General features: G+C 67.9%; 50 protein-coding genes, 1 tRNA gene and 2 pseudogenes (2 of these 53 only partly in view). 24 read left to right on the forward strand and 29 right to left on the reverse strand.

What is annotated here, in order from left to right:
* Positions 1-727: the 5' portion of a uroporphyrinogen decarboxylase gene (gene hemE, locus J2853_RS07455; RefSeq protein ID WP_307556229.1), read on the reverse strand. Its footprint begins 392 nt before the window's first position; the window shows 727 of its 1119 coding nt (coding positions 1-727); its start codon is at positions 725-727; its stop codon lies off the left edge, out of view.
* Between the two features lie 356 nt (positions 728-1083).
* Here hemE and J2853_RS07460 point away from each other — a divergent pair, with 356 nt between their 5' ends.
* Positions 1084-2601, forward strand: coding sequence for a DUF1996 domain-containing protein (locus tag J2853_RS07460; RefSeq protein ID WP_307556230.1), 1518 nt, complete (start codon positions 1084-1086; stop codon positions 2599-2601).
* Between the two features lie 156 nt (positions 2602-2757).
* A tRNA-Sec gene (locus tag J2853_RS07465) sits at positions 2758-2853 on the forward strand.
* A gap of 78 nt (positions 2854-2931) precedes the next feature.
* Here the strand turns inward: J2853_RS07465 and J2853_RS07470 are convergent.
* On the reverse strand, positions 2932-3771 hold the full coding sequence (locus J2853_RS07470) for an alpha/beta fold hydrolase (protein WP_307556231.1): 840 nt from the start codon (positions 3769-3771) through the stop codon (positions 2932-2934).
* 421 nt (positions 3772-4192) lie between these two features.
* Between J2853_RS07470 and J2853_RS07475 the strand changes: the two genes are divergently transcribed.
* The 6 genes from J2853_RS07475 (at position 4193) to fdhA (ending at position 11856) form a co-directional block, all read left to right on the forward strand.
* The gene (locus J2853_RS07475; RefSeq protein ID WP_307556232.1) at positions 4193-5536 is read left to right on the forward strand and encodes a PP2C family protein-serine/threonine phosphatase; all 1344 of its coding nucleotides are present in this window, start codon (positions 4193-4195) and stop codon (positions 5534-5536) included.
* Positions 5537-5941: 405 nt separating this feature from the next.
* Positions 5942-6316 (forward strand): STAS domain-containing protein, encoded by a 375-nt coding sequence (locus J2853_RS07480; protein ID WP_307556233.1) that lies wholly within the window; start codon positions 5942-5944, stop codon positions 6314-6316.
* 180 nt (positions 6317-6496) lie between these two features.
* Positions 6497-6919, forward strand: a complete 423-nt coding sequence (locus J2853_RS07485; protein WP_307556234.1) for an ATP-binding protein — start codon at positions 6497-6499, stop codon at positions 6917-6919.
* 108 nt (positions 6920-7027) lie between these two features.
* Complete coding sequence (gene selA, locus J2853_RS07490; protein ID WP_307556235.1) at positions 7028-8308, forward strand: L-seryl-tRNA(Sec) selenium transferase; 1281 nt, start codon at positions 7028-7030, stop codon at positions 8306-8308.
* On the forward strand, positions 8308-10110 hold the full coding sequence (gene selB, locus J2853_RS07495; protein WP_307556236.1) for a selenocysteine-specific translation elongation factor: 1803 nt from the start codon (positions 8308-8310) through the stop codon (positions 10108-10110). Before selA ends, selB begins: the two co-directional genes overlap by 1 nt.
* Positions 10111-10632: 522 nt before the next feature.
* Positions 10633-11856 carry a formaldehyde dehydrogenase, glutathione-independent gene (gene fdhA / locus J2853_RS07500; protein ID WP_307556237.1) on the forward strand — a complete coding sequence of 408 codons (1224 nt, stop codon included), beginning with the start codon at positions 10633-10635 and terminating at the stop codon, positions 11854-11856.
* A 155-nt stretch (positions 11857-12011) separates the two neighbouring features.
* On the opposite strand, the gene J2853_RS07505 is transcribed toward fdhA, so the two are convergent.
* The 5 genes from J2853_RS07505 to J2853_RS07525 form a co-directional block, all read right to left on the reverse strand.
* Positions 12012-13364 carry a GH1 family beta-glucosidase gene (locus tag J2853_RS07505; protein ID WP_307556238.1) on the reverse strand — a complete coding sequence of 451 codons (1353 nt, stop codon included), beginning with the start codon at positions 13362-13364 and terminating at the stop codon, positions 12012-12014.
* Between the two features lie 105 nt (positions 13365-13469).
* On the reverse strand, positions 13470-14309 hold the full coding sequence (locus tag J2853_RS07510) for a carbohydrate ABC transporter permease (RefSeq protein ID WP_307556239.1): 840 nt from the start codon (positions 14307-14309) through the stop codon (positions 13470-13472).
* Complete coding sequence (locus tag J2853_RS07515) at positions 14302-15318, reverse strand: carbohydrate ABC transporter permease (RefSeq protein ID WP_307556240.1); 1017 nt, start codon at positions 15316-15318, stop codon at positions 14302-14304. Before J2853_RS07515 ends, J2853_RS07510 begins: the two co-directional genes overlap by 8 nt.
* Positions 15319-15403: 85 nt before the next feature.
* Positions 15404-16726 carry an extracellular solute-binding protein gene (locus J2853_RS07520; protein WP_307556241.1) on the reverse strand — a complete coding sequence of 441 codons (1323 nt, stop codon included), beginning with the start codon at positions 16724-16726 and terminating at the stop codon, positions 15404-15406.
* A gap of 157 nt (positions 16727-16883) precedes the next feature.
* Complete coding sequence (locus tag J2853_RS07525; RefSeq protein WP_307556242.1) at positions 16884-17174, reverse strand: hypothetical protein; 291 nt, start codon at positions 17172-17174, stop codon at positions 16884-16886.
* A 943-nt stretch (positions 17175-18117) separates the two neighbouring features.
* Here J2853_RS07525 and J2853_RS07530 point away from each other — a divergent pair.
* Complete coding sequence (locus tag J2853_RS07530; RefSeq protein ID WP_307556243.1) at positions 18118-19059, forward strand: sulfite exporter TauE/SafE family protein; 942 nt, start codon at positions 18118-18120, stop codon at positions 19057-19059.
* Between the two features lie 43 nt (positions 19060-19102).
* On the opposite strand, the gene J2853_RS07535 is transcribed toward J2853_RS07530, so the two are convergent.
* The 5 genes from J2853_RS07535 to J2853_RS07555 all read right to left on the reverse strand — a co-directional run bounded on the left by J2853_RS07535 (position 19103) and on the right by J2853_RS07555 (position 26325).
* Positions 19103-19696 (reverse strand): DUF305 domain-containing protein, encoded by a 594-nt coding sequence (locus J2853_RS07535; protein ID WP_307556244.1) that lies wholly within the window; start codon positions 19694-19696, stop codon positions 19103-19105.
* Between the two features lie 273 nt (positions 19697-19969).
* Entirely contained in the window at positions 19970-21895 is a 1926-nt protein-coding gene (locus J2853_RS07540) for an ABC transporter ATP-binding protein (protein WP_307556245.1), read from the reverse strand.
* Positions 21892-23622, reverse strand: coding sequence for an ABC transporter ATP-binding protein (locus J2853_RS07545; RefSeq protein WP_307556246.1), 1731 nt, complete (start codon positions 23620-23622; stop codon positions 21892-21894). Before J2853_RS07545 ends, J2853_RS07540 begins: the two co-directional genes overlap by 4 nt.
* Before the next feature lie 483 nt (positions 23623-24105).
* The gene (locus J2853_RS07550; protein ID WP_307556247.1) at positions 24106-24564 is read right to left on the reverse strand and encodes a group II truncated hemoglobin; all 459 of its coding nucleotides are present in this window, start codon (positions 24562-24564) and stop codon (positions 24106-24108) included.
* Between the two features lie 201 nt (positions 24565-24765).
* Positions 24766-26325, reverse strand: a complete 1560-nt coding sequence (locus J2853_RS07555) for an AMP-binding protein (protein WP_307556248.1) — start codon at positions 26323-26325, stop codon at positions 24766-24768.
* Positions 26326-26677: 352 nt separating this feature from the next.
* Between J2853_RS07555 and J2853_RS07560 the strand changes: the two genes are divergently transcribed.
* Positions 26678-28327: a thiamine pyrophosphate-binding protein gene (locus J2853_RS07560; RefSeq protein WP_307556249.1), complete on the forward strand. Its 1650-nt coding sequence runs from the start codon at positions 26678-26680 to the stop codon at positions 28325-28327.
* A 439-nt stretch (positions 28328-28766) separates the two neighbouring features.
* Positions 28767-29813, forward strand: coding sequence for an MFS transporter (locus J2853_RS07565; protein ID WP_307568625.1), 1047 nt, complete (start codon positions 28767-28769; stop codon positions 29811-29813).
* On the opposite strand, the gene J2853_RS07570 is transcribed toward J2853_RS07565, so the two are convergent.
* Complete coding sequence (locus tag J2853_RS07570) at positions 29800-30759, reverse strand: endonuclease/exonuclease/phosphatase family protein (RefSeq protein WP_307556250.1); 960 nt, start codon at positions 30757-30759, stop codon at positions 29800-29802. The two genes, J2853_RS07565 and J2853_RS07570, sit on opposite strands and share 14 nt — an antisense overlap.
* A gap of 130 nt (positions 30760-30889) precedes the next feature.
* Positions 30890-31948 (reverse strand): LLM class flavin-dependent oxidoreductase, encoded by a 1059-nt coding sequence (locus J2853_RS07575; RefSeq protein WP_307556251.1) that lies wholly within the window; start codon positions 31946-31948, stop codon positions 30890-30892.
* 190 nt (positions 31949-32138) lie between these two features.
* On the opposite strand from J2853_RS07575, the gene J2853_RS07580 reads away from it, so the two are divergent.
* The 3 genes from J2853_RS07580 to J2853_RS07590 all read left to right on the forward strand — a co-directional run bounded on the left by J2853_RS07580 (position 32139) and on the right by J2853_RS07590 (position 34052).
* Positions 32139-32462: a transposase gene (locus tag J2853_RS07580; RefSeq protein ID WP_307556252.1), complete on the forward strand. Its 324-nt coding sequence runs from the start codon at positions 32139-32141 to the stop codon at positions 32460-32462.
* Between the two features lie 2 nt (positions 32463-32464).
* Positions 32465-33373, forward strand: a complete 909-nt coding sequence (locus tag J2853_RS07585; protein WP_307556253.1) for an IS3 family transposase — start codon at positions 32465-32467, stop codon at positions 33371-33373.
* Positions 33374-33590: 217 nt separating this feature from the next.
* Positions 33591-34052, forward strand: coding sequence for a cupin domain-containing protein (locus tag J2853_RS07590; protein WP_307556254.1), 462 nt, complete (start codon positions 33591-33593; stop codon positions 34050-34052).
* Positions 34053-34216: 164 nt separating this feature from the next.
* Here the strand turns inward: J2853_RS07590 and J2853_RS07595 are convergent, their stop codons facing one another.
* Complete coding sequence (locus tag J2853_RS07595) at positions 34217-34636, reverse strand: PASTA domain-containing protein (protein WP_307556255.1); 420 nt, start codon at positions 34634-34636, stop codon at positions 34217-34219.
* Positions 34637-34931: 295 nt separating this feature from the next.
* On the opposite strand from J2853_RS07595, the gene J2853_RS07600 reads away from it, so the two are divergent.
* The 3 genes from J2853_RS07600 to J2853_RS07610 are packed head-to-tail and all read left to right on the forward strand — an operon-like array spanning position 34932 to position 37694.
* Entirely contained in the window at positions 34932-35966 is a 1035-nt protein-coding gene (locus J2853_RS07600) for an NAD(P)-dependent alcohol dehydrogenase (RefSeq protein ID WP_307556256.1), read from the forward strand.
* 1 nt (position 35967) lies between these two features.
* Complete coding sequence (locus tag J2853_RS07605; RefSeq protein ID WP_307556257.1) at positions 35968-37008, forward strand: amidohydrolase family protein; 1041 nt, start codon at positions 35968-35970, stop codon at positions 37006-37008.
* Between the two features lie 2 nt (positions 37009-37010).
* A complete protein-coding gene (locus J2853_RS07610) occupies positions 37011-37694 on the forward strand; it encodes an iron-sulfur cluster assembly protein (protein ID WP_307568626.1) in 684 nt (227 codons plus the stop codon).
* A 435-nt stretch (positions 37695-38129) separates the two neighbouring features.
* Here the strand turns inward: J2853_RS07610 and J2853_RS07615 are convergent, their stop codons facing one another.
* From J2853_RS07615 to J2853_RS07625, 3 genes are all read right to left on the reverse strand, one after another.
* Positions 38130-38723: a hypothetical protein gene (locus J2853_RS07615; RefSeq protein WP_307556258.1), complete on the reverse strand. Its 594-nt coding sequence runs from the start codon at positions 38721-38723 to the stop codon at positions 38130-38132.
* A gap of 514 nt (positions 38724-39237) precedes the next feature.
* Positions 39238-39603, reverse strand: coding sequence for a hypothetical protein (locus J2853_RS07620; RefSeq protein ID WP_307556259.1), 366 nt, complete (start codon positions 39601-39603; stop codon positions 39238-39240).
* A 291-nt stretch (positions 39604-39894) separates the two neighbouring features.
* Entirely contained in the window at positions 39895-40062 is a 168-nt protein-coding gene (locus J2853_RS07625) for a hypothetical protein (protein ID WP_307556260.1), read from the reverse strand.
* A gap of 405 nt (positions 40063-40467) precedes the next feature.
* Between J2853_RS07625 and J2853_RS07630 the strand changes: the two genes are divergently transcribed.
* Positions 40468-41031, forward strand: coding sequence for a hypothetical protein (locus J2853_RS07630; RefSeq protein ID WP_307556261.1), 564 nt, complete (start codon positions 40468-40470; stop codon positions 41029-41031).
* Positions 41032-41540: 509 nt separating this feature from the next.
* On the opposite strand, the gene J2853_RS07635 is transcribed toward J2853_RS07630, so the two are convergent.
* The 4 genes and pseudogenes from J2853_RS07635 to J2853_RS07650 form a co-directional block, all read right to left on the reverse strand.
* The gene (locus J2853_RS07635) at positions 41541-42914 is read right to left on the reverse strand and encodes an IS1380 family transposase (protein WP_307556262.1); all 1374 of its coding nucleotides are present in this window, start codon (positions 42912-42914) and stop codon (positions 41541-41543) included.
* A 261-nt stretch (positions 42915-43175) separates the two neighbouring features.
* Positions 43176-43316, reverse strand: coding sequence for a hypothetical protein (locus J2853_RS07640; protein ID WP_307556263.1), 141 nt, complete (start codon positions 43314-43316; stop codon positions 43176-43178).
* A 215-nt stretch (positions 43317-43531) separates the two neighbouring features.
* A protein-coding gene (locus J2853_RS07645; protein ID WP_307568558.1) for an IS3 family transposase occupies positions 43532-44742 on the reverse strand; the annotation gives its coding sequence in 2 pieces (ribosomal slippage) (positions 43532-44433 and positions 44433-44742; 1212 coding nt in all).
* A gap of 70 nt (positions 44743-44812) precedes the next feature.
* Positions 44813-45469: pseudogene (locus J2853_RS07650) on the reverse strand (IS701 family transposase); the annotation flags it as partial.
* Between the two features lie 70 nt (positions 45470-45539).
* On the opposite strand from J2853_RS07650, the gene J2853_RS07655 reads away from it, so the two are divergent.
* Positions 45540-46750, forward strand: a protein-coding gene (locus tag J2853_RS07655) for an IS3 family transposase (RefSeq protein ID WP_307568558.1) whose coding sequence is annotated in 2 segments (ribosomal slippage) — positions 45540-45849 and positions 45849-46750 — 1212 coding nt in all. Because the reading frame shifts where the segments join, the coding sequence is not laid out codon by codon here.
* Between the two features lie 32 nt (positions 46751-46782).
* Here the strand turns inward: J2853_RS07655 and J2853_RS07660 are convergent.
* A pseudogene (locus J2853_RS07660) lies at positions 46783-47271 on the reverse strand (IS701 family transposase); the annotation flags it as partial.
* Positions 47272-47644: 373 nt separating this feature from the next.
* Here J2853_RS07660 and J2853_RS07665 point away from each other — a divergent pair.
* From J2853_RS07665 to J2853_RS07675, 3 genes are all read left to right on the forward strand, one after another.
* Positions 47645-48409 (forward strand): aminoglycoside phosphotransferase family protein, encoded by a 765-nt coding sequence (locus J2853_RS07665; RefSeq protein WP_307556265.1) that lies wholly within the window; start codon positions 47645-47647, stop codon positions 48407-48409.
* 751 nt (positions 48410-49160) lie between these two features.
* Positions 49161-49607, forward strand: coding sequence for an SCO4402 family protein (locus tag J2853_RS07670; RefSeq protein ID WP_307556266.1), 447 nt, complete (start codon positions 49161-49163; stop codon positions 49605-49607).
* Positions 49608-50419: 812 nt separating this feature from the next.
* Positions 50420-50680, forward strand: coding sequence for a GntR family transcriptional regulator (locus J2853_RS07675; protein WP_307556267.1), 261 nt, complete (start codon positions 50420-50422; stop codon positions 50678-50680).
* A gap of 186 nt (positions 50681-50866) precedes the next feature.
* Here the strand turns inward: J2853_RS07675 and J2853_RS07680 are convergent, their stop codons facing one another.
* The 3 genes from J2853_RS07680 to J2853_RS07690 are packed head-to-tail and all read right to left on the reverse strand — an operon-like array spanning position 50867 to position 51897.
* Entirely contained in the window at positions 50867-51178 is a 312-nt protein-coding gene (locus J2853_RS07680) for a hypothetical protein (RefSeq protein WP_307556268.1), read from the reverse strand.
* A 45-nt stretch (positions 51179-51223) separates the two neighbouring features.
* On the reverse strand, positions 51224-51646 hold the full coding sequence (locus J2853_RS07685) for a type II toxin-antitoxin system VapC family toxin (protein WP_307556269.1): 423 nt from the start codon (positions 51644-51646) through the stop codon (positions 51224-51226).
* Entirely contained in the window at positions 51646-51897 is a 252-nt protein-coding gene (locus J2853_RS07690; protein WP_089207040.1) for a type II toxin-antitoxin system Phd/YefM family antitoxin, read from the reverse strand. The genes J2853_RS07685 and J2853_RS07690 overlap by 1 nt, the downstream gene beginning before the upstream one ends.
* A gap of 504 nt (positions 51898-52401) precedes the next feature.
* On the opposite strand from J2853_RS07690, the gene J2853_RS07695 reads away from it, so the two are divergent.
* Positions 52402-53061: a hypothetical protein gene (locus J2853_RS07695; RefSeq protein WP_307556270.1), complete on the forward strand. Its 660-nt coding sequence runs from the start codon at positions 52402-52404 to the stop codon at positions 53059-53061.
* Between the two features lie 79 nt (positions 53062-53140).
* On the opposite strand, the gene J2853_RS07700 is transcribed toward J2853_RS07695, so the two are convergent.
* Together J2853_RS07700 and J2853_RS07705 are read right to left on the reverse strand one after the other, a co-directional pair.
* Positions 53141-54256 (reverse strand): helix-turn-helix transcriptional regulator, encoded by a 1116-nt coding sequence (locus J2853_RS07700; protein ID WP_307556271.1) that lies wholly within the window; start codon positions 54254-54256, stop codon positions 53141-53143.
* A 178-nt stretch (positions 54257-54434) separates the two neighbouring features.
* Positions 54435-55670, reverse strand: coding sequence for an IS701 family transposase (locus tag J2853_RS07705; RefSeq protein WP_307554052.1), 1236 nt, complete (start codon positions 55668-55670; stop codon positions 54435-54437).
* A 150-nt stretch (positions 55671-55820) separates the two neighbouring features.
* Here J2853_RS07705 and J2853_RS07710 point away from each other — a divergent pair, with 150 nt between their 5' ends.
* A complete protein-coding gene (locus J2853_RS07710; RefSeq protein ID WP_307554255.1) occupies positions 55821-56918 on the forward strand; it encodes an IS630 family transposase in 1098 nt (365 codons plus the stop codon).
* Between the two features lie 7 nt (positions 56919-56925).
* Here the strand turns inward: J2853_RS07710 and J2853_RS07715 are convergent, their stop codons facing one another.
* Positions 56926-57671, reverse strand: the 3' portion of a protein-coding gene (locus J2853_RS07715) for an AAA family ATPase (protein WP_307556272.1). Its footprint extends 883 nt past the window's final position; only the last 746 of its 1629 coding nucleotides appear in the window; the start codon falls outside the window, past its right edge; it ends in the stop codon at positions 56926-56928.

Below are 57671 nucleotides of genomic sequence, written 5' to 3' on the forward strand. Positions count from 1 at the left end.
TGACGCACCAACGCTGGAACAGCGGGTCGGGGAGTATTCCGGCCCAGCTCTCGAAGAGTTGGATCGCTTCGGCACCCGCCTGAATCTGACGGTCCAAGAACTCGATGATGGCCGCCGTGAGCAGGTCGATCAGGGGTTGGAACCCCTCCGGATCGCTCAGCGCCCACTGCTTGACGATGGAGTGCTCTGAGCCGCCGCCGCCGCGCCCTTCGACCATGTAAGTCGCGACCGTCCACGGCGCACCGGCATAGCCGATCAACGTGACCTCGTCAGGCAATGCGCGAGTGAGTTGTCTGACGGTCTCATAGATCGGGGCCAGTTCTTCGTGCAAGCGGGACGCGCTCAAGAACTCGGTGATGTCCGACGTCGAACGGATCGGGGGCGTGAGGACGGGGCCGTCACCGACCCGGTACTCCAAGGTCTGCCCCAACGCCGCCGCGATCTGGGGAAGATCTGCGAACAGGATCGCGGCGTCGAGCGTGAAACGGCGGAGCGGTTGCAAGGTGACCTCGACCGCATGCTCGGGCGAATTGCACAGCCCCACCATCCCGCCCGCAGCCTCGCGGACGTCGTGGTACTCCGGCAGATAGCGTCCGGCCTGCCGCATGAGCCAGATCGGTGGTCGCTCGGTGCGCTCGCCCGCAAGCGCACGCAACAGCAGCTTCTTCGGCCGCGCCTCACCCGCCACGTGATCGACGTCCGACTCTTCCCGTATATCGACGCCCACGCTCTTCCGTCCTGTCCGGATACACGAGCCCCAACCAGCCCGATCAGCACACGCACCCCTACAAGTGAAGGTGCGCCACCAACCTACCTACGCCCACCACCTGGAACGGTCAGAGCACGGTCGACAGACCGGTGATCGACAACACAGCGACGTGACGGGGCCTGTGGAGGCGCGGTTCGGTCGGTCTTCTGACCGGGAGACGGGCCCAGGCGCGGGACGGACAACAAAACGTTCTGAGATTTTCCGAAGTTTTTGTTATCCACCCGTGGCCTGCGGGTCTCCTATGTAGCGGCGCTCACACGCGCCGCCAGACGTCCCCTCCATGACTTTCCAACATGACAAGGACTTCATTCACTATGAGTACAACCGCCTCGCGCGGCATACGAGCTGGACGCGCGTCCGTCGTACGTCAGGTCCGCCGCTTGTCGCTGGCCGGTGTTCTCGTCGGCCTTCTGGGCACCTCCGTGGTGAGCGTCGCCTCCCCGGCCGCCGCGGCCGAGGTGCCCCTCTCGCAGGGCCGTAACGCCGTCGCCTCCTCTGCGGAGCGCGGTGACCTGTCGGGCGCAGCCGCCGTCGACGGCAAGACCAGCACTCGCTGGTCCAGCAAGTTCAGCGACCCGCAGTGGCTCTCGGTCGACCTCGGCAAGTCCACCGCGATCAAGAAGATCGTCATCAACTGGGAGAACGCCTACGCCAAGGCGTTCCAGATCCAGACCGCCGCCGGCGGCAACGGCCCCTGGGAGACGGTGTACAGCACCACGGCGGGCAAGGGCGGCGTCCAGACCGTCAACGTGTCGGCCAACGGCCGGTTCGTGCGGCTGTACACGACCAAGCGGTCCGGCCAGTACGGCGTCTCGCTGTGGGAGTTCCAGGTCTTCGGCACCGGCTCGGGCACCTCGAACCCGCCGGCCACGCCGAAGCCCAGCACCACCCCGACCACCCCGGCCACGCCGAAGCCCAGCGGCACCCCGACCACGCCGACCACGCCGAAGCCCAGTGCCACCCCGACCACTCCCACGCCTGCCGGCGGCTGGGTGCCGGTGAACCAGGCCGAGTGGAAGAAGACCCTGGACGCGTACAACAAGGTCGCGCCCGAAGCGGTTCCCGCGGGAATCGTGCGAGTCCCCGAGTTCCAGACCAACTGCGAAGTCGCCAACGAGGCCAAGGACGACCCGGTCGTGCTGCCCGGCCTGGTCGGCGCCTCCCACATGCACACCTTCTTCGGCCCGAAGGTGAACGCGAACACCACGGTGGACGACCTCTTCGCGAGTCCCACGAACTGCGACGCTCCCGGGGACCACAGCGCCTACTGGGCGCCGACCCTGCTGCGTAACGGCAAGACGGTCCCGATGAAGAACTTCCGCGTGTACTACGGCTCCCGACTCAAGGACCCGTCGACGGTCAAGCCTTTCCCGCCGGGCCTGGTCATGGTGCAGGGTGACGCGAAGCGTCAGGTCGCGACGCCGAAGGGTGCCTCCGGCCAGTTCTGGTGCGCCGGCAGCGCCGAGACCGGCCGCAGCGCCGACGGCAACTGGCCCGTCTGCGCCCCGGGTGGCAACCTGATCTACCAGCTGACCTTCCAGGACTGCTGGGACGGCAAGAACATCGACTCGCCCGACCACAAGTCGCACATGGGTCCGGCCAAGGACGGCGCCTGCACCGGCGCCTACCCGGTCGCGGTCCCCAACCTCTCGTTCATGCTCGGCTACGACTCCCTCGGCGGCAGCGGCCTGTCGCTGTCGTCGGGCCTGCCGTCCTCGATTCACGGTGACTTCATGAACGCATGGAAGCCGGAGAACCTCGGCGCGCTCGTGAAGGTCTGCATCAACGCGAAGGCCAAGTGCGGCACCACGCCGGGCTGGAAGAAGAACTAATCAATCCACGCATTACGTGCCGTGCCGGTGATCCCGCGAAAAGCGGGATCACCGGCACGGCATGCGTAGTTGTGATCGATCAACGGCCGCGCCGCCCGGTACGCCACGTCGGCGCAGATGCCCTGGCTTTACGCGGTTGCTGGTAGGTTCTCGCGCGGAGGTGTCTGGGCGCCTGGTGGCCCCCGCGGTCTTCAAAACCGACGAGGCCGAGGTTCTCGGCCTGGCGGGTTCGATTCCCGTCCGCCTCCGCCACCGGAGAGGCGATACGCGCGGTTCGGCCTGGACAAGGCGGCCGGTCGGCGTTCGACCGGCTCCCTCGCGAGGCGGCCTTCAGCCCAGGAACGTCGCGGCCGTCGTCACGAACCGGCCGGCGTCGTCGACCCACGGACAGTGGCCCGCCTCCGGTTGAACGACGAACTCGGCGTTCGGGAACAGCGCGGCGTATTCGGCCACGACGCTCGGGGGAGAGTTCAGGTCGGTCTCTCCGGCGAGCAGCAGCACCGGTGCGTCGAACGTGGCGAGTGCCGTGCGAGTGGCATCCGGGTCGTAGGCGCCCTCGGAGCCGAAGACGGCCGCGGCCTCGTCGTTCCGGCGGCCGTTCTGAGCCGCCTGGTGGGCCTGTGCCGCCGCGTCCCATCGGCCGTAGAAGAAGGGATCGATGGCATCCCAGCTGTCGTCGGTGGCCGTGCCGGCGACGATCGCCTCAAGAGCCGCGATGGCCGGACCGAACCAGGGCTCGTCCTTGCGGAGCCGCGCGGTTTCAAGCCGGGCCTCCCCGGTGACCGCGAGGCCGACGGCGAAGACGCTGGGAGTGACCAGCATGAGCTTGCCGACGCGGTCGGGGTGACGGGCCGCGTAGAGGACCGCGAGGTTCACGCCGGCGGAGTGCCCGAGCAGGTCCATGCGGTCGAGACCGAGGTGGACGCGCAAGGCCTCGAGGTCGTCGACGAGGCGGTCGCAGCGGTAGGAGGTAACGTCCTCCGGTATCGCGGACCGGCCGGTGCCCCGAGGATCCACCATGATCAACTGCCGATGCGCCGACAGGCCGCCGAGTTCGCCGAGATAGGCGGAGTCCTGCATCGGACCGCCCGGCAGGCAGATCACCGGGGGGCCCTCGCCGAACTCGTGGTAGGCGAGGCCGGTTCCGTCGGGTGCGGAGAAGACATGCATGGCGGGGATCCTGGCAGCGGTGTTTCGGCGAGGGCAACCGATTATCCCCGCGGACCACGCTCTTGACGGACCACGCCATCGACGGACCACGCCGTCGACGGACCACGCTCTCGACGGACCACGCTCTCGACGGGTCACGTCCTCGGCGGGGCATACGGGAAGGAGCCCATCGGCGGGGCATTCGCCCCTGCTCGATCGTGCCCCGCTCGCACAGGAGGAGAGCGGGCGGCGGGGCGGCTCACACCCCCACATGATCGCCAGATGTCTGCCGTCATATCGGCGATCACGAGGGGTGGGCGAAATCCTTTTACGTGCGCAAAGATGGTCATCTGCTCGGTTATGCCGCTTACAGTTCTTCCAATCGGGTATCGGTCGATGTCTGGTTCGTCGAGGTGGACGGATCCAAGGAAACAGGAAGCGTGTGACGAAGCGTTCAACGGCGTTCAAGCAGCCGGCCGATCTGCCGCCGGAGGTGTTCGATCCGGCGCGGCTGGCGGCCGTGCGTGCCACGGGCCTGTTGGACACCGGTCCTGATGAGGTGTTCGATGAGTTCGCCCGGCTGGCCGCGGCGGTGACCGGAGCGCAGCGCGCGTTCGTGACGGTGGTCGACGATCGGCGCTCGTACTGGAAGAGCGTGATCGGTGCGGGCGAGCTGTCGATCGCCGAGCGCCAGAACTGCGCCGAGGACAGCGCGTGCCACGTGGTGGTGGCCACCGACGCGCCGGTGATCGCCGAAGACGCGGCCCGTGATCCGCGTCTGGCCGGGATCGGTGGCATCGTCCAGATGGGGGTCGGGGCGTGGGCGGGCTATCCCATCCACGCGCCGGGCGGCGAGGTGCTGGGCACGTTGTGCGTGGTGGACTCCGAACCCCGGGCGTGGACCGCGTTGCATGTGGAGACCTTGGCCGCGCTGTCGCGGGCGATCACCGCCGAGATCCGGCTGCGTGACGCGCTGAACCGCTCCGAACGTCAGATGGTGGCGTTGCGGGCCTCGGCCGAGGTCTCCGCCGAGCTGGCGCGCACGTTGCAGGAGAGCCTGCTGCCGCCGCTGCTGCTCAGTCCTCCCGGTCTGCAGGCGGCCGCGGCCTACGTGCCGGCCGAGAGCGGGGTGTCGGTGCTGGGTGACTTCTACGACCTGTTCGCGGCCAGCGGCTCGCGCTGGTGCGCGTTGCTGGGCGATGTGAGCGGCCACGGCGTGGAGGCGGCGAAGATCACCGCGCTGGCCCGCTACACCGTGCGGGCCGACGCGCCTCACCATAACTCCCCCAGCCTGGTGCTGGCCCAGCTCAATGCCGCCCTGCTGGCCCAGCGCACGTCGGGCGGGCAGTTCCTGACGGCCATCTGCGCGATCTTCCGTCCCGACCACGACGGCGTCACCGGGTTGCTGTGCACGGCGGGGCACCCCTCGGCGCTGATCCGCCGCCGCGACGGGAGCGTGCAGGAGGTCCGCTCGAACGGCGCGCTGCTGGGCCTGTTCGACGACCCCGGGCTGAGCAGTGTCCGTTTCACCCTGCTGGCCGGCGACACCCTGCTGTTGTACACCGACGGCATCACCGAGGCCCCCGCTCCCGGCGGGGAGTTGTTCGGCGAGGAACGCCTGCGCCTGCTGCTGTCCGGCTGCGAGCGGATGAACGCCTCGGCCGTCGTGGCCCGTATCCGGGACGCGGTTCTGGCCCACGGCGGCCCGGAGCCGCGCGACGACGTGGCTCTGCTGGCCCTGCGCGTTCCCCTGCCCGAGGAGTTCGACCCGGCCGGAACGCCCTGACCTCCTCGGGTCCCGCGTGGCGTACCGAATGAACGCGGACATTCGAGGACGCCGCAGCGCCTTCGGCGGGACGGTTCGTGGGTGGCGGCCCCTGCTCGTCCGCTTCGGGATGAATTCCCATTCGAACGGCGGCGATAGGATAGATATCTGTTTTTATTTGTGGCGGTTTTTCTGGTTATTGTCCATAGGTGGGTTCCGTAGCGGAAGATCGAGGTGTCCGGTGACATTGGTGCAGGCCCGGCGGGTCGAACCGGTGGCTGGAAAACAGCCGGCGGCCGTGCGCCGATATCCGATTGCCCGCATCTCGTCCGCTGGAGCGTTCGACGACGGGAGCGGTCGCGGGTCCGGCCTGAGCGATGACGCCGCCGCCCTGGCCTCCTCGTCCTCCTCACCGAAGGTGTTCTCATGACCGCTGCCGTCCGGTTCACCCTGCATCCCGACGCCACCGTGCCGCACACCCTCATCATGGCGTTGAGCGGTGAGCTGGACTACGACAACGCCGACGTCCTGTGTGAGCGGATCACGGCCCTGTTGACCGGCGAATATCAGCGTCTGGTCCTGGACCTGTCCGGGCTGACGTTCTGCGACTCCACCGGGATCAAGGTCTTCCTGGCCCTGCGCACCCTGATCGACGAGCGCAGCGGGGCGATCGCGCTGACCGACCTGCATCCTCGCCTGGACAAGGTTTTCCAGATGACGGGATTGGGGCAGTTGTTCGCCGTGTATCCCGCCCGCGCCGACGCCCTGAACCTGATGCGCGCTCAGCCGAGCGCTCCGTAGCCCGTGGGGTCGCATCGCCGAGGCGCCGGTGGAGCACTTTCGTCGGCCCGCCGATGATTGAGCAGCCTGGGATGGGTATGGGCCTGTTGTGCATGTTCGTCAATAAAGCCCTGATTCTGGTAGGCGAGTCGGTAGCCCCCCGGTGAGATCCAGAGACGGCGCTCACACGAGAGGGTATGCGTGAACACCGACCGGGGAACGCACTGGCCGATCACCGACGACCTCGCCGCCCTGAGACAACGGATCCGCCGCTACGCGACCCGGGCGGGCCTGACCGGAACGCGTCGCGAGGATCTGCTGCTCGCCGCCAACGAGGCCGTCATCAACGTCCTGGAACACGGCGGCGGAGTCGGCACCGTGACCCTCTGGCACGACGAGCGAGGGCTGAGCGTCGAGATCACCGACACCGCCGGTCTGCTCGCCCCCCACGACGTTCACCGCGAACGTCCCGTGCCTCGCGCGGACCGGGGCTTCGGACTGTGGCTGATGGGCCGGCTGTGTGATGAGTTCACCATCAGGCAGGAGGCCGGACGATCCCACGTCCGGCTCCGGATGCGCCTGCGCTCCGCCGGTGCCCTCCAGCCCGGAGGCCACGGCGCGTAGGCGGTGCGGCCGTGCGCGCTGAGACATCCGCCCCGGGGTTCGCGGCCCGGCGGGTGCGGTTCCCGTCCGCCTCCGCTCTATTTTCGAAGGGTGAACTCACGAAGGCACGTGCCGCGCACAGACGTCGTGCTCGCCGATCCACGACTGGTCGCGGCGGAGGGACGGCTGGGACGGGCCGTCGTCAAGGAAGCCGTGGCACAGGCACAGCAGCGGGTACGGCAGGGCGGTCTCGGCCCCGAGGAGGTCGCGGACGCGGCGGTGGCGGCGCTCCCGCCGTACGCGGCGAGCCTGCGACCGGTGATCAACATGACCGGCGTGCTGGTTCACACCAACCTTGGCCGGGCGCCCCTGTCGGCCGCCGCGACGGAGGCGGTGGCCGCCGCGGCGGGTTTCGCCGACGTGGAGTTCGACCTGGCCACCGGGGCCAGGGCACGCCGGGGGCGGGGCGCGATGGACGCGCTCGCGCGGGCCGTACCCGCCGCCGAGGACGTGCACGTGGTCAACAACAACGCCGCCGCGCTCGTGCTGGCCGCCACCGTGCTCGCCGCCGGGCGGGAGATCGTGGTCAGCCGGGGCGAGCTGGTGGAGATCGGGGACGGCTTCCGCATTCCCGACCTGCTCGTCTCCACCGGCGCGAGGCTGCGCGAGGTGGGCACGACCAACCGCACCTCGTACGCGGACTACCTGGCGGCCGTCGGGCCCCAGACGGGCTTCGTCCTCAAGATCCACCCATCCAACTTCCGGGTCGAGGGGTTCACCGGTTCGGTCGAGGTCGCCGAGCTCGCGAGACTCTCGGAGCTCGGCGTGCCCGTCGTGGCCGACATCGGCTCGGGCCTGCTCGCCAGGGAGCCGCTGCTGCCCGAGGAACCCGACGCGGCGAGCACGCTCAGGGCCGGGGCGGACCTGGTCACGGCCAGTGGCGACAAGCTGCTCGGCGGGCCGCAGGCGGGCCTGCTGCTCGGCCGCCGTGACCTGGTCGAACGATGCAGGCGGCATCCGCTCGCCCGGGCGCTGCGGGTGGACAAACTGACGCTGGCCGCGCTGGAGGCGACCCTGCGCGGTCCCGCCTCCCCGGTCGAGGAGGCGCTGCACGCCGACCCGGTGGCGCTGCGCGAGCGCGCCGAGGCGCTCGCCTCGACGCTGGCCGAGGCCGGGATCGAGGCGAGAGCCGTACGGAGCGAGGCCACGGTGGGCGGCGGGGGAGCGCCCGGCGTGACGTTGCCGAGTGCCGCGATCAGCCTGCCCGAGCGGTTCGCCGTACCGCTGCGGACCGGAGCCGTCCCCGTCGTCGGCCGGGTCGAGAGGGGACGGCTCCTGCTCGACCTGCGGACCGTCCCCGCGGGCCGGGACGTCGACGTGGTGCGCGCGATCATCGAGGTGAGCGGCTGATGCACGTCGTCGCCACCGCGGGCCACGTCGACCATGGAAAGTCGACGCTGGTGCGGGCGCTCACCGGGATGGAACCCGACCGGCTGGAGGAGGAGCGGCGGCGGGGGCTGACGATCGAGCTCGGCTACGCCTGGACGACGCTGCCCTCGGGCGAGCGGCTGGCCTTCGTGGACGTGCCCGGACACGAGCGGTTCCTCGGCACGATGCTGGCCGGAGCCGGTCCCGCGCCCGCCGTCATGTTCGTGGTGGCGGCGGACGAGGGCTGGATGCCGCAGTCGCAGGAGCACCTGGTGGCGCTGGAGGCCCTCGGGGTACGGCACGGCCTGCTCGTGGTGACCCGCTCCGACCTCGCCGACCCCGGGCCCGCCATCGAGCGGGCACGGCTCCGCCTGGCCGCGAGCGGCCTGGGCGAGGCCGAGGCGCTGGCGGTGAGCGGGCGCACGGGTCAGGGACTCGACGAGCTGCGCGGCGCGCTGGACCGGCTGGTGGCCGCTCTGCCCGCGCCCGATCCCGGGGCGCCGGTGCGGCTCTGGATCGACCGGGCGTTCAGCGTGCGCGGCAGCGGCACGGTCGTGACCGGGACGCTGCCCGCGGGCACGGTCGCGGCCGGGGACGAGCTGGCGCTTCCCGGCGGGCCGGTGCGGGTCCGGGCGCTGGAGTGCCTGAAGGAGCAGGTGACCTCGGTGACGGGTGTGGCGCGGGTGGCGCTCAACCTTCGCGGCCGGGTCGTCCCCGAACGAGGCCAGGCCCTGGTCACGCCCGGGGCGTGGACGGACACCGCCCTGATCGACGTCCGGATCTCCCCGGCCGGAGCGACGGGTCCGGGGGGCCGGGGCGGAGACGACCGGCCGCCGCTCACCGCGCACGACCTGCCCAGGCGGCTGACCGCGCATATCGGGTCGGCGGCGGTGGTGTGCGAGGTGCGGCCGCTCGGCGGGGAGATCGTACGGCTGCGTCTGGCCACGCCGCTGCCACTGCACGTGGGCGACGTGCTGCTGCTGCGTGACCCGGGCAGGGAACGAGGCGAGGTGAGGGTGCTCGCCGGGGCGAGCGTGCTGGACGTGCGCCCGCCCGCGCTGCGCCGCAGGGGCGCGGCGAGGGAACGCGCCGCCCGGTTGGCGGCGGCCGGGCCGGACGCGGCCTTCCTGCTGGGCACGCACCGGTTGCTGCGTACGGGTGATCTGCTGGCGATGGGGTGCGCCCCCGGGGGAAGACCGGTGTGCGGCGACTGGCACGCCGACCCGGCGTACTGGTCGGGGCTGGGGGAGCGGCTCGCCGAGGAGGTGCGACGTCACGCCGCGGAGCATCCGCTGGAGCCTGGAATGCCGGTCGAGGCGGCCCGCCACGAGCTGGGCCTGCCCGATCGGCGGCTGGTCGCGGCGCTCGTGAGGGCACCGCTGGCCGTGGCCGACGGGCGGATCGTGTGCGGGCCCTCCGGGCTGCCCGCGCCGGTGGCCCGGGCCGTCGAGCGGCTCGGCGCGGAGCTGTCCGCGCGTCCCTTCCTGGCCCCGGAGGCCGGACGGCTGGCCGAGCTGGGACTGGGTCCGCGGGAGCTGGCGGCGGCCGTACGGGCGGGGGGCCTGCTTCGCGTGGCCGAGGGGATCGTGCTGCTGCCCGGCGCGGACGTCCGGGCGGCGGAGGTGCTCGCCCGGCTGCCGCAGCCCTTCACGGTCAGCCAGGCCAGGCAGGCACTGGACACCAGCCGCAGGGTCGCGGTGCCGCTGCTGGAGCACCTCGACCGGCGGGGGATCACCGAGCGGGTGGACGAGATACACCGGCGCTGCAGGAATAGTAAAAAATGACACCAAATGTCTGTTATAGCCGACAGGTATATGTTTGGCCTTAAAGGGAACCATCGTCTTCGGGGGGAGCGATGGCAGATCATCCACTGAGGAGACCGTCCGCGGAGGCCATTGGCGCGACGCCGCCCATCGCCTCCGGTCCGGGCTCGGCCACCGCCGCGCTCTTCACGGATGAAGGCCGTCCGGGCCACGCGAAAACAGGCTTCGTCCCCCTCTCCGCCGCGGTGATCCTCCCGGGCACGCACATCGATCCGGCCGTCACGACCGCGCTCGCCGCGCGGCGGCGGTCCTCCCGGCGGGAGATCACCGGAAGCCACCGGTCGGCGGCCCGCCTCCCGGCCCCCGCGGACGGCACCGAGCGGACGGCATCGGCGCCGCCCCGGCCGATCGGCCTCCCGATCACATCGAGTCCGGCACGCTTCCGCCCTCCGGGCCGTCGCGGCGGGGGAGGTGATCGCACGACTGCGTGACAGCGGCCAAACGGCCGACCCACAGGCGCTTTCGGCAAGGAAGGACAACGTTATGCCGGGCAACAAGGGTGTCGTCTACGAGGGACCGGGCAAGGTGGAGGTTCACACTCTCGACTACCCCGAATTCGAGCTCAAGGACGGGCCGGGGGTCAACCCCGCCAACGTGGGACGCAAGGTCCCGCACGGCGCGATCGTCAAGGCCGTCGCGACGAACATCTGCGGCAGCGACCAGCACATGGTCCGGGGCCGCACCACCGCGCCCCAGGGCCTCGTCCTCGGCCACGAGATCACCGGAGAGGTCGTAGAGATCGGCCCGGACGTGGAGTTCATAAAGGTCGGCGATCTCGTTTCCGTGCCCTTCAACATCGCCTGTGGTCGCTGCCGCAACTGCAAGGCGGGCAAGACCGACGTCTGCGAGAACGTCAACCCGGACCGCCCCGGCTCGGCGTACGGATACGTGGACATGGGCGGCTGGGTCGGAGGGCAGGCCGAGTACGTCCTGGTCCCCTACGCCGACTGGAACCTGCTCAAGTTCCCCGACAAGGATCAGGCGATGGAGAAGATCCTCGACCTGGCCATGCTCGCGGACATCTTCCCGACCGGCTTCCACGGCTGCGTCAGCGCCGGGGTGAAGCCGGGGTCGACCGTCTACGTCGCGGGGGCCGGTCCGGTCGGGCTCGCCGCGGGAGCCTCGGCGTTCCTCCTCGGGGCCGCTGTGGTGATCATCGGTGACCTGAACAAGGAACGCCTGGAGCAGGCCCGCAGTTTCGGCTGCGAGACCATCGACGTGTCCCAGGGCGACCCGAAGGACCAGATCGAGCAGATCCTCGGCGAGCCCATGGTGGACTGCGGGGTCGACGCCGTCGGCTTCGAGGCCCGCGGACACGGTTCCGACGCGGGCGAGGAACGTCCCGCCACCGTGCTCAACACGCTCATGGAGATCACCCGGGCGGGTGGCGCGCTCGGCATCCCCGGCCTGTACGTGACCGGTGACCCCGGCGCGGCGGACGAGGCCGCCAAGCACGGATCGCTGTCCATCCGGCTCGGTCTCGGCTGGTCCAGGTCGCTCTCCTTCACGACCGGCCAGTGCCCCGTGATGCGCTACCACCGCCAGTTGATGATGGCGATCCTGAACGACCGGGTGCAGATCGCGAAGGCGGTCAACGCCATACCGCTCCCGCTCGGCCAGGCGCCCCAGGGGTACCAGGAATTCGACCAGGGCGCCGCGTCCAAGTTCGTGCTGGATCCGCACGGCATGCTCGCCAGGTTCAGGTAGCCGGCCTCTCCCACGGCCCACTGCCCTCGGGGCGAGCTTCGCGCTCGGCGCGACGGCGTGGGCGCCGCCCACCGGGCATCCGGATCCGTCCGGTTGCCCGGTTGCCCGGTTGAACGCCCCGGGGCCTCACCGGGACGCCGAGGACTCCCGCCCGGTCACGGAAGGGAGAGCTCCCTGCTCTCGCGGATCAGCGCGGCGTACCGGTGACCGCTGGCCTTGACGGTCCTGACTTGGGTGTCGAAGTCGACGTGGACCAGGCCGAAGCGCTTGTCGTAGCCGTAGGCCCACTCGAAGTTGTCCAGGAGCGACCAGGCGAAGTACCCGGCCAGGGGCACGCCCTGCTCCATCGCGCGGGCACAGGCCGCGAGGTGGCCCTCCAGGTGGGCGACGCGCTCGCGGTCGTCGATCACGCCGGCCGCGTCGATCACGTCGGGCCAGGCGGAGCCGCTCTCGGTGACGAAGATCTGCTCGATTCCGTACTCCCGGGTCAGGCGCAGCAGAAGCTGCTCAAGACCGTCGGGGTAGACCTCCCAGCCCATCGCGGTGGTCGTCGCACCGGGCACCGGGACCTGACGGACGTGCGGGGCGGGGCCGGCCGGGTCGTCGGCGATGATCTGACGGAAGTAGTAGTTCAGCCCGTGGTAGTCCAGCGGGGCGGCGATCGTCTCCAGGTCGCCCTCCTGGATGGGCAGGTCGACACCGTAGACCTTGATCATGTCCTCGGGGTAACCGCGGCCTGCGATCGGGTCGAGCCACCAGCGGTTGATGTGACCGTCGGCGCGCTCGGCGGCGGCCCGGTCCTCGTCGCTGTCGGTGGCGGGCTCGCAGGGGCTCAGGTTGTTGACGATCCCGATCGAGGGGGTGCGCCGGGCCGCGGCCCTGATCGCCTGCGTGGCGAGCCCGTGGCCGAGATGCAGGTGGTAGGAGGTGCGCACGGCCGCGGTCAGGTCGGTCAGCCCCGGCGCCATACTGCCCTCGAGGTGGCCGAGCCAGGAGGAGCAGAGCGGCTCGTTGAGGGTGGTCCAGTCGGTGACGCGGTCGCCGAGCGCGCCGGCGACCACCGACGCGTACTCGGCGAAGCGGTAGGCGGTGTCCCGCTCCGGCCAGCCGCCGAGATCCTGCAGCGCCTGCGGCAGATCCCAGTGGTACAGGGTGACGAACGGGCGGATGCCGGCTTCCAGGAGACCGTCGACCAGCCGGTCGTAGAAGGCCAGCCCCTTCGGGTTGACCGGGCCCGACCCCGTCGGGATCACCCGGGGCCACGCCACCGAGAAGCGGTAGGCGTCCACGCCGAGTTTTCCGAGCAGGCCGAGGTCCTCGGGCCAGCGGTGGTAGTGGTCGCAGGCCACGTCACCGGTGTCCCCGTTGTCGATGGAACCCGGGATGTGGCTGAACGTGTCCCAGATAGAGGGCAGCCGGCCGTCTTCCTGGGCCGCGCCCTCGATCTGGTAGGCCGCGGTGGCCACGCCCCAGGTGAAGTCGGGGCCGAAGGCGGACTGCGAATCCATATGTGAGCTCTCCTTGAGTTGACTTCCTTCCCACGCCTGGAGCCCAGAGCCTCCAGGCTGGAAGGATTTAGATGAAAACAGGTGGGATGCGGATGCCCCGATGGGCTACTTGACCGCGCCCGCGGTGAGGCCCTGCACCAGGAAGCGCTGCAGGAGCAGGAAGCCGGCCACCACGGGGACGCTGACCACCAGGGAGGCGGCCATCACCTGATTCCAGTAGACGTCGTTCTGGGTGGCGTATCCCTGCAACCCGACGGCCAGGGTGCGGGTGGAGTCGTCGGTCATCACCGAGGCGAAGAGCACCTCTCCCCACGCGGTCATGAAGGCGTAGACGGTGACCGCCACGATGCCGGGCATCGCGGCGGGGATGACCACCCGTATCAGGGCGCCGATCGGCCCGCTGCCGTCGACCTGGGCGGCCTCGTCCAGCGCGACGGGGATGGAGTCGAAGTAGCCGACCAGCATCCAGATGGAGAACGGCAGGGAGAAGGTCAGGTAGGTGATGATCAACCCGGTGAGGCTGCCGTAGAGATCTATCCCGATGACGTTGCTGAGGTTCACGAAGATCATGAAGAGCGGCAGCAGGAAGAGGATGCCGGGGAACATCTGGGTGGACAGCACGGTGATGGAGAAGATCCTCCGGCCGGGGAACCGGAAACGGCTGATCGCGTAGGCGGCGAAGATCGCCACCGTCACCGAGGCCACGGAGGCGATGGACGCCACGATGAGGCTGTTGCCGAAGTAACGGGCCAGCGGGATGGTCTGCCAGATGTCAACGAAGGGCCGAAGGCTGATCGTGGTGGGGATCCAGTGGAAGTCGCCCTGCACGTCGCTCAGCGGTTTGATCGCCGAGGTCACCATCACGTAGATCGGGGTGAGCGTGAACAGGCCGAGGAAACCGAGACCGATCCAGCGGGCCCAGGGCAGCCAGCGGGGCTCACGCATCGCTCCTCCTTCGCGAGGTCGCCACCAGATACACGGTGGTCACCACCAGCAGGAACAGCAGGAGCAGCACGGACATCGCCGAGCCCGAGCCGAAGTTCCAGGTGACGAACGAGCTCTGGTAGATGTGAATGGAGATCAGGTCGGCTTGCTCAGGCGCTGACTTCCCGAAGAGCACATAGGGCGTGTTGAAGTCGTTGAAGGTCCACAGGAACAGGACCAGGACCACGACCTGGTTGACGGGGCGCAGCAGGGGCAGCGTGATCGAGCGCAGTTGCCGCCACCAGCCGGCCCCGTCGATCGCGGAGGCCTCGTAGAGGTCGCCGGAGATGTTCTGCAGCCCGGCCATGAGCACCAGGAAGGCGAACGGCCAGGTCCGCCACACGCAGACCACGATCAGCGAGATGAAACTGTTGTCGCCGATGAGCCAGAACGGACGATCACTGTCGTCGGCCAGGTGGAGCTGGACGAGAATGTGGTTGACCAGACCGGAGTCACGCTGGAGCATGAAGCTCCAGGTGATCACTCCGGCGTAGACGGGGAGCGCGTAGGGGACCAGGAACAGCGCGCGGAGCAGGCCCCTGCCGCGGAAGGCCCCCTGCATCAGGACCGCCCCCATGGTGCCCAGAAACCACGACAGGGCGACCGTCAGCACGGTGAAGACGATGGTGATGAGGAAGGAATGGAGCAGCGAACTGCCCACCGCGGAGTCGAAGTCGACCGCGACCTGGTAGTTGGACAGCCCCGCGGACGGAGCCGCCGACCAGTTCCTGAGGAAGAACTGGGTGAGCTTCAGGAAGCTCATCCCGATGCCGATCACCATCGGCACCAGATGGATGAGGAGTTCCAGGAGGATCGCCGGAATGATCAGCAGGTACGGCAGGCTGACGCGGCGAATCCGTACCGGGATCCGGTCGGTGAGCCGGGCGAGCACCCCTTTTCCGGGCCGGCCGGAGCTGCCGGAAGGCGGACCGGCCCCGCGCCCCGCATCGGGGCGGGGCGTGGTGGACACGACCATGAACATCATCTCGATCTCGTGAAATAGGTCATCGGTGCCGGGCGGCGATCCGCCCGGCACCGCGTCTGGAGCAAGGAGCTCAGCTGCCGGCCAGCATCTGCTCGTTGGCGTCGCTCAGCTTGGCCTTGACGTACTCGTCGGTGATCGGCTTGCCGCTGGCCGCGTCCGCGAACATCGTGTTCATCGCCGTGCCCACCAGGGTCTCGAACTGGCTCTCCTCGGGCACCTGGGGCAGGGGGGCCGACGTGGTGCCGAGAATCTCCTGGAAGGTCTTGATCATCGGGGTCTGGAACGCCGGGTCGTCGTAGGCGTCCTTGACGGTGGGGAGCGAGCCGTAGGTCTTGTTCAGGCTCTGCTGCGCCTCCTTGCCGGTCATGAACTTGACGAACTGCAGAGCCGCGTCCTGGTTCTCGCTGCTCTTGAAGATGGCCAGGTTGATGCCGGCCACCATGCCGTTGACCTGCTTGCCGCCCTGGGAGGGGTCGGGCAGCGGGATGGGGGCGAGGCCGTAGTCGTCATCGGTCATGCCGGCGGCCTTCACCTGGCTGGCGATGGACTGCCACATCAGCATCGCGGCCTTGCCGGAGGTGAAGTCCTGAACGGCCTCGGTGCCGTTGGAGTACTCGGCGTTGCTCGGGTTCACGATCTTGTGTACGGCCATCAGGTCCACGTACTGCTTGATCGCGGCGACCTGCTGGGGGGTGTCGAACTGGGGCTTGCCGGAGGGGTCGAACAGTTCCGAGCCGTGCTGCTGGCCGAAGATGAAGGCGTGGTGGGCGTTCTCGCTGACGCTGGCGCCCTCGACGGCCAGGCCCCACTGGTCGCCCTTGGTGAGCTTCTTGCCGTCGGCGATCAGCTCGTCCCAGGTCTTCGGCGGCTCCGCGATGCCCGCCTCCTTGAACATCTTCTTGTTGTAGAAGAGGCCGTAGGTCATTCCGTAGATCGGGAGGGCGGTGGGCGGCTGCCCCGCGACACCGGTGGCGGCCAGGCTCGGGCCGAGGAAGCGCTCCTTGCCTCCGACCTCGGCCATCAGCTTGTCGTCGAAGGGGACGAAGGCGCCGGTGGCCTGCAGCGAGGCGGACCAGGTGTTGCCGATGTTGAGCACGTCCGGGCCCTTGCCGGAGGTGGTGGCGGCGAGGATCCGGTTGAGCAGGTCCGCCCAGGGAACGACCTCGACGTTCACCTTGATGCCGGTCTGCTTCTCGAACTTGTCGAGTTCGGGCTGGAGCACCTGCTTGTCGTTCTCCAGGCTGGTGCCCTGGTTGGACGCCCAGTAGGTGAGCGTCTTGGGTGCCGCGGCCCCTGTGGACCCGCCGGATCCGGTGTCGTCGCCACCGCAGGCGGCGGCGGAGAGCGAGAGCGCTCCCGCTATCGCGATGATGCCGAGCTTTCGTATCTGCACGGTTGTTCTCTCAATCGGTCGTGACCCCGGGCTGGGTGGCGGTCGGAGCCGGTTTTCCGTGGTGCGTGAGCGGCGTGACCGCTGTATGCGCGAGAGGCCTCCGCTTCGAGGCGGTCCCGGCGGGGACGGACCCGGAGGCTTCGGACCTCGGTGATCATCAGGGGTGCCTGCACGAGGTGGTCGACGGTCGCCTCGGACGAGGATCGCCGAAGGCGCCGGTCCGGTGGGTGGCGGTGACGTCGTCTTCGGAGGAGGAGGCCGGACTGCGGGCGGCGTCTTCGGAGGAGGCCGTCGCGTGCCCGCCCGCCGTCGCTCGCCCGCCCGCCGGGGGAGGGCGGGTGGCGGCCAGGGCCGAGCCGGCGGTCGCGGGACCGGACGCGGACACCGCGGCCGGGTTCGCGACGAGCGGCCCCGGGGGGCGCCTGCCGGGGCTTCGGGATGGATGCACGGCCTCTTCCTTGTAACGGGGGAATGTCTGGCGTAGAGCTTGTAACGAGAAGGTCTCTGCCATGAAGCATGGCGGCAGGATGGGAGAGCGCTCTCCAGATGGAGAGTGCCCCCGTCCATCAGGGGCTGTCAAGCCTCCCCGAACTGTTTCAAGGCTCACAGTCCTCCTGGAAGGGATTAAATCCCCTAAAGGGCGTTTTTTTCCGTCTTGTTATCGGCGTGTAACCACCAGGTGTACGAAATGGGGGAGGATTGGGGGTCGGGGAGCGCTCTCTGGACGCCGGGTCACCCGGCGGACGGTGCCCGTGGAGAGCGAAGACCCCTGCTCTCGCCCTGCCCTTCCCATGATCTCGTTTCTCCCGCGTGAACAGCGGATTCGGGTTTGGCCGGGGGTGAGGCTTGACAGCTCCCGATGTGCGGGTCCACTCTCTGTGGAGAGCGCTCTCCCGTACTGTTGTCGCCTGCGATGGCGGGCGGATCGTCGTTTCCGAGAAGCTCCGACCTCGGGGTGAGGCCGGCGACCGAGGGCCCGAACGGAGCGGTCAAGAGGTCCCGGCGGAAGGGCGTGCCCTGCTGCCCTCCGTGCAGGATGCCCTGCTCTCGGAGGTGCGCGCCCTGCCCGCCGTACGAGGCGCCTGCCCACGGCGTGGGAGATCTGCCCGCTGTAGGGGGAGGGGCGAACGGCCGCTTCTGATCGTTTTCGCCGAGCCGTGGAAGCGGATCGCGCCGTCGCCGTCGAGGGCGGGGCGCCGCCGGTGTGCCCGGGCGCGGGCGTCTCAATTGACCGAGGCGGGCGGCGGGGAATGTGGCGACAGGCGGCGAATCGCGACGACGAGCGGCCCAATACCCGAAATCGCCTACCTGGAATCCGGCTTGATGATTCCGCGACCCTAATTTAGGGTAATTCCTATCAGTGTAGTAGGAAAAACGGGAAGGAGGCAGCCTTGCGCGCACTCATCATCTTGGGCCTCGTCGGTTTCGCGGCGCAGCTCGTCGACGGCAGCCTGGGCATGGCATACGGCGTCACCTCGACGACCCTGCTGCTGGCCGTCGGCACCAACCCCGCCGCCGCGTCGGCTACCGTCCACCTCGCCGAGATCGGCACCACCCTCGCCTCCGGCATCTCCCATTGGCGCTTCGACAACATCGACTGGAAGGTCGTCGCCAAGATCGGCATCCCCGGGGCCGTCGGCGCGTTCGCGGGGGCGACCTTCCTGTCCAGCCTCTCCACCGAGGTCGCCGCCCCGATCATGTCGATCATCCTGCTCGCGCTGGGGATCTACGTCCTGGTCCGCTTCACCGCCTTCGGCCTGCCGCGCGGCAACCTGGGCAAGCCGTTGCGCAAGCGCTTTCTCGGACCGCTCGGCCTGGTCGCGGGCTTCGTCGACGCCACCGGCGGCGGCGGGTGGGGGCCGGTCGGCACCCCGGCCATCCTCGCCAGCGGACGCCTGGCACCGCGCAAGGTCATCGGCTCCATCGACGCCAGTGAGTTCCTCGTCGCCATCGCGGCGAGCATCGGCTTCCTCGTCGGGATCGGCTCGCAGAACATCGACTTCGCCTGGGTCGCCGTCCTGCTGCTCGGCGGTGTCATCGCCGCCCCCATCGCGGCCTGGCTCGTCCGGCACATCCCGCCGCGCATCCTGGGCTCCGCCGTCGGCGGCGTGATCATCCTCACCAACGTGCGCACCCTGCTGCGCAGCGACCTGATCGGCGCCTCCGGTGGCGTTCAGACCGCCGCCTACATCACCATCGTCGTCATCTGGGTGGCGGCCATCGCCTACTCGCTCCGTGAATACCGCCGTGACCGCGACAACGAGTCGGTCGAGGCGATCGAGGCGCCGGAGAACGGTCAGGTCGCGGAGGGGGTCGCGGGCACCCCTCGTTGAACCGGCGGTGAGCCGGCGGGCCGAGGCGGAGCGGCTCGCCGGCTCACGCGAGCCGTTCGGTGATCTCCGAGATCCGCGCGCGCTGTTCGGCGGCCATCTTTCTCGCGAGGTCACCGGTCGGCCCGTGCTGCCCCAGGGCGACCACGATCTCCGCCATCTGGACGCCGCTGCCGAGGTGCTTGCCCAGCACGCCCAGCCACAACGTGTCGAAGTCCGAGCCGGACCTTCTCTTCAGCGAGGAGATCTGCGTGGCGGAGAGCATGCCCGGCATCTCGTGTGCGGCATGGTCGTTCCCCGCCGGGACCTCGACCTTCCAGGACCGGAGCCAGCCGGACATGAGCTCGATGTCGGCCGACTCGCTCTGCTTGATCTTCTCCGCCAGTTCGCGCACATACGTATCGGTGCTCCGGTCGGCCGCCAGTTCGGCGAGCTGGATCGTCTGCCGGTGATGGGAGATCATCTCCTGGGAGAAACGCACGTCCGCGTCGGTCCGGGTGGGAGCACCGGCCACGACGGCCGCCGCGCCCGCCGGAGGCGGGGACTCTCCGGCCGCCGCCGAGCACCCGGCGATCAGCGTGGTGGACATCGACACGATGACGGCCAGAGAGCGGTGCCTGTGTGATCGCCGGGTGCTCATGAGGATGACCGTCCCTTTTCTCCGACCGGGGAAGGACTGTTCGTGTCGTTCCACCGGGAGATACGGGCGCCTCGCGGGGGGAGTTCACCGATCGCCGGAGAACGTGACCGAGTGCGCATTTCTCCTCAGACGCACCTCGAACCCGACGCACCTCGAACCCGACGCCTCCGGCTCGGGTGCCGCCGGCCCGGACGATTCCCCTTCCGGTTCACCGAGCCAGGGGTCCGGCCGCACCCGCCGCCGGCGCGAGGCCCGCGTCTTCGGCCGCCCGTACTAACCGGGCAGCTCCCGGTGGTCGGAGATGCTGTCCAGCCAGGCGCGGTGCAGGCCGGCGAAGCGGCCGGCCTCCGCGATGAGCAGGTCGGGCGGGCCGTCCTCCACGATCCTGCCGCCGTCCATCACGAGCACCCGGTCGGCGATCTCGACGGTCGACAGCCGGTGAGCGATGATCAGAGCGGTCCGGTCCGCGAGGATGGTCTGCATCGCCCGCTGGACCAGCCGCTCGCTGGAGACGTCCAGGCTGGAGGTCGCCTCGTCGAGGATCAGGATCGCGGGATCGGCGAGGAAGGCCCTGGCGAACGCCACGAGCTGCCGCTGTCCCGCCGACAACCGGCCGCCGTGCTTGCCGACGGAGGTGTCGTACCCCTCGGGAAGGGCCGAGACGAAGTCGTGGGCGCCGATGGACCGGGCGGCCTCGACCACCTCGGCCATGGTGGCGCCGGGCCGGCCGAACCTGATGTTGTCGGCGACCGAGCCGGTGAACAGGTAGTTCTCCTGTGTCACCAGCACCACCGCGCCGCGCAGCGAGTCCTCGCCGAGATCACGCAGGTCGTGGCCGTCCAGCAGCACCCGGCCGGCCACCGGGTCGTAGAACCTGGCGACCAGCTTCGCCAGCGTGGTCTTGCCGGCCCCGGTGGTGCCGACCAGCGCCACGGTCTGCCCCGCCGGGATCGTCAGCTCCATCCGGGGCAGCACGGGGGTGCCGTCCAGGTAGGAGAACTCGACCTCCTCGAACCTGACCTCCCCGCGTGGCCGCTCCAACGCCACGGGATCGCGAGGTTCGGCGACCTCCGGGCTCTCCTCCAGTACGCCGGAGAGCTTCTCCAGCGCGGCCCCGGCCGACTGGAAGGTGTTGTAGAACTGACTGATCTCCTGCATCGGCTCGTAGAACTGGCGCAGGTAGAGCAGGAACGCGGCGAGCACGCCGACCGTGACGTCACCGTCGATCGCCCGCCACCCGCCGTAGAACAGGACGGCCGCGATCGTGACGTTCCCGATCAGCTTGACACCCGGCATGAAGACCGCGATCAGTTGCATGCTCTGCTTGTTGGCGTCCCGGTAGTCGGTGTTCAGCTCGGAGAAGATCGCCTGGTTGCGCGGTTCCCTGCGGAACGCCTGGACCGCGCGCATGCCGGTCATCGACTCCACGAAGTGGACGATCACCAGGGCCACGGTCTCGCGGGTCCTGCGGTAGATGATGCTCGACTGCCGCCGGAACCAGCGGGTGAACAGCAGCAGGATCGGCAGCGGCAGCAGGGAGACCAGGCCGAGGGGAACATCCAGGACGAGCAGCAGGACCGCGGTGCCGATCAGGGTCAGCACGGCCGTGACGAGACCGTCGAAGCCCGACTGCAGCATCTCGGAGATCGCGTCGATGTCGGAGGTGAGCCGGGAGACGACCCGGCCCGAGGTGTAGTTGTCGTGGAAGGACAGTGACAGCTTCTGGAAGTGGTCGAAGACCCGGCGCCGTAGCTCCAGCAGGATGTTCTGCCCGATGCGGCCGGCCATCCTGAGGAACACCAGCCGGGTCACGGCCTGGGTGATCGCCGCCGCCAGGACCACCGCGACGACCGTCACCAGCGTGGCCGAGCCCTCGCCCGCGATCATCGGAGGAATGCCCGAGTCGATGCCCACCTTGATCAGGTAGGGGATGGAGAGCGCGGCGACATTGCAGATCACGATGACCGTGACGAGCAGGATGATCTTCTTGCGGTACGGGCGCAGCAGGTCGCCGAGCAACCGCCTGGAGCGGTTGCGGAGCAGGAAGGACACCTGCTCGGACAGATCGTCCTGGTCCTCCGCGGCGACGCCGCGCCAGTCCCGCTCGCCGTTCTCGGTCTCGGCCCCGGGCCTGACCTCGGCCCCGGCCGTGGCCCCGGTCCCGGTCCCGGTCCCGGTCTCCGTTTCGGTCTGGCTCATCGCACGGCCTCCTCGGCGTCCAGGTCGGTGGAGAGCAGCGCCCGGTACTCCGGCACGCTCGCCATCAGTTCGTGGTGGTGGCCGACGTGTGCGATCGTGCCGTCCAGCAGCAGGGCCACCTTGTCGGCGAGCAGTACGGTGGACGCCCGGTGCGCGACGACGATCCCGGTGGCGTCGCGCAGCACGTGCCGCAGCGCCTCCTCCACCAGGGCCTCGGTCTCGACGTCCAGGGCGGACAGGGTGTCGTCCAGCACGAGGATCCGGGGCCGGCTGAGGACCGCGCGGGCCAGCGCGAGGCGCTGGCGCTGGCCACCGGACAGGGACATGCCCTGCTCGCCGATCCTGGTCTCCAGGCCCCACGGCAGCTGATGGACGAACCCGGCCTGGGCGACCCGCAGCGCCTCCGCGATCTCCTCCTCGGTGGCGTCGTGCCGTCCGAGCGTGAGGTTCTCCCTGACGCTCATCGAGAACAGGGTCGGCTCCTCGAAGGCGGTGGAGACCATCGAGCGGAGCGCGGGCAGCGACAGATCCCGGACGTCGTGCCCGTCGATCGTGACCCGGCCCGCGCTGACGTCGTACAGCCGGGGCACGAGGGCGGTCAACGTGGTCTTGCCCGATCCCGTCGCGCCGACGATCGCCACCGTCTCTCCCGGCCGGACCTCCAGCCAGACGTCGTGGAGCACCGGCTCGGCCGCGCCGGGGAAGCGGAACTCCGCCCCCTCGAAACGAAGATGGCCGCGCGGACGCTCGATCACCTTCGTGCCCCCGACGATCTCCGGTTCGGTGTCGAGCACCTCCATCACCCGGTCCGCCGCGGTCATCGCCTCCTGGCCCATCGTCAGGATGAAACCGAGGGCCGAGATGGGCCAGACCAGCTGCAACATCAGCGTGGTGAAGGCCACCAGCGAGCCCGCCGTCAGCGAGCCGGAGCCGACGGCGAGGGCGCCGAGCAGCAGGACGAGCGCGAGGGTGATGTTCGGGATCACCTCAAGGAAGGTGAAGAACCTGGCGGACAGCCGCACCTTCTCCATCGAGGTCCCGTAGACCTTGAGGGCTCCGTCGTCGAAGTCGTCGAAGACGTACCGGCGGCGGCCGTAGGCCTTGATCGTGCGGATCCCGGCCGCGGACTCCTCGACGACGGTGGCGAGATCGCCCTGCTGGTCCTGGACCCGGCGGGAGATCGTGATGTACTGGCGCTCGAAGCGCAGCGAGGTGATCACGACCGGCACCACCGAGGCGACCACCAGCAGGCCGAGCGGCCAGTACATCTGCAGCAGCAGCCAGGTCACCGTGGCGATCTGCAAGGTGATCAGGACGAGGAAGAGCAGGCCGAAACCGAGGAACCGCCGGATCGTCGACAGGTCGGTCGTCGCGCGGGACAGCAACTGGCCTGACTGCCAGGAGCCGTGGAAGCCCATCGGCAGCCGCTGCAGATGCTCGTAGAGGTCGTCGCGGATACTGGTCTCCAGGCCGAGGACGGCATCGGCCAGGAACCACCGCCGCAGGAGGATGAAGAACGCCTCCAGCACGCCCAGTGCCAGGGCGAGTAACGCGAGGGGGAGGAGTGCCCCGGTGTCGCCGTGGGCGACGGGGCCGTCGATGATCTCCCTGCCGACCAGCGGGACGACGATGCCGATCCCCACCGCGCCGAGGGACGGCAGCCAGATGAGGGACAGGCGGAGGGCGTAGGGGCGTAGGTAGGACTTCATCCGCCACAGCGAGTTCATTCTGCTGCGGTGCGGGCCGGACGGGTGAGGCTGCGGGGTTTCGGGTTTTTGGTCAGAGGCTGCGGTATCAGGGGGCATCAGCAGGCAGCACGCTCCTCACGGTCTCCAGTTGAGGTGATCGCCTTTCGGGACGAAGGGCCCGCTAAGGTTAGATCCCCCGTCAACTGGTTTTCCGCGCCCGCTCCTGCTTGACGCCCCGCCGGATCACCGTCACCCGCGATGCGGGCGACTACTCAGTGTCCGTGTCCGGATACGGTGCTGACAACTTCTTCCGAGGCGGTCATCCTGTAACCGCCAGGGCAGACATCCCTGTGACCTGGTCTTTTTCTCCGGGGCTTCTGGGGCTCTCCGCGAAGGAATGTGACGGTTGCGAGCATTCCTCCCGCACGGGCCCTCTTCGCCTCACGCATGTCCGGCTCACGCCTGACGCGTGTGACGAACGGCACGCGTCAGGCATGAGCCGGCGGAGGGGCGAGGGCTCGGTCACGTGTGATCGGCGCGGGGCTCGGGCCAGTCCCAGTGCGGAACCTCGCGCAGGGGGTGCAACTGGGCGTCGGTCTCGGCATGGGAGTTCTGCACGGCCACCTGCGTGCCGAACTCCACGTGGGAGCGCAGCGCCTCCCGGAAGGGCGCGTCGCCGGGCAGTCCCGCCTCGTCGGCCGCCGCCATGTACAGGTCGACGAACCGCAGGCGCTGCTCTTCGGTGATCTTCAGGCCGCGGTGTACCGCGATCAGTTCCAGGAATCCGCCCATCTCATCGCTGAAGGTCTTGGGGCCGCCGAAGGTCTCGGCGGTGAAGGCCGTCAGGTGCTCGACGTGATGCGGGCGTCCTTCGCCGAAGAGCGGCTGGAGCAGCGGATCGGACAGGACGCTGCTGTAGAAGATCCCGTTGAATCGGCGAAGGCCCTTGAGTCCACCGGCGTGTTCAAAGAGAGTGATCATCTTTACATCATTACACGCCACATTAAATAATGATCTGAAAAACGACAATATATCGAGCTGTAGTGGCTGTTCTAGTCGTATATCGATATTTCGGTTATCTCTTCTCCCGCCCGAATACGAGCCCGTTCGTTCCGGGGGGAGAGGCCGTCGAACTCCAGGGCGCGACGCGATCACGTTCGCGGTGGGGCGGGACCCCGGCCGTCAGGCCGAGGCCGCATGCCTGGCCTTCAGTTCGCGATGCAGGACCTTGCCCGTCGCGGTCCGCGGCATCTCCTCCTCGCGGATGATCGAAAGCGATCGGGGCCGTTTGTATCCGGCGATGCGGTTCTTGCACCAGCCCAGCAGTTCGTCGGGCGAGGAGGAGACCCCGTCGCGCAGGATGACGACCGCGTGCACGCGCTCCCCCCATTTCCGGTCGGGGGCGCCGATAACCGCCACATCCTTCACCTTCGGATTGGAGCGGAGCAGGGCCTCCACCTCGGAGGGATAGATGTTCTCCCCACCGGAGATGATCATGTTGCTCTTGCGGTCGACGAGATGGATGTATCCGTCCGCGTCGCGACGGGCCATGTCGCCGACCGTGCAGTACTCGCCCCTGAACGCCTCCCTCGTCTTCTCCGGCAGTCGCCAGTAGCCGTCGAAGGTGTGGGGATTGCACGAGTACAGCTCACCGACGTCGCCGTCGGCGACCTCCTCGCCGTCACGGTCGAGCAATCTGACAGGTGCGGAGCCGACGCATTCGCGGCCGACCGAGCCGAGTTTGGCGAACTGCTCGTCGGGGTGGAGCATCGTCACGATTCCCGCCTCCGTCGACCCGTAGAGCTCGAACAGGCCGGATCTCCTGAAGAACTCCATGGTCTCGAGCTTCGTCTCGCGGGACGCGGGCGCCGAAGAGATCATCAGTTTACCGACCCCGTCGACGTTGTACTTCCGGCGGACGGACGGGGAAAGGCCGAGCATCATTATGTAGTGCGTCGGCACGAGTGACGTGAAGGTCGAGCCTTTCTCGGCGAGGGTCCGCACCAGGTGCTCCGGGTCGAAGCTGTTTCTGCTGTAAATCGAGCAGGCCGCCCCGCAATAGGTGAAAGCGCTGAAGAAAAAGAGCGAGTTCGCGTGGAACATCGGCATCACGAGCAGCGCGTCGTCATTTCTGTGGATGCCCATCTCGATTTCCGTCGTGAAGGACAGCAGGGCGCTGCCCCGGTGGCTGCGAATGGCGCCCTTGGGATTTCCCGTCGTGCCTGAGGTGTACATGAGCGTCCACGGGTCTTCGGGACGCACCGGAACGCACGGCTCGCTCTCCCGGGCCTCGGCGAGGAATCCCTCGTAGTCCCGGTAGCCCGGAGGGCACTCGCTCCGGCCGAAACGAATGTAGTTCCGGGGCGCGATCGAAAGCTCGGGCCGGATCTCCTCGATCGAGCCCACGAGCTCGTCCTGGACGATGAGGGCACCGGCCTCGCAGTTCTCGACGATGTAGCGGATCTCCGGTCCGAGCAGGCGGAAGTTGACGGGAACGGCCACCAGGCCCGCCTTGGCGGTCGCGGCGTAGATCTCCGCCCATTCCAGGCAGTTGTAGGCGAGGACCGCCAGCCGGTCGCCTTTCCGCAGGCCGAGTCCGAGAAGCGCATTGGCGAGCCGGCAGGAACGCGCGTTCCACCGGGAGAAGGTCATCGCTCGTTCCAGGTCGCGGACGCCGAGTCTCTCCGGAAAGAACCTGGCGTTCGCGGTGAGAACCTCGCCGACGTTGAGAAGACGGCTCATGCGACCCTCCCGTGTTCGGATCTCCTCCCGTGCGTTTCTTTGGCGGGCAAAAACATCGTATCGCCGAAACCGTTTTACCTTTCCGTTCCTTTACCTTCCGGGATCGAGAGGAACGCGAATCCGGTGACGGGTCATTGGAGGAGATCACTGCCCGGACAGGCAGGAAGCGGCACCGTTATATCGGCCTGCGACGCATTGGCCGGTCGTCGGACCGGCCGGTCGGCATCGGCGGTCGATATAAGGTTCGAGCATCTGCCGTCAAATAAGATCTTAATCGCCCAATGTATCATGGAGGCCTGGTCCGGCCGCGGACGACCGGATATAAGGGTTGATCGGTTGGGGGCTGGGATCAATGGTATTGACCGGTTCTGATCTCGTCGCGCGCGCATTGCATAAACAAGGCGTCGACACTTTCTTCTATATTATGGGTGCGCCGATGTTGTCGGTCGAGTCCGCCGCCCTGGCACTCGGCCTGCGGGGCGTCGACGTACGGCACGAGCAGGCCGCGGCGATGGCCGCCCACGCCTACGCGAGACTGCTCAACCGCCCCGGGGTCTGCATGGCGGCCTCCGGACCCGGAACGACCAACCTGATCACCGGAATCGCGCACGCCTTCGTCGACTGCACGCCGGTGGTGGCGCTGGGCGGGTCCTCACCGGCCTCGCAGAGCCACAAAGGGACATTTCAGGAGATCGACCAACTGGCGATGCTCGCGCCCTGCACCAAGTGGAGTGACCGGGTTCACCGTCCCGAACGGATTCCCGAGCTTCTCGGCTATGCGATCCGCGAGGCGATGAGCGGAAAGCCCGGACCCGTCTACCTCGATCTGCCGGGCGATGTGCTGTTCGCCGAGGTCGACGAGGAGAAGGTCGCATGGCCCGAACCCTGGGACCCCGACCGGAGACCGCGCCCGGCCGCCGGTCCCGCCGAGATCCGGTCGCTCACCGACCTGATCGCGGGAGCGGAGAGGCCCGTCGTCGTATCCGGCATGGGTGTCCTGTGGTCCGGGGCGGAGGCCGAGCTCCGGACGTTCGTCGAGGCCGCCGGGATCCCGTTCTTCACGACGCCGCAGGGCCGGGGCGTGATCCCGGAAGATCATGAGCTCTGCTACCCGGCGGCCCGTTCCACGGCCTTCCGCGAGGCGGACCTGATCCTCGTCGTCGGGACGCGCATGAACTACGTCATCGGCCACGCCTCCCCGCCGCGGTTCGCCGCCACCGCGAAGGTCGCCCGTATCGACATCAGCGCCGAGGAGATCGCGACCAGCCCTCGACGGCTGGACGTGGGGGTGGTCGCCGACGCGAGGACCGCCCTGACGCAGCTGACGGACGCCGTCCGCGATCGGGTCGTCCCGGACGGCTTCACCGCCTGGCGCGACCGGTTGCGAGAGCTGAACGGCTCCAAGCTCGCCGAACACGAACGTGAACTCGCCGACGACGCCGTGCCGATCCATCCGCTTCGGCTCTGCCGCGAACTGCGCGACTTCATGGACCGCGAGACCATCCTGTGCGTCGACGGACAGGAGATCCTCAACTACGGGCGGCAGGTCATCCCGACCTACAGGGCGCGACATCGACTCAACTCAGGAACGTTCGGAACGATGGGCGTGGGATTGCCGTTCGGCCTGGGAGCCAAGGTGGCCTGTCCGGACAAGCCGGTCATCGTGCTCCACGGAGACGGGTCGTTCGGTATGAACGCCATGGAAATCGACACCGCGGTCCGGCACGACCTGCCGATCCTCGTCGTCATCAGCCTCAACGGCGGCTGGACGGGCGATCCCGCCAAGGAGCGCCCGGGGCGCGAGCTGGGATACACCCGCTTCGACAAGATGGCGGAGGCGTTCGGCGCGTACGGCGAATACGTCGAGAGGCCGGACGATATCCGGCCGGCCCTGGATCGCGCCATGGCCGCGGTCGTCTCGGGTCAGCCGGCGCTCGTCAACGTCGTCACCGACTGGCGCGCCCGAGCCACGACAGCCGCGTTCACCGAATACGTGACCTAGCCTCGATCTCTCGTGATCCTCGGGTGGCCGGTTGACGCCGCCGATGTCGCGCTCCGCGTGCGGGCGATCACGGAGTCGGATTGTCGCCGCAAAAGAGCATGACAGGACGGGCGGACCGCTAGTAGGGTCGGCGTCATGACCTGGCGACATTGATCCACAACCAGAGGTCGAGGCGGGACACGCTGCCGCGGACCCCCGGAGATGCCGAGCATCCCGAGTCCGCACAGCCCCTGCGAGAAGGACCTCATGAGTATCTTTTCTCTCCGCGCCCAATGCATCCGACGCGCGCGCGAAGCGCCTGGCCGCGACATTCTACGCTTACAGCTTTTTCGATAGCTTCATCCTGCTTTATCCGTTCTACGTACTGCTGTTCGTTGAAACGGGCCTGTCCACCGCGGAGATCTCCTCACTCCTGGTGATCTGATCGGTCACCGCCATCCTGACGGAGGTCCCCTCCGGGGTATGGGCGGATGCCGTCTCGCGGCGCCGGCTGCTCGCCCTCGCGCCACTGCTGGCCGCCGCGGCCTTCGCCCTGTGGGTCGTCGCCCCCTCCTACTGGGTGTTCGCCGTGGGATTCGTCCTGTGGGGCATCTCGGGGGCGCTGCAGTCGGGCGCGACGGAGGCACTGATCTACACCGAGCTCGATCGCCTGGGTGCCGCCGGCCGTTATGCCGCGGTCATCGGCCGTGCCCGCGCGATCGACACCGTTGCCGTCATGGCGTCCATGGCGGTGGCCGCTCCGCTGTTCGTCCTGGGTGGCTATCCACTGATCGGTGTCGCCAGCGTACTGGCGTGCGTGCTCGCCACGGCGGTCGCGACGACCTTTCCCGAGCACCGGACGCGAGAGGAGAACGAGGAGGCGTCGGAGGGCGGCTACGCCGGGATCCTGAGGGACGGGCTGCGGGAGGTGCGGGCGGACCGGTCGATACGGCGGGCGTTGTTGCTGGTGGCGATGGTGACGGCCCTGTGGGGGTCGCTGGAGGAGTACATCCCCCTGCTCGCGGCCGGTACCGGCGTCGCCGCGCACGTCGTACCGCTCCTGGTGCTCCTTGTCTCCGCCGGGACCGCGCTCGGCGGCGTGCTCGTGGCGACGGGACGGCACTTCACGGACCGGGCACTCGCCGGGATCCTCGCGTTCGGAGCACTGGGGCTCGGCGTGGGAGCGATCAGCGGGCTCGCGGCGGGATTCGTCGCGATCGCGGCGGCGTTCTGCGCCTTCCAGATGGCGAGCGTGCTGGCCGACGTGCGGTTGCAGCAGAGCATCACGGGCCCGGCCCGCGCCACCGTGACCTCGCTGGCCGGGCTGGGAACCGATGTGGGTACCATCCTCGTCTACGGTGGCTACGCGGCGGCCTCGGAGCCGGCCGGGCATGCCGAGATCTTCGCCGTCTCCGCGGTGCCGTACGCCGTTCTCGCCCTTGTCCTGCTCCTCGGCGGGTTTCGCGTGAGGAGGGCCGTCACCCGCGCCGATCTCAGTGACCCGTGAACCGGGGCAGGCCGAGCTCGGCGAAGATCGGGCGATGATCGGTGTCCGGCAGGGAGTGGACGCCGAAGCCTGTGATCGCCATCCGTGAGTCGGCCAGTACGTGATCGATCGTCACGCCGGGAACGGACTCCCAGTTCCGCTCCGGCCAGGTGGCCGTCAGGCCGTTCCCGGTGACGTCGGCCGCGTCGCGGTAGCCGCTGTCGAGCAGGTCGCCCATCAGGCTGTGGTCGAGGGTGGCGTTGAAGTCACCGGCGAGCACCCGCAGTTGCCCGCCGGCTCTGGGCAGCGCCCGGAGCCCCTCGGACCAGCACGCCACCCTGGCGTCGTGGCGCGGCGCGCACGGGTGGACGGAGACGATCTCGATCTCGTGGCCGCTCGGATGCCTGAGCACCCCTCGTGCCTGCCGGAACCCGCCCAGGGTGATCAGTGGCTTCTCCGTGAGGGGATGCCTCGCGTAGATGCCCGAGCCTGACGCCCTGTCGGCCGCCCGGTCGACGACGTGGGGCATGATCTCGCGCAGCCCGGCCGCCTCCAGGCGCCCGCGTGCGGCCGGGGTGAGCTCCTGGAGGGCCAGCACGTCCGGGTCGAGAGTCCGCACGATCCTCATCAGGGACTCGGTGTCGCCCGCGCCCACGGCCAGGTTCGCGGCGAGCACCCGGAGCCGCCCCTCCGCGGCGGGCTGGTCGCCGTCGCCGAAGTGCCGGGGGAGTACGGTCACCGCCAGGGCCACGCTCGCGACCAGGGCGACGACCGCCGCCCCCCAGCGACGCAACCCCAGGGCCAGGAGCAGGGGGACGGCCGAGGCCGCCGCCACGTACGGCGTGAACGCCACCAGGGCGACCCACTGCCACACCGGAGTCCAGCCGCCGCCCCTGATCACGGCCCACGCCGCGAACGGCACGACCGCCGGCCAGACCAGCAGGCTCACCCATCTCGACCTGATCATGAGCCGGGAGCGTATCGATCTTCCGTGCAGATTCGGTGGAGATCGGTGGGTTTATCCGCGCAGATACGAAGGGCGAAGCCTCAGGGGTGGCACGCGATGATCGTTGGATCCCCGAGGCGGCGGCACTCCGTCAGGAACGCGGAACGAGGTCGTAGGCCTGGGCGACCAGCTCGTAGGAGCGGATGCGGTCCGCGGGGCTGTGGACCATGGTGGTGATCATCAGCTCGTCGGCCCCGGTGCGCTTGCGCAGCTCCTCCAGCCCCTGCCGCACCTCGGCGGTGTCGCCGTACACCACGTTGGACAGGTAGTCGCGGAGGAAGTCCTCCTCCATCGGGCTGTACGGGTAGGCCTCGGCCTCCTCCGGCGTCGGAACCGGCTGAGGGGCTCCCCGGCGCAGACGGAGCATGGAGAGCCCGCCTGAGCGAGCCATGCGGAGCGCCTGCTCCGAGGTGTCCGCGGCGACGGCCGAGACACCGATCATCGCGTACGGCCGGTCGAGCACGCTGGAAGGCTGGAAGGACGACCGGTACAGATCCAGCGCGGGAACGGTGTTGGCCGCGCTGAAGTGGTGGGCGAACGCGAACGGCAGGCCGAGCATGCCGGCGAGCTGGGCGCTGAAGCCGCTGGAGCCGAGCAGCCAGATCGGCGGACGCCCCGACTCGGGCGACCGGGGAGTGGCGACGACCCGCTCCAGCGGATGGCCCGCGGGGAACGCGCCGTCCAGGAAGGCGGTCAGCTCGGCCAGCTGCTCGGGGAAGTCGTCGGCGTCCCGGCCGTGCCGGTTGCGCAGCGCCCGGGTCGTGGCGGGGTCGGTTCCCGGAGCCCGGCCGAGTCCGAGGTCGATGCGGCCGGGATGCAACGCGTGCAGGGTGCCGAACTGCTCGGCGATGATCAACGGGGCGTGGTTGGGAAGCATCACGCCGCCCGACCCCAGCCGGATGCTCTCGGTCGCGGCGGCCAGATGGGCGATCAGCACCGCGGGGGAGGAGCTGGCCACGGAGGGCATGCCGTGGTGCTCGGCCACCCAGATCCGGTGGTATCCCCACTCCTCCGCTCGTCTGGCGAGCTCGGTGCTCGCCCTCAGGGTCTCGGTGGGGGTCACTCCGGAACCGACCACGGCTAGTTCGAGGATCGAAAGAGGAACCTCGGCGGAGCCGCGGATCACGCCGCGGATGTTGTCTTCAGCCATGAAGAGGGCAACCTGGCCAGGCGGAGCTTTATTTCCGGTTGACCAGGTCATGGGTACGGCCGCCACCCGGCCTTCGCTCCCGCCCCGGCCCTCGGGAACCGGAGCCCGACCCGCCCCCGGCACGCTGATCGACAGCGTCCTGGCCTTCCCCTTCTATCGTGGAGATCTGACCTAAGGAGAAGGTTGGGTCGTGGGAGAGACCAGACGCAGGTTCGATCCGGAGTTCCGGGCGGGCGCGGTGCGCATCGTGCGGGAGACAGGAAAGTCGATCGCGCAAGTCGCCAAGGATCTGGGCATCAATGCGGGCACGCTGGCCAACTGGGTGCAGATGGACCGGCTGGCCCGCGAGCAGAACGCCGGCAGCGAGGAACTGTCCGGATCCGAGCGGGAAGAGCTCGCCAGGTTGCGCAGGCAGCGGGCGGAGTGGGCCAAGGAGCGCGCCGAGCTGGAGATGGAGCGTGATGTCCTCAAACGCTCCGTGGTCTTGTGGGTCAAGGAAGCGACGGGCCGGTAAGCGTGGCGGCCTTCATCAGCTCCCAGAAGACCGAGCACGACGTCCCCCACGCGGTGACCTGCCGGGCCTTGGGTGTCTCGCAGTCTTGGTACTACAAGTGGCGCGACCGGGCGCCAACGGCCCGCCAGCAGCGCCGCAAGGATCTCGACGCGGAGATTGCGGCGAAGTTCACCGCCTCGGGCGGCACCTACGGCAGCCCACGCATCACCCGTGACCTACACGAACAGGGATGGCGGATATCGGAGAACACCGTCGCGCAGCGCATGGCCGAGCTTGGCTTAGCCGGCAGAGCACCAAGGAGACGCCGATCGCTGACCCGGCAGGGCAAACGGCCTGCCGCCCCTGACCTGGTGCGGCGCTCGTTCACTGCGGTCGCGCCGGACGTGCTGTGGTGCGGCGATGTGACCGAGATCGTCACCGACGAGGGCAAGCTGTATCTGGCCACGGTCGAGGATCTGTTCTCCCGCCGGTTGCTGGGGTATGCGATGTCGGAGCATCACGATGCGGCGCTGACCATTGCCTCCCTGCAGATGGCCGCTGTCACCCGCGGCGGGAACGTCGACGGGGTGATCTTCCACACCGATCGCGGCAGCGAGTACACCGCTGCCCGCTTCCAAGCAGCCTGCCGGCATTGGGGCGTGGTCCAGTCGATGGGCCGGGTCGGCTGTGCACTGGACAACGCCGCCGCCGAGTCGTTCAACTCCACCCTCAAGGTCGAATACGTGCACCGACACCGCTTCCGCGCCCGGGCCGAAGCCCGGCTGAAGATCGCGACCTGGATCGCTGACTTCTACAACGCTCGCCGACGACACAGCGCCGCTGACGGGCTACCACCGATCGTCTACGAGCAGCAGATCATGACCGCTCGAATAGCCGCCAGAGCGAGGCTTCAGGAGGCCAGCGCCGCATAACCGAATCTCCACGTTTTCAGGGGATAGACATCCACCGGCAGGTGATCGTCCGGCGTTCCGCGCTGCCCGGGCCGGGCGTCGACCCGCCGGTCCGGCGCGTCCGTCGGCGGATCGGGACGAGTGACCGGCCTCACGCCGGCCTCGTCTCGCCGCTGCACGACGATGGAGACTCCGATGTGCTCACGCCACATTTCTCCGACCAGACGAGGAGCGCCCGATGCCGATCATCATTCCCGAGGACCCGTTTCACCGGCGGCTGCACCACATCGCGCCCGGGGGGCTCACCTCGGAGACCGCCCAGACCGGTGGCATGCGCCGCCGCGCGGCGATCAGCGGTGCCACCGTCGGATCCAGCCGCCTGTGGATGGGCCAGACCCACGTCGCCCCGGCCACCGTCACGGCCAACCATCACCACGGTGAGTCCGAGACCGCCATCTACGTGGTCAGCGGCACCCCGTCGTTCGTCTTTCTCGACCTCGAGGGGGAGGAACCCGCCGAGGTGCGCATCGACACCAAGCCGGGCGACTACATCTTCGTGCCGCCCTACGTCCCGCACCGCGAGGAGAACCTCGATCCCGGTCTGGAGGCGCTCGTGGTGATCGCCCGCAGCACCCAGGACGCCATCGTCGTCAACCTCGACGAGCTGACGTGGAACGGCCCGGTCCTGACCTCACAGTGAGTTCGCGAGTGACCTCACTGTGAGGTCACAATGAGCTCGCGAGTGACCTCGCGCTGACGGGGAGCCGAGGACCCGGGCCGGTCGCGGGCCTGGGGCGAGGGGAGGCCCGAAGCCTCCGGGCCCGACCGGAGGCGGCCGATGCCGCCTCCGCGTCACCCGCCGCCCTACTCTCCGTACTTCTTGGCGTACAGAACGACCGGCGTGTCGGTCGGGAACTTCCGGCCGGCCGCCGGACTCTGATCGGTGATCACCCAGTTGTGGTCATTGACCTGGAACCGGTTCTGGCCGGTGGCGTCCTGGTCGTCCAGGACGAAGAAGCCCGCGGCCTGCATCGCGTTCTGCCCCTCCTGCAGGCTCATGCCGATCACGTTGGGCAGAGCCCGCATGTCCGGAGCGGACCCGCGGGCCTTCGCGGAGGTCTCCGCGGCGCCCTTCGCGGCGGTGGCGACGGGGGCGGACTGGGGCGCCAGGACGGCCGAAGCCGGGGCGGCGGCGTCCGCGCCGTCCCCGCAACCGGTGAGCACGGCGCCGAGCGAGACGGCGGACAGGACGGAAAGGGCGGACAGAAGGCGGCTGACCTGCATCAAAGATCTCCCGAGACGAGGACGAGGGGAGGAACCGCCGGAAGACGTACCCCGATCGCTCTCGGTTATCCATCGCCACTCTCCGTCGTTTTCCCAAGATTTCGTACCTGTCGGCCCGGGAGACGCCGCCCGGGACCGCCGGAGATCCGCGCGGCGGATCGATCGGGGCTCGCCCCGAGATTCCGGTCATGTGAAATGTCGGGAAAGAATCCGGCTTTGTGAAATCTCGGCCTTGACCATCGCCGGGGGCCGAACCAACGATCGAGCTACAGCCTTCGTTTGTCGAGGAGTGGCGATGAAAGCCGTACGACTGCACGAGTACAAAAAGCGCCCGGTCGTCGAGGACGTCCCGGAGCCCAAGGTCAGCGGGCCGCTGGACGTGCTGGTCGAGATCGGCGGCGCCGGGCTGTGCCGTACGGACCTGCACATCGTCGAAGGCCAGTGGGCCGAGAAGTCCGGTGTGGCCCTGCCGTACACGATCGGGCACGAGAACGCCGGCTGGGTGCGGGAGGTCGGCTCGGCCGTGACGGGCGTCGAGCCCGGTGACGCGGTCATCCTGCACCCGCTCATCACCTGCGGGCTGTGCCGGGCGTGCCGCGCGGGCGACGACGTGCACTGCGTCGACTCGAAGTTCCCCGGTATCGACACCGACGGCGGCATGGCCGAACTGCTGCTCACCAACGTCCGGGCGGTGGTCAAGCTGGATCCCTCCCTGCGGCCCGCGGACGTCGCCGCGCTGGCCGACGCGGGTCTCACCGCCTACCACGCGGTGCGCAAGGCCGTGCCGCTGCTCTACCCGGGCACGCAGGTCGTGGTGATCGGCGCCGGCGGGCTGGGCCACATCGGCGTGCAGTGCCTGGCCGCGATGGTGCCCGCCGAGATCATCGTCGTCGACCGGTCGCCGGACGCGCTCGAACTCATCAAGGAACTGGGCGCCACGCACACCGTGCGGGCCGACGGCGGGCAGGCCGACGCGATCGCCGACCTCACCGGCGGGCAGGGCGCGCACGTGGTGCTGGACTTCGTCGGCGAGGGAGGCACGGAGGCCGAGGGGGTGGCGATGCTGCGCCGCGCGGGTTCGTACTTCGTGATCGGCTACGGCGGCCGCGTCGACATCCCCACGATCGACGTCATCTCCAGAGAGATCAACGTCATCGGCAACCTCGTCGGTTCCTACAACGATCTGGACGAGCTGATGGCCCTCACCGCGCAGGGGAAAGTCACCCTGCACACCAGGACGTACCCCCTCGAATCCATCAACGAGGCCATGGACGACCTGGAGAGCGGGCGCCTGCGGGGCCGCGGGATCCTCGTACCGGCAAGGAGCTGAGATGTACGAAAAGGACGGTCAGCGGTATTTCATCGTCGACGGGCACATCCACTTCTGGGACGCCAGACCGTCGAACCAGGCCAACCGCTACGGCGAGGGATTCATCAACTGCTTCTACGACTACCACCGCAACCTCTCGCCGGAATCGGAGGTCTGGTCGCTGGAGGACTTCTGGTGGCAGAGCGAGGAACGGATCCTGCACGACCTGTTCGAGGTCGGTTATGTGGACAAGGCGATCTTCCAGCCGACCTACCTCACCGACTTCTACGTGAACGGCTTCAACACCACCGAACAGGACGGGGCGCTCGCGGAGAAACACCCCGACAAGTTCATCGTGAACGGGGCGTGGGATCCGCGCGACGGCGAGGAGGGGCTCGACAGGCTCCAGGCGCTGGCCGAACGGTGGAGTCTCAAGGGCGTCAAGCTCTACACCGCCGAATGGAAGGGCGCGTCGAAGGGCTGGAAACTGTCCGACCCCTGGTCCTACCGGTACCTCGAGAAATGCCAGGAACTGGGGATCCGCAACATTCACGTCCACAAGGGGCCGACGATCTACCCGCTCAACCGGGACGCCTTCGACGTGGCCGACGTGGACGAGGCCGCGAGCGCGTTCCCGGACCTGAGGTTCGTCGTCGAGCACTGCGGGCTGCCCAGGCTGGAGGATTTCTGCTGGATCGCCACGCAGGAACCCAACGTCTACGCCGGGCTCGCGGTCGCGCTGCCGTTCATCCACACCAGGCCGCGCTACTTCGCCCAGATCATCGGCGAGCTGCTGTACTGGCTCGACGAGAACCGGATCACCTTCGCCAGCGACTACGCGATCTGGACGCCCAAGTGGCTCATCGAGCGGTTCGTGGACTTCCAGATCCCGGAGGACATGCGCGGGGAGTACGGCGAGATCACCGTCGAGGTGAAGAAGAAGATCCTCGGTCTCAACGTCGCCCGGCTCTACGACATCCCGGTACCGCCGGAACTGGACGTCACCGACGTCCACGCGGGCAGCGGCGAGCCCGTCGCGTCCGGGCCGAAGGCGCCGGCGTGAGCATGCCCTCTCCCCGGTACGACGGGATCTGGGACGCCCTGGCGAGCGTGCGGGACCCGGAGCTGGACGAGCCGATCACCGAGCTCGGGTTCGTCAGGGAGGCCGAGGTCCGCGACGGGCGTGCGTCGGTACGGCTTCGGCTGCCGACGTACTTCTGCGCGCCGAACTTCGCCTACCTGATGGTCGCCGACGCCCACGACGCGGTGCGGGCGGTCGCGGGCGTGGTCGCGGCGGACGTCCGGCTGGAGGACCACTTCGCGTCCGACGAGATCAACGCGGGGGTCGCGGAAGGCGCGGGGTTCGCCGGGTCCTTCCCCGGTGAGGCCCACGGAGGACTCGAGGAGCTGCGTCTGACGTTCCGGCGCAAGGCCTATCTGGCGAGCCTCGACCGGCTGGGCACCCGGTTGACGGCCGAGGGCGGGCAGCCCGTGCGGCTGGGCCTGGGCGACGTCCCGGAGTCCCCGGAACTGGCCGGGCTGCTGCGCCGCCGCGCCGAACTCGGGCTGGACTGCTCACCGCGGTCGCCGCTGCTTCTCGACGAGTACGGCGAGCCGATCCGCGCCGAACAGGCCACGCTACGGCTGCGCTTCGCCCGCGCCGTGCGGGTCAGCATCGAGGGCAACGCCGGCTTCTGCCGCGGGCTGCTGCACACGCGCTATCCCGAGTCGGCGGCCGACGAGAGGTAGTTCCCTGACGAGGGTGCCGTCCTGACCGGTGAGGCTGCCTAAGGCCTCGAGTTCCTCTACCCGGAGAACATCGGTTCAGGCAACCATTCTTTCAAGGTCGCCAATCGGCCCAAGGGTCGCCAACGTCACATGACAGGAGTAGGTCCCTAGTCCCGAGCTGGGGAAACACCGATCCGCAGACCGTGAGGACTCTCGCGAATAGCAGGAGTCCAAAGCTCCTGATCTTGAACCGCGACAACTATCTCTGCAGGGTCAAGGCGGCCCTGGTGGGCCGCTGGCGTTCACGGGCCGGGCTGCGGCTCTCCGGCCGGTCCCGGCCCGCAACGCCACGACCTGATGGGCGGTTGCCGAAAGAACGAAGTCGTTCGTCGATGAGAACTAGGGCCCGGCGCTCGGGTCAGCGCGATGGAGTCGGCGTTGACGATCGGATGTGCGTCAGACACGAGGGTTGTCGAGGATGACGACGGGCGCATTTTCCACGTCCAGCCACTCGCCCCGAAGGCTCATGCCGGTGGCCGCCTCGATGAAGGCGAACGCCGCGCTGCGCTTGCCGCAGTAGTCCTCCGGATCGAGACTGTCGAGCACAGCGCGGAAGTCGGCCAGGATGCTCGAATCGCCCTGCTCAATTCTGTGCTCGGTGAAGATGAAGTCACGCATCCACGCCCTGATCTCGCCGTCGGCCGCGTAGAGGATCGTGTATCCCCCGTTGAAGTGCCAGGTCGTCATCCACACCCGTGACTGCTTGCTGAGCTCGGTGAGGATGTGGTCAGGCGTGGCGAAGCCGTAGGCCAATTCGAGGAAACCCCAGGCTCCTTCGCCCTCGAAGACGAAGAGAACGGGCCGGTTCTCCTCATAGGCCTCTTCCGTGGGATACGCCATGATGCGCTGCTCGGGATCGCGGCCTCCGTTCAGCCGCCGCAGGAGATCGTCTACCGTGCTCTCCTCGTCGAGAGGTTGCACCACGGTCCAGCAGAGCGCGTCCTCCAGCCACTGATACCGGTTGAAGAGACTGCGATAGTGATCGATCACATGATCATTATGGCGGAAACCGCCGGGGACAAGCCCGCGCTGATCACCCCTGCCGACGCGGATTGCCGAAAGAATCTCCTTGGGTTTCGTCGTGGCGGCCGCGGGTCGCCGGCGCATGACGCAATGGGTCGGATACATCCCGAGGCATGGGCAAACACACCCTGTGGGACGAGGAAGCCGCCACCCGGATCCAATCCACTGCGGCGAGAAATCTCAGCAGTCCCAGCCGCCCGCGACGGTCTGGACCACAAGGCCCAATCGGAGGCGGACAAGAACGAGCGCGACCAAGACGACGAGCAGGACGACGACCGCTGATCGCGAGTTGCCGAATTGTTCTTATAGGGGTTCAAGCGGCGGCGCGCCGCGCCGCCGTACCCGGCCCTCTGCCGCCCGCCGCCCGGGCGTGCGGCGTGGGCGCCGGTCCCGGCTGGCGGCGCCCCGGGCCGTCCACCGACCCGCGCACCCGCCGTAGCCAACGTGCGCGCCGACCTCAGCGACGCGCCGTCGCTCGCGCTCAGTCTGGACGCCGGATCATCACAGCGGCCTGAGGCTGCGGTTCATAGAAGCGCCCCACCGTCGCGATCTCCTCCGGCGAGCATCGCCACAGGAACTTGACCTCGGAATTCCGCTTCACCAGATCCACGGTGCACGCCACGGCAGTCACGGCCGGAGCGGCCGCTGAACCGATCCATACATCGATCCCCTCACCGTCACCTCCCTGCGTGCCCCTCAAGAAGCCATAGTCGAGCGGATAGACGAAGCTCCCCACCTTGGGATGAGCAGAACCGGCAGGGCGGTCGACCACGATCTCAGCGGTGCTCACCAGAAGGTCCGCTTGCTCCCACAGTGACAATCGCGCCCACGCCTCGAAATCAGCCACAGCTGCACCGTACTGGCCATGATCCGTCAAAGCACAGCCTCCGGCGGGGGCACTTCGGCTCCGGGATGATCGCCAGGAGCAAGAGCCGGGTTCGTAGGTGGCTGGGGGACGGGAAGACCGGGCGGGGGAGGCGTGTGCGTCCGCACGGGGTTCTCAGGTCGTGCCATTCGCGTGCCAGTAAGGCCGGGAAACAACGGGGAATGACGGGGACTCACGGACAGGGTGAGACCATCTCTGACCAGCGCCGCAGCAGCTCAGCGGGTCGCGTACCGAGATCTTGTAAACTGTAGGTCACGCATGGAGTGGGATGTGCTGGTCAAGCGCGTCGCAGCAGACATCGAAGCCGCCGTGCCGGGGGTATTCGACCTCACCGGCCTGCGGACAGTAGTAGATGTCCGAGCACCCGCAGTCAAAGAACTCGGGCAGGGGATCGGGAAGGCTGTTCATGATTGTGGACATGTGTCGAGAATCCCACGTTGCGAGGTAGGGCCGGGGCGACCGCCGGGCCATTAGCGGGCCATTAAGGATGGTCAACAGCGGTCAGTCACGGTCGCTCGTGGGGAGTCCGCCGCCCAGCTCACGGCCCGTACAGCCCAAGATCGGGCTGATTTGCAAGCAGGATGTCAGCGGTTCCTTGAGGTCGGTCGGTCTGTGTGGCGAGGGCGTTGCCGTCGTGCCGTAGATTGTCGAGTGCGGCGCCCTGAGACCCATCCCTATGAGCGCTTCCGCCAATTTTTCCTCACGCCATAATTTGCCATCCGGAAGAAACGCGCTGTTTGCTGAGGAAGACAAAGGCCCCGTCGATGCGATCGGCTTTATGTTATACGAACATGGAGTCGAACCATCCAAGAAAGGTGGTATTTCGTGTTCGATGAGATCGTTCGCCGTTACGCAGAGTTGATTGACTTAATTACGTGGGAGAGCATCGCGTACACGGTGACGATTCCCGACTCCGGCGTTCTGACGGTCGAGGACGCGGTGCGCCGACTCCGTTACGATCCTGCCGTACTGTGCGCTCCAGGAGAGGTGCTTCCAGATGACCTCGCCCTTCAACAGGTCGGCACGGGCGTCGTCACGTGGTCGAACAACCCTTACGACAACGGCAAGGAGGTAACCGATCGACTCGGCGGCAAAGGTTTCCGGCACTGGTATCTGGCCGGGGACATCGAAGGAAACACCACCATTTATGCCCGCTACGGAGACAGCGACGGGCAACTTGATTTCCCCGAGCCCGGTTGGATACCTTTCACTGAATGGACAGACCACCTCGGTCCTTTGACTCCCTATGCCGAGCTCTTCGCCATCGTCTACGACACTGAGGTGTGCACTAAGGGCACGTGTTTGGCGGTGATTGAGTTGGAAAGCGGCGTTCGCCTGGGCGAGGACCTGCTGAATGGACCAAAAGTATACTTGCCGATGTCCAAGTAACTTTCGCCTCGTCTCATCTTCTCGTAACGGGCTGCCTTAGAGGGACTTCGCCCAGGAACGGGCCACATTCGCAGGCATGCCAAGTTCGGTTTGCGCGAGCTGGATTACTTGCTCCTCGTACCCGCGAACCGTGAGCTGGTGGACGCGTCCGGTGAGCTCCTCGGCTCTGATTTGGTCGGTGTATTGGAGTACGCGACGCTGTCTGAACGCCCGGATCATGCCCACACCCATAAGGCGACGAAGCAGATGAAGAGTCTGGTGAAGACTAAGCCGATGACTTCGGGGAGCGAGAGATCGAATAAAAGATGATCATAGGATCGAGCCGCCGCCCCGATGAAGGTTCCTCTAGCCTCGATCTTTCGTGATCTTCGTGTGGTCGGCTGAAGCATTTGGCTGAGGCGTGATTTCGCTTCCTGGTCAGCGTGGTGGCCCGGCTGTCGCGCCGGGTGGGCGGGGTTCCACGAGCCCGTGGGTGTCCTTTCTTGGTCGGTGGAGCGGCTTGATGCTGGTCAGGGCGGTGCCGGCAGGGCTTGCAGGCGGGTGACGGCGGCGATGATCTGCGGTGCCCAGGGCCATCGGGCGGCGATGCGGAGCCGGAGCCGCCGGCCGCCGTGGACCAGGCGTCCGGCGACGGCGAACAGGCGCAGCCGCAAGCGTTTGGGCTCCCAGCGGCGGGCCGGGCCCTGCAGGGCGAGCATCTGCATCCAGGCCATGAGGTCGCCGGCCAACGCGACGATCTCGCACCACATCTGGTTCTGGGTGAAATCGTGCAGCGGCAGGTTGCGCAGGCCGGTGTCCTTGGCGCAGCGGATGCGGTCCTCGGCGCGGGCGCGGCGACGATGGCGCAGCTCCAGATCGGCGAGCTGGCCTTGCTTGGTGTTGGTGACGAAACAGGTGAAGCGGTGCCCGCCGGGGTCGGTGAAGCGCAGCCGCGCACCGGGGTGCGGGCGCTCCCTGCGGACGATGACGCGCATGCCCTTGGGCCAGGAGGTCAGGTTCGCCAGGCCGGTGATCTCGGCGACCCAGGCGCCTGCTCTGACCTGCCCCTCGGCGTCGTAGGCGGGTGTCCACGCGCTGGCGGGCAAGCGACCGATCGCGGCGCCGATGTCGTCGGTGATGGTGAAGCCGATGGAGTATTTCAACCACCGGCCTGGACGGGTCAGCCAGGTGAGGAACTCATGAGTGCCGCCGCCTGAGTCGGTGCGGATCAGAATCTGACGGCGTCGGGCCCGGGGCAGTTGGGCCAGGGCCAAGACGGTGGCGTTGATGTGGTCGGTGGCGGTGTTGGAGCCGGCGTTGCCCGCTCGCAGCACCAGGGCCAGTGGCTCACCGGCTCCGTCGGTGCCGTGGTCGGCGAAGGCGGTCATGGGGTGGAAGCCGAAGGTTTTCTTCCAGGTCGGGGTGGCGTTTTCCTTCTCAGAGTGGGCGATGACGATGGTGGCGTCCAGATCGATGGGGATTAGCTGGCCGTCGGCTCCGGGCGCGGCTGACGCGGCGAGGGTCCAGGCGTGTTCACGGGCGATGGCGCGTGCGCGTCGAATCGCTTTCAGGGCTTTGGCGGTGTCGGTGGCGAGCCGGTCGATCAGCCGGGAGACGGTCGGGTCAGAGGCGATGGGGCCGAACAGTTCCGGCTGAGAGCGCAGTATCGCGATGTCGGCCAGGCAGTCGCCTCCCAGGGCGAGGCTGACGGCGAGATCAGCGATGATCTTTCCGGGATCGTGGATCGCGCGGGCCGGTCGCCATCGTTGCAATTGCTCCGACAGGGCCTGGTCCAGGCCGGTGACGCGCAGCGTTTCCAGCAACAGCAGCGCGCCTGATTGGGAGATGAGCCCGGAGCCGTCGGCGGACATGACGATCTTGGGTCGCGAAGCGATAGTCTTCACGTGAAAAGTGCCTCTTGAGCTGGTGTGGACGGGACCTTAGACAAGTCCGATCATCCCAGTTCAAAGGCACTTTTCTCATGTAAACGATCAAGGCTGGCGATATTCACCGTGAAAGCCCGAGGCTAGAGAGGATCGCCACGGGTTGCAGTTTGGGTTGCAGTTCCCTGCCGTACCGTCCTGTTCCAGCAAGACCGCTTAGCCGCATTGGTCCACATGGCACTACCCGGAACCACCAGGCTCCGAGCTGCTACCGGTGCTCTGTTAAATCCGGACGTAGAGGTTGAGTGCGTGTCCGGCTCCGACGGCGGCAAGAAGGTGCTGGAGCTCAGGGGGCGGGGGCGCGTTGGACCAGGCACGCCAGTAGCGCTGGAGCCGTATCCAGGGGGTGAGCCAGCTTCGCACGTGGCGCAGCGCTGACGGCCAAGACGGCCGGAGCCGGCTGTCGGAGCTGATTTTTCCCCCGGCCCTCGGCGGCCTGCCCGCCGTTGGAATAATTCTCACCCGGTGAAGGCGGCGGTTCATCGCCCGGATCCGTGGTGCCATCGGGTGGGCTACCGGCCAGCCAGGTGTGCCAGCAAAAGCGAAGGGCCTTGGCCCCAAAATGTGGACACCAGCTGTCATGCGGCGAGCAGGACCCTATCGGACCGCTGCTCGTAGGTGATCGGGCTGAGGTAGTTCAGGCTGGAGTGCCTCCTTCGGGTGTTGTAGCGAGTGATCCACTTGAAGACCTCCAGGCGAGCCTGGCGGGCCGAGGACCAGCGTTTGGCGCCCTGCAGCGTCTCGCGTTTGAGAGTGGCGTTGAACGCCTCGGCGGCAGCGTTGTCCGCGCTTGTCCCGACGGCGCCCATCGACTGGCGAACACCGAACTCCTTGCACACGGCGGCGAAGTCGGCGGAGGTGTATTGCGCCCCGTGATCGGAGTGAAAGACCGCCCCGGCCAGGTCACCACCCCGCGTGGCGGCGGCTGCCCGCAGCGCGTCGGTCACCAGCTCGGTGCGCATGTGATCGGCGATCGACCAACCAGCCAGGCGACGTGAATGCAGGTCCAGCACCGTCGCGAGATACAAGAACTGTCCCTCACCGACGGGCAGATAGGTGATGTCGCCCACGTACCGCTGGTTCGGCGCGGCCGCGGTGAAGTCCCGCTTGATCAGGTCGGGCATCTTCTGATGGGAGGGCTCGGGCACCGTGGTGCGGACCCTCTTACGCAGATGCAGCCCGACGATGCCGAAGACCCGCATGATCCGCGCCACCCGCTTGTGATTGACCCGCCGGCCCGCATCGCGCAGCTCGGCAGTCACCCGCGGGCTGCCGTAGGTGCCATCGAAGTCGGCGTGGATCTGCCTGATCTCCGCCGCGAGCGCAGCGTCGGCCGCCGTCCGCACCGCCCTCGCCGGTGTGGCGGCCACCCACCGATAGAACCCCGACCGGGAGACCTCCAGCACTCGGCACAGTCGCTTCACCCCGAAGGCGTCACGGTGATCGGCAACGAACTGGAAGCGACTCACCAGTTCGTCTCCCCGGCGAAATACTTGGCCGCCCGCCGCAAAATCTCGCGCTCCAGCTCCAGTTCCCGGATCCGGGCCCGCAACTGCTTGTTCTCCTCTTCCAGCACGTTGCCGGAGGTTACCAATCCCGTCGGCGGCCTCTTCACCGAGCCCGTCTTCGGAGCAGTGCCGGCAGACCGCGCCTGGTGCACCCACAGGCGCAACGTCTCACGGTTGACGCCCAGGTCCTTGGCCACCGACGCGTACGTCCGCGACGGGTCCGACAGATACAACGCGACGGCGTCTGTCTTGAACTCAACTGAGTAGGCCTTCATGGCCACGAGGAACTCCTTGGTCTCCAGATCTCTATGATCTGGCACTCAAGATGTCCACACCTCGGGGTGAAGGCCCGAACGCGGCCATCACCAGGGTTTGGTGGCGGCGGATCGCCACCGAGGAGCGGACCTGGAAGTCGGCCCAGCCGAGCTCGTCCTTGACCTGTTTGTAGCCCTGCTCGATCCAGCCGCGTAGGCCGTACAGGCGCACGACCTGCGCGAGATCGGCTGGGGGGTGCGACGAGTCGGCGGCGGCCGATCCGTGCGGGCGCGGCAGGTTGGTGGTCAGATACCAGGTGCTCTTATCCGGCAGCGTCGCCGGGTCGGTGGTGGCGATCACCAGCCGGTAGGGCTCATCAGGGCCCCACGGACCGAGCCGGGCATCAGCCGCCCACCAGGTTTCATGGTGGCCGTCGCGGAAGCGGCGCTGCACGCGGGTCCAGTCGGCGGGATCGTCCGGGCCGCCCCAGACCAGGGCCCGGGCGGCGTCGATCGGGGTGTGGTCGGCGCAGGCGGGCGCCCACAGGCCCTTGCGCCGTTTGAGCGCCAGTACATAGGCCAGTCCCAACTGCCGTAGCTCGCGCCGGTAGTCGTCGTTGTCGCCGTAGGCGCAGTCGCCCACCACGGCGGTGAAGGGGATCTGGGCCTGCAGTGCCTTGCCCACCAAACGCGCGGCGATCTTCGGTTTGGTGGCGAACGCCGGATCATTCGTGCCGCGCGGCAGGCGGCACGCGGGCCTTCACCCCGAGGTGTGGACATCTTGAGTGCCAGATCATAGAGATCTGGAGACCAAGGAGTTCCTCGTGGCCATGAAGGCCTACTCAGTTGAGTTCAAGACAGACGCCGTCGCGTTGTATCTGTCGGACCCGTCGCGGACGTACGCGTCGGTGGCCAAGGACCTGGGCGTCAACCGTGAGACGTTGCGCCTGTGGGTGCACCAGGCGCGGTCTGCCGGCACTGCTCCGAAGACGGGCTCGGTGAAGAGGCCGCCGACGGGATTGGTAACCTCCGGCAACGTGCTGGAAGAGGAGAACAAGCAGTTGCGGGCCCGGATCCGGGAACTGGAGCTGGAGCGCGAGATTTTGCGGCGGGCGGCCAAGTATTTCGCCGGGGAGACGAACTGGTGAGTCGCTTCCAGTTCGTTGCCGATCACCGTGACGCCTTCGGGGTGAAGCGACTGTGCCGAGTGCTGGAGGTCTCCCGGTCGGGGTTCTATCGGTGGGTGGCCGCCACACCGGCGAGGGCGGTGCGGACGGCGGCCGACGCTGCGCTCGCGGCGGAGATCAGGCAGATCCACGCCGACTTCGATGGCACCTACGGCAGCCCGCGGGTGACTGCCGAGCTGCGCGATGCGGGCCGGCGGGTCAATCACAAGCGGGTGGCGCGGATCATGCGGGTCTTCGGCATCGTCGGGCTGCATCTGCGTAAGAGGGTCCGCACCACGGTGCCCGAGCCCTCCCATCAGAAGATGCCCGACCTGATCAAGCGGGACTTCACCGCGGCCGCGCCGAACCAGCGGTACGTGGGCGACATCACCTATCTGCCCGTCGGTGAGGGACAGTTCTTGTATCTCGCGACGGTGCTGGACCTGCATTCACGTCGCCTGGCTGGTTGGTCGATCGCCGATCACATGCGCACCGAGCTGGTGACCGACGCGCTGCGGGCAGCCGCCGCCACGCGGGGTGGTGACCTGGCCGGGGCGGTCTTTCACTCCGATCACGGGGCGCAATACACCTCCGCCGACTTCGCCGCCGTGTGCAAGGAGTTCGGTGTTCGCCAGTCGATGGGCGCCGTCGGGACAAGCGCGGACAACGCTGCCGCCGAGGCGTTCAACGCCACTCTCAAACGCGAGACGCTGCAGGGCGCCAAACGCTGGTCCTCGGCCCGCCAGGCTCGCCTGGAGGTCTTCAAGTGGATCACTCGCTACAACACCCGAAGGAGGCACTCCAGCCTGAACTACCTCAGCCCGATCACCTACGAGCAGCGGTCCGATAGGGTCCTGCTCGCCGCATGACAGCTGGTGTCCACATTTTGGGGCCAAGGCCCCGCGGCCGTGTACGGCTGGGCATGCAACGGCACATACAGCCGCTCATCGGCCCACAAGGTGGTCACGGTGACGATCCCGTTGTCGGTCTTGCCGAGTCGGCCCAGCCACTGCCGGGACACGTGATCGGTGGCGTGCCCGTCCTTGCGGTCGCCGCTGTCGTCGATCACCAAAACCCCGCCCCGGTGCGGCGCGGTCGCCGGATCGGCCCGCAGCAGCGCCACCCGCCGGTCGTTGACCGCCTCGGGGTCCCACACCGATTCCGACAGGAAGTACTGCAGCCGCTGCACCGCCGGATCGTTGATCCCGACCATCGGCTCGGCCCCGGCCAGGCAGGTCAGCGTCTTGTTGCGTTCGCGTGGCAGCAGCAGCCCGGCCAGATACTCGCGAAACCCGCGCCGCTGCCCGAGCGCGGAGAACACGTCATCGAAGCGTGCCGCGTAAGCCTCCAGCGGGCCAGGCGCCACCGGAGTTGGCAGACGAGCGGTCATCACCCACCCCCGAATCACCCGAACGGTCATCAATCAGGTGATACCCGGCATCATCCTTGATCCAACGAACTACCGGTAATGCGGTTTAGAAGCCTTGGCTGTACTGAGTGAGAAATCTAGACATTAGGGCGGATCGAGGGTCGCGAGTTCGATCTAGGCGATGAGCCTGTCCAGCAGGCTGGGTTGATCCTGCCTGACCTGAGGCGGTTCTTGGACAGGGCGCCCAGTCGGTCGATGCGCACACGGCAAAGTTGAGCAGCCCGATGCTCCGATTGCCATGATTCCGCTGCCCTGCGAAGATCTCGGCTAAGACTTGGAGGGGTGGATGGCTGACCGGTGGAGCACGCACGACATTGAGCTTCATCCTGAGTCTGTGATCAAGAGATTCCGGTCGTGGGAGCGAGGAGAGCCAGAGGCCGAGTGGCGGGCGCTGACCCTGCTGGCCAAATACGCTCCCGGACTCGCTCCGCACCCGCTGCACGCCGAACTAACGGCGTACCCGGCGATCACCATGTCTCGCCTTCCCGGGACGCCCTTGCGCGGGCAGACCCTCACATCGCAGCAGCTCGCCATGCTGGCTGAGGCAATAACGACGCTGCATGCGGCCGTGCCCGCCCGTGTGTTGGAGGATCTTGCCCCGCGGCGTGGCCACCCTGCCCAGATCATCGATCTGCTCCGGAGTTGGTGCGCAGAGCTGTCGCTCCATGACGCCGACCCCGAGGTGACCCAGGCGTTTCAGGCGGGCAAGGCATGGCTGGACCTAACCGGTGAGGAGATCGCTGAAAATCCGGGAACCCCAGTATTCGGAATCGGGGACGGCAACTTGGCGAACTGCCTGTGGGACGGCTCTCGGATCCGGCTGGTGGACTTCGAAGAGTCTGGACGTAGCGACCGGGCCTTCGAACTTGCCGAGGTCACCGAGCATGTCTCCGCGTGGGTTGATACCGATCTCGATGTCCTTGCTTTACTCGGCCATTTCGCCCTGACCCCTGCCGAAACTCGCAGGCTCCGCGACTGTCGCCGCCTGCTGGCTCTCACCTGGCTGATCATGCTCATGCATGACGACCCCGTTCACCCGCGCAACCCGTCCGGCACCGTGGAACGCCAGGCGGCTCGGCTGCTCACTCGCCTTGGGTAATCATGATCGGCCATACGATCTACTTCGCCATAACGTCCAGCTTTCAGACTCAGTACAGCCACGAGTACAGCCAAGAGGGTGAACGACGGCGGAACTCAGCGAACGTCCACGGACACCGCGCCCGCAGGCCAGAACCTCAGACCCCGATCGAATCGACTACTTTTAATCCGTAGGTTCACGAGTCGAATCTGAGCCTTGTTGCCTCCATGGCATCACCCCCGGGAGCCTGGCGGGTCAATGGTGAGATCTTCAGGCTGCGGGAGTGAGGCCGGCTCGTCATCGACAGAGTAGACCTCAAGGTACGAAAGATGACCGTCCTTGACGAAGAGCAAGACACCGTCATCGCGCCCGCGCACGCCAGCGGAGATCAGCACCCCGTCTTGTACCGGGGAGGCGAGCGCACGAGGCCCTGTTCCTGCCCGAAGATCCACCGTTGCACATCCACACCCACACCGTCCGGCCACAATTGCCGAAGGGACCTGAGCGCGAAGTTCATCCACGCCAGGGAAATCTTGTGTGAGAAGAGCCAGGATGACGGCTTGCTCCTCGGCTGACAGATGGCGTTCACTGATCGACACATCGTCAAGGTATCGAACCGGGCACGCGGGATATATGCGGGATGATCTTCTGCTGGCGGTGCCAAGAGGAAGGTTCCTGCCCTGTTCAGAGCCGCCCTGTTCTCTCGAAGTGCAGCCCTCTTGAAAACCGCTAGGCCGGATCCTGGCGATCAGCTCCTCGGTACCCTCGACGGGTGATCGATCACGGCATCGAGTTTCCTCAGTACCGCCTGCATGTTGTCCCCGCGGTCCTCGCACTTGCGAGCCCTTCCTGGCAACGTGAGGTGTGGCTGAACCCCGATGAGTTCGAGGATCTCGGCTATGTGGTGCACGTCCTCTTCGATGACTTCTGCGATGCACGCGCCCCACGGTCCTGGCTGGGAAAGAGCCTGCGCACAGACGAGGAGGTCTCGTTGATGGCAGACCTCGGCGCCGCCTATTCCCAGGTGCAGGAGTCAGTGGGTGCTACCACCGGAGACAGAGCGTACGTGGAATCGCCCGGCTGGCCAGCTGTGCTGGCTGCAGCGGCGCGACTGGCTCAAGTGCTGGTGACGAACGACCTCACCGCTTTGAGCAAGCTGCATGACGCCGGACATCGCTGGCCACCATCAACCAGGTCAACGATGCCCGAATCATCGTGACCGCATTCCGCGTCATGGGAGCAACCAGATGAACAGCGCCGCTGCGGCGCTACTGAAGACGTAGCTGACGGCTGGCCGCGGGGATTTTAGAAGCCGGTCTCTCAGCCTGTAGCAGACAAGAGAATGAATATAAGGCTGGCGTCATTTGGCGAGTCCCAGTACATGAAGAGGCGTGGCGGCGCCGTCCCTCCAGATCCCACGCCGCCACGCCCGTCTACCGGACACCCCCAGACAGCAGAGCTATCCAAACGGTCCGAGCTTCATTGACCGACCAGCGCGGAGACTCGTGCACCGTTGCGTTGCCGTCGAGCTGGAGGGTGCGGCGAATGAACCCCTGGCCGCCGCCGGAGCACAGTTCATAGATCGTCGCCCTGCACGCGCACGTCCAGGCCAGTGGCCGCACCCGCTCTGGCGTCCGGTACGGCTCTCGCCAGTTCAGGCGCACGTGGTCGCGTTGGGGCATCGCCACGTGTGGGCTCAGGCACCGCTCAGAGGTGACCACGGCGAGTTCCCGATGAGTCACGGTCACAGGTCTGGCGGAGGGACCGGCCGATCCGCTGGGCACAGCAGAGCAGTTTCAGGTATCTGAAAGTCCCCGCCGTCGCGTCCGCAGGAGCTTCGGCTGGCGTTCCGCTGAACCGGGCCTCCCAGGTGCCGTCAGGGCACCGGGTGACGTCGAACTCGGGGATGCTCCAGTCAGCCATGTCCGTCATCATAGGAGCACATGTAAGCACCTGTAAACACTAGTTAGTTAACGTCATATGACGTCTGTTTCTATCTTTGCAGGTCAAGGTATATCTAGCCTTGGGATCATGTTCAGGTACGACCCACGCAAACCCAAGTGGTCACAGATCGCCGAGGAGATCCGCAGGCGGATCGACACGGGCGAGTACGACGCCGAGACCCTGCTCTCCGAAGTCGCCATGGAAGAGGAGTTCCAGGTCTCCAGGCCGACCGTCCGCAAGGCCATGAAGGTGCTCCGCGACCAGGGGTGGGTCGTGACCTCGCAAGGCATCGGTTCGTTCCCGACCACCGCAGAGGAACGGGCAGCCAACCCGAGCGCTTCACAGTAAGCCAGACGAGACCAGATCAGCCGAAACAGTCACCGAGTCCCTCACCTTCCCGTCACCGCCGTTCGACCTGGCGAAGGAGATGAACTCTCCCCCGTGGTGTCGCCGGCCGAACTTGCTTCGCGAGCCCTTCGGGTGCCTATGGCATTCCGCCGGCCACGCCACGCGGCACGTAGGTGAGACCCGCAGTCAGCCGGGGTCGGGCTGTTCACGTTCCCGGGCGATCCGGCGAGTGGTGGCGATGCGCTGCCGGGCGAGTTCGGCCCAGAACGGTTCGCCGTACCGGTGACCGCTTCCGCCGTAGCGCCACTGAGAGAGCGTGAGCGTCTCCTGCTCGCCAGGAGCCGGAAGGCCGAGGATCATCCGGGCCTGTTTGGCGCGGTAGTCTGCGCGCGCCTGGCGCAGCGCTCCCAGGATGGAGTCCCCTCGGCGAGACAGCTCCCGGTCATCCGTCTCCGCGAGACGGGCGGCCTCGAGTACTTCCCACTCGGCGCCAAGCACCGTTACACCCGAGCGTGATCACTCGTCGGGCCACGCGTTCTTTCGTCAGTGCAGCAGCTCGAAGGGGTTGACCACGGACACGCCCGTCCCTTCGAAGTCCTTGACGTTCCTGCTGACCAGGGTCCACCCGTTCACCCTGGCCGTCGCGGCGATCAAACCATCTGCCGTGGGGAGCGGGCGGACGGCGTTCAGCCGCCCCCACTCCTCCGCGACCTCGGAGGTGACGGGAACGATGCGGTCGCTGAACTGCCGGTGAAGCCCGTGGAGCCAGCGCTCCAGAATCGTCGCCTGTGCGGGGTCGTCTCGTCGGCGGCGCTCGACCCCGCAGCGGATCTCACCGACCGTCAGGCTGCTGAGGTAGAGCGTGGGCCCATGAGTCCCGCCTATCCAGTCCTTGACGTGCGGGCTCCCATTTCGCTTGCGTGCTTCGGAGACCACGTTCGTGTCGAGCAGGTAGCCGATGCCCATCAGTCGAAATCCACCTCTCGGGGAAGGTCTCGGTTCCGAGGGAACTCAATGTCGTCGTCCCAGTCGGGGGCGGCGAGAAGGAACCGTCCGAAGTCGGGAGTCTCGCCCCTGAGGCGGCGGTACTCGGCGATGTCGATGACCACGGCCACCTCCTCTCCGTGCCGGGTGACCACCTGGGGACCCTCGCTCACCGCCCGCCGTACGACCTCGCTGAAGCGCTGCTTCGCCTCCTGAACCTGCCACCCGCCCATGAAGACCCCCTGTCTAGTCTGTCTAGACTCAGGATAGGGCAATGCAAGATCACATACAGCGACAGGCGCCGCTCGGTCGATACTGATTGCCCGCGTTACGCGGGCCACCCGGAAATCACAGTTTTAACTTGCGTTGTGCCCCCTGGAAGTTCCCGCCGGAGAAAGGCCGATCATCGTGATCTCGCCGGGTCGGCGAAACAAGAGCGTTTCGCCGAGCTGCGAAGGAGCATGATCAGAAGATCGCGGCGATGGGTGAGATGCTGCGGATCTCGAACGGCCACTCATTGCGTGCTCGGTCATGGACGTGCGTTCCGGGTTAAGAATCGTGCGCTTCGGGTAAATTTCCGAGTCCTGCTCCTTGCGATCATCACCGGTGGGGCGCCGCTGTGAGACATTGGGCGCCCCGGACGGCATCACCACCGCGTTCTTCCCGGCGGTGGCCAGGCGCTCACGTCGACGCCCTTCGCGTTTCCATCGTTTCGCTCACGCCCTCAGGAGATCCTCGTGTCCGAACACCCGCACCAGATCCCCGCCGAGGCGAAGGGGAGCGATCAGACCGGCGCCGGTTCGTCGCCGGGCCGAGATCTCCCCGGCGACGACAGGCCCCAGGACGGCGCCAAGGTCTCAGGCACGTCCCGCGACAGGGTGGTGACCTCGCATCCCGTGATCGAGGCGGTGCTCGCGCGGTACGCCGAGGTGATCGGCGCCGATCTGGGGGCCTACCGCAACCATGTCTACCGGGGGCTCACCTACCAGCAGCGGTTGCTGGGACGCGACGAGGTCACCAACGATCTGGCGCTCGCCTGGGCGGTGCACGACCTGGGCATCTGGACCGCCGGCACGTTCGACTACATCGCGCCGTCCGCCGACCTCGCCAGGAAGCACGCCGCCGAGGCCGGGGTGGAGAACCTGCCGCTCGTCATCGAGATGGTGGAGCTGCACCACAAGATCCGCTCGGTTGAGAACCCGCTCGTCGAGACCTTCCGCCGCGCCGACCGTACCGACGCGTTCCGGGGCAATCTGCGCGGGCGCCTCAGCCGTGCCGACGTCGCCGAGGTCACCGAGGTCCTGCCCTACCGTGGGTTCCATCGCTTCCTGTTCCGCCAGACGGCCCGAAATTTCGTACGGCACCCCCTGAGGCCGCTCCCGATGTTCCACTGGTGAACCCCGGGCCGAAGCGTCCGGACGCGAGAAGTCGTCGCCCGCGCGTCTCACCGCCTGAGGCCGGGCGGCGGAAAGCCCGTCAGCCGGAGGGAGGCTCGGGCGGCAGCTGACGCCGGGAGGTGATGGAGAGCTTCTGGAACACCTTGCGCAGGTGGTACTCCACGGTTCCGGCGCTGATGTAGAGCTGACCGGCGATTTCCCGGTTGGTGGCGCCGCGCGCGGCGAGCTGGGCGATGCGCGTCTCACGCGGGGTGAGGCGGTCGGCGGTCTCGGCGGTCCGCCGGGGGGTTCGGTGGCCGATGGCGGCGAGTTCGCTCCGCGCACGCTCGGCGAAGGCGCCGGCTCCCATCGTGGTGAACATCGTGTGGGCCGTGTGGAGGTGGTGGTGGGCCTCGGTTCGCCGGCGCTCGCGGCGCAGCCACTCGCCGTACAGCAGGTGGGCGCGGGCGAGGTCGGTCACGATCCTGGTGCGCTCAAGGCAGGCGATGGCCTGGAGGTGGTGCTGTTCGGGCTCGCCGGCCAGCAGGGCCTGGGAGCGGGCGAGCAGACCGAGCGCCCAGGGCGTGCCGACGGCGGTGGCGCGTTCGGCGAGCCGCTCCAGCGCGGCACGCGCCACGGCCGGTTCGCCGCCGCGCGCCGCGGCCTCGACGAGGTCGGGCAGGGCCGGGTTGCTGAAGAGGGGCAGGTCGTCGTCGAAGACCTGGCGGGCGCTGGTGAGAGCCTCGCGATAGCGCCCCCGCCCCAGCTCCAGCACGGTGAGCGCGGTCCTGGCCAGCTGGATCGGATAGCCGCCGATCGTCCCCGGTTCGCCCGGTCCCATGGTCAGGCCGGTGACCGCGTCGTGGGCCCGGACGTGATCGCCGCGCCAGGCCAGGAGGGTGACGCGGCTGGGCCGCGCGAAACGCCTGGCCCCTCCGATCACGGCTGAGAGCTCGTGGAATTCGGCGAGATGCGCGTCCGCGGCGGTGAACCGCCCATGCCAGATCTCCAGCATCGCCAGGCCGTGCAGGGCGGCGCGCAGCGTCTGCAGGTCGCCCCGTTCGCGAGCGTGGCGTGCCCCGTTCGCGGTGATCGCGCTGACGGCCTCGTCGTCCCAGAGTTCCGCCGCGGCGATGAGTCCCAGCACGATCCAGGGCGAAGGATGTTCCGGCGTGGCCTCGTTGCGGCGCAGTGCCTCCACCGCGTCCCGCAGCATCGGGACGGACCTGCTGAAACCGTGGACGACGTTCGTGGCATGGCCGGTCAGCAGCTAGTAGGGCTTGGTTAGGTGGGGACGGGCTGGGCGTGTCTGGGTAACGCTCGGCGGCAGGTGGGGCAGATTCCGGCCCAGCACGCCAGGAGTAGTTGCAACTCGGCGATGATCCGGTAGGTGCTCAAACCGCAGCCGGCACTTTTGGGTCGAGCCGCTCCAGGGTGCAGAAGGCGTGTGCGACCGAGGCCAGGGTCACGTGATGGTGCCAGCCACTCCAGGTGCGGCCCTCGAAGTGGTCCAGACCCAGGCCGGTCTTCAACTCCCGGTAGTCGTGTTCGATGCGCCAGCGGATTTTGGCCAGGCGCACCAGGCGCCGTAGCGGGATGTCTGCCGGGAGGGTGGACAGCCAGTATTTGGTCGGCTCGCTCTCACCAGGTGGCCATTCGGCCAGCAGCCAGCACACCGGCAGATCCTCGCCCATGTGCGCGCGGCGGATCCGTAGCCCCGCCGGCCGTACCCGCAGCGCGACAAACCGTGAGCGCAACGGCCCCTTGGACCCGGCCCGCCAGGTCACCGCGTGCAGCGCGCGCCGTCCGGCGGCGGTCACGATCTGCTGGGCTGAGCGCGGCTTGTCTCGATAACGCGGCACCGGCCGCCGCCCAGTCCCCGCATACGGCGCGACCGTCCGGCCGGCATCGATGCCCAGCAGCGCGGTATCGGAGCGCACCCCCACCACGTAGCCGATGCCACGCTCGGTCAAGCCCAGACGAAAGGCCCCGTCTTGGCCATAGCCCTCATCGGCGACCACCAGCGGCGCCTCCAGCCCCCAGCAACACAGCTCATCGATCATGTCCAAAGCCAGCTGCCACTTGGGCACATGAGTGATGTCCGCGGGGATCCGGGCCCGTTGCCTGCGCGCCGCCACCGCGGCCGAATCCTCCGTGCGCGGTGAGGCCGCATCCCACCCCTCGGGCACGAACAGCCGCCAGTTCACCGGACAGGACGCGACGTCGGTGACCAGGTGCACACTCGGGGCGACCTGGCAGTTAGCGGTCTTGCCCAGCGCCCCGCAGTACTGCGGGGCCACTCCCGGCGACTCCTCACCATCCTTGACAAAGGACACATCATCGACCACCCAGGCGGCCGGGTTGATCGCCGTGTCCATCCGCCAGGCCAGCTCGGCCAGCACCAGTTGATGTGACCAGGGGGCGTCGGTGAGAAACTGCTGCAGCCCCTGGCGGTCCACGCCCAGCCGGGCCGCCATCGGCTCCATCGATTTACGGGCCCCGTCGGTCAGCAGGCCGCGCACATATCGTTCGCCCCATCGCCGCTGATCAGCACGGGCGAAACAGGAGAACACCTCGGCGGCGAACGTCTCCAGTCGCGCCCGCACGGCCTCGAGTTCTTGAGGGGTCATCTTCCCTCACCCCCAACGCAGGTGACATACCGTCTCCTACCCGAGGTAACCAAGTCCTACTAGTGGCCCGTCACTGAACCTTGGACGGGTAATTGATCTCCTGGGGTGAACCCGTCAGGCTGGCTGCTTCCGCAAGATAGGGAGGTGGTCATGGCGCGCCGACCAGAGGTGTTCGTCCGGCCGTTGTCGATGGAGGAAGGCCGCAGACTGCAGCGGATCACGAGGACCGCGAAGGATCCGATCAAGTTGCGGCGGGCGATCGTGGTGATGATGTCCGGCCAGGGCCAGTCGGTGCCGGACATCACCTCGTTGATGCAGGTCGGTGACGACTACGTCCGTGATGTCATCCACGCCTTCAACGAGCGGGGGTTTGACGCGCTGGACCCAAAATGGAGCGGGGGCCGTCCCCCGGCGATCAGTGAGCGGGTGCGTGAGCGCATCTGCCTGATCGCCAAGACGGTCCCCGCTGAGTGGGGCATCGCCGGCATGTCGACCTGGAGCCTGCGCACGCTGGCCGAGCACCTCATCGCCCGAGGGGTGGTGGCGGCGATCAGCCGCGAGCATCTGCGGCGGATCCTGCGCAAGGGCGGGGTGAGCTGGCAGACCACCACGACGTGGAAGGCATCCACCGACCCGCACTTCATCGCCAAGATGCGACGCGTGCTGAAGCTGTATGACAGCCCGCCCGCTGATGGGCGGGTGATCTGCGTCGATGAGCTCGGGCCGCTGAATCTGCTGCCGCGTAAGGGCAAACGGTGGCGACCTCAGGGTTCACCGGCCCGGCTGCGGGCCACCTACCATCGCTACGACGGCGTCATGCAGATGATCGCGGCCCTGGATCTGGCCACCGGCAAGCTGTTTTACCGCATCCGCAAACGCAAACGCTGGCGGGAGTTCTTGTCCTTCCTCAAGACGCTCCGGGCGCGCTGGCCTGGCGAAAAACTGCATGTGATCATGGATAACTACTCGCCGCACAAGCACCGCGAGGTCCGCGCCTGGGCGGCTGCCAACGATGTCGAGCTGGTGTTCCTGCCGACCTATGGCTCGTGGTTGAACTGGATCGAGTCAGAATTCGCCGCCTTGCGCTACTACGCCCTCAATGGCACTGATCACCGCAGCCATGCCGAGCAGAACGCGGCGATCGGCGCCTATGTGCGCTGGCGCAACGCCCAAGCCCGGCCCAAGACGAACTTCGCCGCCAGCTCACCCATCAGAAGCTGGACCAGTTACCCGGCCAAGGTTGCGTGACGGGCCACTAGTAGGCGCCGGGGAAGGGGACCTCGTCCGGCCTCGTGGTGTGCAGCGCGGCCGTGGCCAGCTCGCGGATGTTCTGGTGCGGAGTGAGCCACGGGGAGATCGCCGCGGCGTCGAACGCCGCCAGAAGCGACTCCGTCGCGTACCCGGTACGGGCCTTCGTCCCGTTCCCGCCCGGGGCTTTCGCCGCGGGCCGGGCGTCGGACTCGCGAAAGAGGGCGGCCGCCCTGAGCAGGACGGCGATCGCCTGCTCCGAGCGGGCGGTGCGGATGAGGAACAACCCGCGCAGCCGCAGGGCGTGGCCTGTCGAGCCCGTGTCGAGCCCGGGCTCCGCACGGTCCAGCAGGTGCTCGGCGCGCTGCGTGTGACCGGCGGCCAGGGCCGCCTCCGCGGCCGCCAGGAGCCGGGCGGTTCGCCGCGCGGCCTGCGGTGACAGGTCCGCCGCCCAGGTGAGCAGCGTCGCCTGCGCGGCGTAGCCGCCGCGCAGACGGGCGCGGTGAGCCGAGTTCTCGAGTTCGGTGGCGATGCCCTCATCCGGGTGGCCGGCCGCCGCGGCGAGATGCCACGCGCGCCGGTCGGCGTCGGCTTCGCGGTCCGTGACCGCCGCCAGCGCGTCGTGGACACCTCGTTTGAGGTCGCCGCCGGCGGCGCCGTACACCCCGGAGCGGATCAGTGGGTGCCGGAAGCCGAGGACGGGCAGCGGGGTGACGAGGCCCGCGCCGATGGCGGGCTCGGTCGCGGCGACCA

The organism is Streptosporangium lutulentum, assembly GCF_030811455.1.
Classification (GTDB): Bacteria; Actinomycetota; Actinomycetes; order Streptosporangiales; family Streptosporangiaceae; genus Streptosporangium; species Streptosporangium lutulentum.

Excerpts from the sequence above, each read along its gene's own strand:
- J2853_RS07460 (WP_307556230.1), top strand. The coding sequence starts at position 1,084 with ATGAGTACAACCGCCTCGCGCGGCATACGAGCTGGACGCGCGTCCGTC.
- J2853_RS07470 (WP_307556231.1), bottom strand. The coding sequence starts at position 3,771 with ATGCATGTCTTCTCCGCACCCGACGGAACCGGCCTCGCCTACCACGAG.
- J2853_RS07480 (WP_307556233.1), top strand. The coding sequence starts at position 5,942 with ATGACCGCTGCCGTCCGGTTCACCCTGCATCCCGACGCCACCGTGCCG.
- selB (WP_307556236.1), top strand. The coding sequence starts at position 8,308 with ATGCACGTCGTCGCCACCGCGGGCCACGTCGACCATGGAAAGTCGACG.
- fdhA (WP_307556237.1), top strand. The coding sequence starts at position 10,633 with ATGCCGGGCAACAAGGGTGTCGTCTACGAGGGACCGGGCAAGGTGGAG.
- J2853_RS07505 (WP_307556238.1), bottom strand. The coding sequence starts at position 13,364 with ATGGATTCGCAGTCCGCCTTCGGCCCCGACTTCACCTGGGGCGTGGCC.
- J2853_RS07510 (WP_307556239.1), bottom strand. The coding sequence starts at position 14,309 with ATGCGTGAGCCCCGCTGGCTGCCCTGGGCCCGCTGGATCGGTCTCGGT.
- J2853_RS07535 (WP_307556244.1), bottom strand. The coding sequence starts at position 19,696 with ATGAGCACCCGGCGATCACACAGGCACCGCTCTCTGGCCGTCATCGTG.
- J2853_RS07540 (WP_307556245.1), bottom strand. The coding sequence starts at position 21,895 with ATGAGCCAGACCGAAACGGAGACCGGGACCGGGACCGGGACCGGGGCC.
- J2853_RS07545 (WP_307556246.1), bottom strand. The coding sequence starts at position 23,622 with ATGAACTCGCTGTGGCGGATGAAGTCCTACCTACGCCCCTACGCCCTC.
- J2853_RS07550 (WP_307556247.1), bottom strand. The coding sequence starts at position 24,564 with ATGATCACTCTCTTTGAACACGCCGGTGGACTCAAGGGCCTTCGCCGA.
- J2853_RS07555 (WP_307556248.1), bottom strand. The coding sequence starts at position 26,325 with ATGAGCCGTCTTCTCAACGTCGGCGAGGTTCTCACCGCGAACGCCAGG.
- J2853_RS07560 (WP_307556249.1), top strand. The coding sequence starts at position 26,678 with ATGGTATTGACCGGTTCTGATCTCGTCGCGCGCGCATTGCATAAACAA.
- J2853_RS07570 (WP_307556250.1), bottom strand. The coding sequence starts at position 30,759 with ATGATCAGGTCGAGATGGGTGAGCCTGCTGGTCTGGCCGGCGGTCGTG.
- J2853_RS07575 (WP_307556251.1), bottom strand. The coding sequence starts at position 31,948 with ATGGCTGAAGACAACATCCGCGGCGTGATCCGCGGCTCCGCCGAGGTT.
- J2853_RS07590 (WP_307556254.1), top strand. The coding sequence starts at position 33,591 with ATGCCGATCATCATTCCCGAGGACCCGTTTCACCGGCGGCTGCACCAC.
- J2853_RS07595 (WP_307556255.1), bottom strand. The coding sequence starts at position 34,636 with ATGCAGGTCAGCCGCCTTCTGTCCGCCCTTTCCGTCCTGTCCGCCGTC.
- J2853_RS07600 (WP_307556256.1), top strand. The coding sequence starts at position 34,932 with ATGAAAGCCGTACGACTGCACGAGTACAAAAAGCGCCCGGTCGTCGAG.
- J2853_RS07605 (WP_307556257.1), top strand. The coding sequence starts at position 35,968 with ATGTACGAAAAGGACGGTCAGCGGTATTTCATCGTCGACGGGCACATC.
- J2853_RS07610 (WP_307568626.1), top strand. The coding sequence starts at position 37,011 with ATGCCCTCTCCCCGGTACGACGGGATCTGGGACGCCCTGGCGAGCGTG.
- J2853_RS07625 (WP_307556260.1), bottom strand. The coding sequence starts at position 40,062 with ATGTCCACAATCATGAACAGCCTTCCCGATCCCCTGCCCGAGTTCTTT.
- J2853_RS07675 (WP_307556267.1), top strand. The coding sequence starts at position 50,420 with ATGTTCAGGTACGACCCACGCAAACCCAAGTGGTCACAGATCGCCGAG.
- J2853_RS07685 (WP_307556269.1), bottom strand. The coding sequence starts at position 51,646 with ATGGGCATCGGCTACCTGCTCGACACGAACGTGGTCTCCGAAGCACGC.
- J2853_RS07690 (WP_089207040.1), bottom strand. The coding sequence starts at position 51,897 with ATGGGCGGGTGGCAGGTTCAGGAGGCGAAGCAGCGCTTCAGCGAGGTC.
- J2853_RS07700 (WP_307556271.1), bottom strand. The coding sequence starts at position 54,256 with ATGCTGCGGGACGCGGTGGAGGCACTGCGCCGCAACGAGGCCACGCCG.
- J2853_RS07705 (WP_307554052.1), bottom strand. The coding sequence starts at position 55,670 with ATGACCCCTCAAGAACTCGAGGCCGTGCGGGCGCGACTGGAGACGTTC.
- J2853_RS07710 (WP_307554255.1), top strand. The coding sequence starts at position 55,821 with ATGGCGCGCCGACCAGAGGTGTTCGTCCGGCCGTTGTCGATGGAGGAA.